60 protein-coding genes and 1 pseudogene (2 of these 61 cut by a window edge) are annotated in these 55292 nt (G+C 60.5%); 38 read left to right on the top strand and 23 right to left on the bottom strand.

The features are described 5' to 3' along the window. The 5 genes from PMI31_RS19205 to pilG all read right to left on the bottom strand — a co-directional run. Positions 1-122, bottom strand: the start of a protein-coding gene (locus tag PMI31_RS19205) for an Hpt domain-containing protein (protein ID WP_008019945.1). Its footprint begins 5896 nt before the window's first position; the window shows 122 of its 6018 coding nt (coding positions 1-122); the start codon lies at positions 120-122; the stop codon falls past the left edge of the window. A 37-nt stretch (positions 123-159) separates the two neighbouring features. Further along, positions 160-2220, bottom strand: a complete 2061-nt coding sequence (locus PMI31_RS19210; protein WP_043302492.1) for a methyl-accepting chemotaxis protein — start codon at positions 2218-2220, stop codon at positions 160-162. Positions 2221-2357: 137 nt separating this feature from the next. Further along, positions 2358-2897: a chemotaxis protein CheW gene (locus PMI31_RS19215; RefSeq protein ID WP_008019947.1), complete on the bottom strand. Its 540-nt coding sequence runs from the start codon at positions 2895-2897 to the stop codon at positions 2358-2360. A gap of 10 nt (positions 2898-2907) precedes the next feature. After that, the gene (pilH, locus tag PMI31_RS19220) at positions 2908-3273 is read right to left on the bottom strand and encodes a twitching motility response regulator PilH (protein ID WP_007897961.1); all 366 of its coding nucleotides are present in this window, start codon (positions 3271-3273) and stop codon (positions 2908-2910) included. A 57-nt stretch (positions 3274-3330) separates the two neighbouring features. Further along, a complete protein-coding gene (pilG, locus tag PMI31_RS19225; RefSeq protein ID WP_008019948.1) occupies positions 3331-3735 on the bottom strand; it encodes a twitching motility response regulator PilG in 405 nt (134 codons plus the stop codon). Between the two features lie 348 nt (positions 3736-4083). On the opposite strand from pilG, the gene gshB reads away from it, so the two are divergent. From gshB to PMI31_RS19270, 9 genes are all read left to right on the top strand, one after another. Beyond that, positions 4084-5037, top strand: a complete 954-nt coding sequence (gene gshB / locus PMI31_RS19230) for a glutathione synthase (protein WP_008019949.1) — start codon at positions 4084-4086, stop codon at positions 5035-5037. 65 nt (positions 5038-5102) lie between these two features. Beyond that, entirely contained in the window at positions 5103-6002 is a 900-nt protein-coding gene (locus PMI31_RS19235) for an energy transducer TonB (protein ID WP_008019950.1), read from the top strand. Between the two features lie 181 nt (positions 6003-6183). Beyond that, positions 6184-6756, top strand: a complete 573-nt coding sequence (locus PMI31_RS19240) for a YqgE/AlgH family protein (protein ID WP_043302493.1) — start codon at positions 6184-6186, stop codon at positions 6754-6756. After that, positions 6756-7193, top strand: coding sequence for a Holliday junction resolvase RuvX (gene ruvX, locus PMI31_RS19245; RefSeq protein WP_008019952.1), 438 nt, complete (start codon positions 6756-6758; stop codon positions 7191-7193). Before PMI31_RS19240 ends, ruvX begins: the two co-directional genes overlap by 1 nt. Positions 7194-7284: 91 nt before the next feature. Further along, positions 7285-7788: a bifunctional pyr operon transcriptional regulator/uracil phosphoribosyltransferase PyrR gene (gene pyrR / locus PMI31_RS19250; RefSeq protein ID WP_008019953.1), complete on the top strand. Its 504-nt coding sequence runs from the start codon at positions 7285-7287 to the stop codon at positions 7786-7788. A gap of 27 nt (positions 7789-7815) precedes the next feature. Continuing rightward, positions 7816-8820, top strand: coding sequence for an aspartate carbamoyltransferase catalytic subunit (locus PMI31_RS19255; RefSeq protein ID WP_008019954.1), 1005 nt, complete (start codon positions 7816-7818; stop codon positions 8818-8820). After that, positions 8817-10088, top strand: coding sequence for a dihydroorotase (locus PMI31_RS19260; protein WP_008019955.1), 1272 nt, complete (start codon positions 8817-8819; stop codon positions 10086-10088). Before PMI31_RS19255 ends, PMI31_RS19260 begins: the two co-directional genes overlap by 4 nt. A 480-nt stretch (positions 10089-10568) precedes the next feature. Beyond that, a complete protein-coding gene (locus PMI31_RS19265; protein WP_238539302.1) occupies positions 10569-11525 on the top strand; it encodes a lipid II-degrading bacteriocin in 957 nt (318 codons plus the stop codon). A 50-nt stretch (positions 11526-11575) separates the two neighbouring features. After that, complete coding sequence (locus tag PMI31_RS19270; protein WP_043302496.1) at positions 11576-11974, top strand: hypothetical protein; 399 nt, start codon at positions 11576-11578, stop codon at positions 11972-11974. A 94-nt stretch (positions 11975-12068) separates the two neighbouring features. Here PMI31_RS19270 and PMI31_RS19275 read toward each other — a convergent pair whose 3' ends face one another. Then, positions 12069-12488 (bottom strand): NINE protein, encoded by a 420-nt coding sequence (locus tag PMI31_RS19275; protein ID WP_008019957.1) that lies wholly within the window; start codon positions 12486-12488, stop codon positions 12069-12071. Between the two features lie 251 nt (positions 12489-12739). Here PMI31_RS19275 and PMI31_RS19280 point away from each other — a divergent pair, with 251 nt between their 5' ends. Then, positions 12740-13360: a C40 family peptidase gene (locus tag PMI31_RS19280; protein ID WP_008019958.1), complete on the top strand. Its 621-nt coding sequence runs from the start codon at positions 12740-12742 to the stop codon at positions 13358-13360. 143 nt (positions 13361-13503) lie between these two features. Here PMI31_RS19280 and PMI31_RS19285 read toward each other — a convergent pair whose 3' ends face one another. Then, the gene (locus PMI31_RS19285; RefSeq protein WP_008019959.1) at positions 13504-14538 is read right to left on the bottom strand and encodes a type IV pilus twitching motility protein PilT; all 1035 of its coding nucleotides are present in this window, start codon (positions 14536-14538) and stop codon (positions 13504-13506) included. A 56-nt stretch (positions 14539-14594) separates the two neighbouring features. Between PMI31_RS19285 and PMI31_RS19290 the strand changes: the two genes are divergently transcribed. The 11 genes and pseudogenes from PMI31_RS19290 to PMI31_RS30960 all read left to right on the top strand — a co-directional run. Beyond that, on the top strand, positions 14595-15281 hold the full coding sequence (locus tag PMI31_RS19290) for a YggS family pyridoxal phosphate-dependent enzyme (protein WP_008019960.1): 687 nt from the start codon (positions 14595-14597) through the stop codon (positions 15279-15281). 35 nt (positions 15282-15316) lie between these two features. Continuing rightward, positions 15317-16135, top strand: coding sequence for a pyrroline-5-carboxylate reductase (gene proC, locus PMI31_RS19295; RefSeq protein ID WP_008019961.1), 819 nt, complete (start codon positions 15317-15319; stop codon positions 16133-16135). Positions 16136-16159: 24 nt separating this feature from the next. After that, positions 16160-16747, top strand: a complete 588-nt coding sequence (locus PMI31_RS19300) for a YggT family protein (RefSeq protein WP_008019962.1) — start codon at positions 16160-16162, stop codon at positions 16745-16747. Further along, on the top strand, positions 16747-17034 hold the full coding sequence (locus PMI31_RS19305; protein ID WP_008019963.1) for a DUF167 domain-containing protein: 288 nt from the start codon (positions 16747-16749) through the stop codon (positions 17032-17034). Before PMI31_RS19300 ends, PMI31_RS19305 begins: the two co-directional genes overlap by 1 nt. A gap of 159 nt (positions 17035-17193) precedes the next feature. Next, complete coding sequence (metX, locus tag PMI31_RS19310) at positions 17194-18333, top strand: homoserine O-succinyltransferase MetX (protein WP_008019964.1); 1140 nt, start codon at positions 17194-17196, stop codon at positions 18331-18333. 7 nt (positions 18334-18340) lie between these two features. Further along, positions 18341-18961, top strand: coding sequence for a methionine biosynthesis protein MetW (metW, locus tag PMI31_RS19315; RefSeq protein WP_008019965.1), 621 nt, complete (start codon positions 18341-18343; stop codon positions 18959-18961). 26 nt (positions 18962-18987) lie between these two features. Next, positions 18988-19422: a DUF4426 domain-containing protein gene (locus PMI31_RS19320; protein WP_008019966.1), complete on the top strand. Its 435-nt coding sequence runs from the start codon at positions 18988-18990 to the stop codon at positions 19420-19422. Beyond that, positions 19419-20015, top strand: a complete 597-nt coding sequence (gene rdgB / locus PMI31_RS19325; protein WP_008019967.1) for an RdgB/HAM1 family non-canonical purine NTP pyrophosphatase — start codon at positions 19419-19421, stop codon at positions 20013-20015. The genes PMI31_RS19320 and rdgB overlap by 4 nt, the downstream gene beginning before the upstream one ends. Continuing rightward, positions 20012-21214 carry a radical SAM family heme chaperone HemW gene (hemW, locus tag PMI31_RS19330; RefSeq protein WP_008019968.1) on the top strand — a complete coding sequence of 401 codons (1203 nt, stop codon included), beginning with the start codon at positions 20012-20014 and terminating at the stop codon, positions 21212-21214. The genes rdgB and hemW overlap by 4 nt, the downstream gene beginning before the upstream one ends. 9 nt (positions 21215-21223) lie before the next feature. Continuing rightward, positions 21224-21547: a DUF3392 domain-containing protein gene (locus PMI31_RS19335; RefSeq protein ID WP_008019970.1), complete on the top strand. Its 324-nt coding sequence runs from the start codon at positions 21224-21226 to the stop codon at positions 21545-21547. A 137-nt stretch (positions 21548-21684) separates the two neighbouring features. Further along, positions 21685-21807: pseudogene (locus tag PMI31_RS30960) on the top strand (DUF3392 family protein); the annotation flags it as partial. Positions 21808-21928: 121 nt separating this feature from the next. On the opposite strand, the gene trmB reads toward PMI31_RS30960, so the two are convergent. From trmB to PMI31_RS19360, 4 genes are all read right to left on the bottom strand, one after another. Beyond that, positions 21929-22654 (bottom strand): tRNA (guanosine(46)-N7)-methyltransferase TrmB, encoded by a 726-nt coding sequence (gene trmB / locus PMI31_RS19345; protein WP_008019972.1) that lies wholly within the window; start codon positions 22652-22654, stop codon positions 21929-21931. A 9-nt stretch (positions 22655-22663) separates the two neighbouring features. Continuing rightward, positions 22664-23458, bottom strand: a complete 795-nt coding sequence (locus PMI31_RS19350) for a thiazole synthase (protein WP_008019974.1) — start codon at positions 23456-23458, stop codon at positions 22664-22666. A gap of 60 nt (positions 23459-23518) precedes the next feature. After that, the gene (thiS, locus tag PMI31_RS19355; protein ID WP_007953386.1) at positions 23519-23719 is read right to left on the bottom strand and encodes a sulfur carrier protein ThiS; all 201 of its coding nucleotides are present in this window, start codon (positions 23717-23719) and stop codon (positions 23519-23521) included. A 188-nt stretch (positions 23720-23907) separates the two neighbouring features. Then, positions 23908-24279, bottom strand: a complete 372-nt coding sequence (locus tag PMI31_RS19360) for a DUF423 domain-containing protein (RefSeq protein WP_008019976.1) — start codon at positions 24277-24279, stop codon at positions 23908-23910. A 74-nt stretch (positions 24280-24353) separates the two neighbouring features. Here PMI31_RS19360 and mtgA point away from each other — a divergent pair, with 74 nt between their 5' ends. Beyond that, positions 24354-25076, top strand: a complete 723-nt coding sequence (gene mtgA, locus PMI31_RS19365; protein WP_008019977.1) for a monofunctional biosynthetic peptidoglycan transglycosylase — start codon at positions 24354-24356, stop codon at positions 25074-25076. Positions 25077-25235: 159 nt separating this feature from the next. Here the strand turns inward: mtgA and rpoH are convergent, their stop codons facing one another. The 4 genes from rpoH to ftsY form a co-directional block, all read right to left on the bottom strand. Further along, complete coding sequence (rpoH, locus tag PMI31_RS19370) at positions 25236-26090, bottom strand: RNA polymerase sigma factor RpoH (protein WP_007975386.1); 855 nt, start codon at positions 26088-26090, stop codon at positions 25236-25238. Between the two features lie 112 nt (positions 26091-26202). Next, positions 26203-27225 (bottom strand): permease-like cell division protein FtsX, encoded by a 1023-nt coding sequence (gene ftsX, locus PMI31_RS19375; RefSeq protein WP_008019978.1) that lies wholly within the window; start codon positions 27223-27225, stop codon positions 26203-26205. Then, positions 27222-27893: a cell division ATP-binding protein FtsE gene (gene ftsE, locus PMI31_RS19380; protein WP_007975383.1), complete on the bottom strand. Its 672-nt coding sequence runs from the start codon at positions 27891-27893 to the stop codon at positions 27222-27224. The genes ftsX and ftsE overlap by 4 nt, the downstream gene beginning before the upstream one ends. Further along, complete coding sequence (gene ftsY, locus PMI31_RS19385; RefSeq protein WP_008019980.1) at positions 27890-29368, bottom strand: signal recognition particle-docking protein FtsY; 1479 nt, start codon at positions 29366-29368, stop codon at positions 27890-27892. The genes ftsE and ftsY overlap by 4 nt, the downstream gene beginning before the upstream one ends. 342 nt (positions 29369-29710) lie before the next feature. Here ftsY and PMI31_RS19390 point away from each other — a divergent pair, with 342 nt between their 5' ends. From PMI31_RS19390 to PMI31_RS19410, 5 genes are read left to right on the top strand one after another with little or no spacing between them, the layout of a single operon-like run. Continuing rightward, positions 29711-31066, top strand: coding sequence for a M16 family metallopeptidase (locus tag PMI31_RS19390; protein WP_008019981.1), 1356 nt, complete (start codon positions 29711-29713; stop codon positions 31064-31066). Then, positions 31059-32549, top strand: coding sequence for a M16 family metallopeptidase (locus tag PMI31_RS19395; protein ID WP_008019982.1), 1491 nt, complete (start codon positions 31059-31061; stop codon positions 32547-32549). Before PMI31_RS19390 ends, PMI31_RS19395 begins: the two co-directional genes overlap by 8 nt. Next, positions 32549-33157 carry a 16S rRNA (guanine(966)-N(2))-methyltransferase RsmD gene (gene rsmD, locus PMI31_RS19400; protein WP_008019983.1) on the top strand — a complete coding sequence of 203 codons (609 nt, stop codon included), beginning with the start codon at positions 32549-32551 and terminating at the stop codon, positions 33155-33157. Before PMI31_RS19395 ends, rsmD begins: the two co-directional genes overlap by 1 nt. A gap of 56 nt (positions 33158-33213) precedes the next feature. After that, a complete protein-coding gene (locus PMI31_RS19405) occupies positions 33214-34212 on the top strand; it encodes a hydrolase (protein ID WP_043302501.1) in 999 nt (332 codons plus the stop codon). Positions 34213-34215: 3 nt separating this feature from the next. Next, on the top strand, positions 34216-35055 hold the full coding sequence (locus PMI31_RS19410; RefSeq protein WP_008019985.1) for an AraC family transcriptional regulator: 840 nt from the start codon (positions 34216-34218) through the stop codon (positions 35053-35055). 131 nt (positions 35056-35186) lie between these two features. On the opposite strand, the gene PMI31_RS19415 is transcribed toward PMI31_RS19410, so the two are convergent. Further along, positions 35187-36041, bottom strand: coding sequence for a sulfurtransferase (locus PMI31_RS19415; protein ID WP_008019986.1), 855 nt, complete (start codon positions 36039-36041; stop codon positions 35187-35189). A gap of 34 nt (positions 36042-36075) precedes the next feature. Then, positions 36076-36747, bottom strand: coding sequence for a TetR/AcrR family transcriptional regulator (locus tag PMI31_RS19420; protein WP_008019987.1), 672 nt, complete (start codon positions 36745-36747; stop codon positions 36076-36078). A gap of 145 nt (positions 36748-36892) precedes the next feature. Between PMI31_RS19420 and PMI31_RS19425 the strand changes: the two genes are divergently transcribed. The 5 genes from PMI31_RS19425 (at position 36893) to PMI31_RS19445 (ending at position 41614) form a co-directional block, all read left to right on the top strand. After that, complete coding sequence (locus tag PMI31_RS19425; protein WP_008019989.1) at positions 36893-38323, top strand: coniferyl aldehyde dehydrogenase; 1431 nt, start codon at positions 36893-36895, stop codon at positions 38321-38323. Positions 38324-38351: 28 nt separating this feature from the next. Next, positions 38352-38897, top strand: coding sequence for a hypothetical protein (locus PMI31_RS19430; RefSeq protein WP_008019990.1), 546 nt, complete (start codon positions 38352-38354; stop codon positions 38895-38897). A gap of 92 nt (positions 38898-38989) precedes the next feature. Further along, positions 38990-40585 (top strand): GMC family oxidoreductase, encoded by a 1596-nt coding sequence (locus tag PMI31_RS19435; RefSeq protein WP_008019992.1) that lies wholly within the window; start codon positions 38990-38992, stop codon positions 40583-40585. Positions 40586-40700: 115 nt separating this feature from the next. Further along, positions 40701-41180 (top strand): pantetheine-phosphate adenylyltransferase, encoded by a 480-nt coding sequence (gene coaD, locus PMI31_RS19440; RefSeq protein ID WP_008019993.1) that lies wholly within the window; start codon positions 40701-40703, stop codon positions 41178-41180. Positions 41181-41362: 182 nt separating this feature from the next. Beyond that, complete coding sequence (locus PMI31_RS19445) at positions 41363-41614, top strand: YfhL family 4Fe-4S dicluster ferredoxin (protein ID WP_008019994.1); 252 nt, start codon at positions 41363-41365, stop codon at positions 41612-41614. A gap of 109 nt (positions 41615-41723) precedes the next feature. Here PMI31_RS19445 and mutM read toward each other — a convergent pair whose 3' ends face one another. Further along, on the bottom strand, positions 41724-42536 hold the full coding sequence (gene mutM / locus PMI31_RS19450) for a bifunctional DNA-formamidopyrimidine glycosylase/DNA-(apurinic or apyrimidinic site) lyase (RefSeq protein ID WP_008019995.1): 813 nt from the start codon (positions 42534-42536) through the stop codon (positions 41724-41726). Positions 42537-42578: 42 nt separating this feature from the next. After that, entirely contained in the window at positions 42579-43448 is an 870-nt protein-coding gene (locus PMI31_RS19455; protein ID WP_008019996.1) for an HDOD domain-containing protein, read from the bottom strand. A gap of 176 nt (positions 43449-43624) precedes the next feature. On the opposite strand from PMI31_RS19455, the gene PMI31_RS19460 reads away from it, so the two are divergent. From PMI31_RS19460 to ilvD, 3 genes are all read left to right on the top strand, one after another. After that, a complete protein-coding gene (locus tag PMI31_RS19460; protein ID WP_008019997.1) occupies positions 43625-44821 on the top strand; it encodes a class I SAM-dependent rRNA methyltransferase in 1197 nt (398 codons plus the stop codon). A gap of 204 nt (positions 44822-45025) precedes the next feature. Next, entirely contained in the window at positions 45026-45484 is a 459-nt protein-coding gene (locus PMI31_RS19465) for an REP-associated tyrosine transposase (RefSeq protein ID WP_008019998.1), read from the top strand. Between the two features lie 342 nt (positions 45485-45826). After that, a complete protein-coding gene (gene ilvD, locus PMI31_RS19470) occupies positions 45827-47668 on the top strand; it encodes a dihydroxy-acid dehydratase (RefSeq protein WP_008019999.1) in 1842 nt (613 codons plus the stop codon). Positions 47669-47901: 233 nt separating this feature from the next. Here the strand turns inward: ilvD and PMI31_RS19475 are convergent, their stop codons facing one another. Further along, positions 47902-48957 (bottom strand): hypothetical protein, encoded by a 1056-nt coding sequence (locus PMI31_RS19475; protein WP_008020000.1) that lies wholly within the window; start codon positions 48955-48957, stop codon positions 47902-47904. Between the two features lie 243 nt (positions 48958-49200). Between PMI31_RS19475 and PMI31_RS19480 the strand changes: the two genes are divergently transcribed. Then, a complete protein-coding gene (locus PMI31_RS19480) occupies positions 49201-50592 on the top strand; it encodes an L-cystine transporter (RefSeq protein WP_008020001.1) in 1392 nt (463 codons plus the stop codon). A 110-nt stretch (positions 50593-50702) separates the two neighbouring features. Here PMI31_RS19480 and PMI31_RS19485 read toward each other — a convergent pair whose 3' ends face one another. Next, on the bottom strand, positions 50703-51215 hold the full coding sequence (locus PMI31_RS19485; RefSeq protein ID WP_008020002.1) for a dihydrofolate reductase: 513 nt from the start codon (positions 51213-51215) through the stop codon (positions 50703-50705). A gap of 85 nt (positions 51216-51300) precedes the next feature. Here PMI31_RS19485 and PMI31_RS19490 point away from each other — a divergent pair, with 85 nt between their 5' ends. Both PMI31_RS19490 and PMI31_RS19495 read left to right on the top strand, forming a co-directional pair. Then, the gene (locus PMI31_RS19490; protein ID WP_008020004.1) at positions 51301-52671 is read left to right on the top strand and encodes a DUF2868 domain-containing protein; all 1371 of its coding nucleotides are present in this window, start codon (positions 51301-51303) and stop codon (positions 52669-52671) included. Next, positions 52664-54040 carry a GTPase/DUF3482 domain-containing protein gene (locus PMI31_RS19495; protein ID WP_008020005.1) on the top strand — a complete coding sequence of 459 codons (1377 nt, stop codon included), beginning with the start codon at positions 52664-52666 and terminating at the stop codon, positions 54038-54040. Before PMI31_RS19490 ends, PMI31_RS19495 begins: the two co-directional genes overlap by 8 nt. Before the next feature lie 144 nt (positions 54041-54184). Here the strand turns inward: PMI31_RS19495 and PMI31_RS19500 are convergent, their stop codons facing one another. Both PMI31_RS19500 and PMI31_RS19505 read right to left on the bottom strand, forming a co-directional pair. Continuing rightward, complete coding sequence (locus PMI31_RS19500; protein WP_008020006.1) at positions 54185-54742, bottom strand: phosphonate degradation HD-domain oxygenase; 558 nt, start codon at positions 54740-54742, stop codon at positions 54185-54187. Next, positions 54742-55292 carry the final stretch of a TIGR03364 family FAD-dependent oxidoreductase gene (locus PMI31_RS19505; RefSeq protein WP_008020007.1) on the bottom strand. The gene runs 583 nt beyond the window's last position, so 551 of the gene's 1134 nt are visible here — the last part of the coding sequence; the start codon falls outside the window, past its right edge; the stop codon is at positions 54742-54744. The genes PMI31_RS19500 and PMI31_RS19505 overlap by 1 nt, the downstream gene beginning before the upstream one ends.

Genomic DNA, 55292 nt, shown 5'->3' on the forward strand with positions numbered 1-55292 from the left:
AGCGCCTGCGTCGCCTGCGGGTCATCGAGCAGGTTTTCGATGGCGTGATGAGCCTGCTTCAGCGTTTCGGCAATCTCGCCCTTGACCCACTCGAGGGCCACATAGTCGTGCCGATCACCCATAACCACTCCAGTTACCATTCATACACCGATGGGCGGTTCAAGCTTTGTCCACAACCTGTGCCTTGGCATCCGGCAAGGTGAAACCGGACACCGAGCGACGCAACTGACTGGCCATTTTCGCCAGGTTGCCGATGCTGTCGGCCGTGGCGCTGGAACCCGACGACGTCTGCGAGGTGATCTGCTGGATCACGTTCATCGTCAGGGAGATTTGACCGGCTGACGACGTCTGCTGTTGCGCCGCATTGGAAATACTCTGGATCAACGCCGCGAGCGTCTTGGAGACGCCTTCGATTTCTTCCAGGGCCACACCGGCATCCTGCGCCAGCCGAGCGCCGCGTACCACCTCGGTCGTGGTCTGCTCCATGGAGATGACCGCTTCGTTGGTGTCGGTCTGGATCGCCCGCACCAGGGTTTCAATCTGCCGGGTAGCGGCGGATGAGCGCTCGGCCAGCCGCTGCACTTCATCGGCGACCACGGCGAAACCACGACCGGCGTCACCGGCCATAGATGCCTGGATGGCCGCGTTGAGGGCAAGGATATTGGTCTGGTCGGCAATGTCATCGATCAGGCTGACAATGTCGCCGATTTCCTGGGATGACTCGCCCAGGCGCTTGATACGCTTGGCGGTGTCCTGAATCTGCTCGCGAATGTTGTCCATGCCGTGGATGGTGTTGTGCACCACCTCGTTGCCCTTGTTGGCGATTTCCACCGAGCGTTCGGCAACCGCCGACGATTCAGCCGCGTTGGCCGACACCTGGTCGATGGACTCGGCCATGTCGTTGATCGCCATGGAGGCCTCGGAAATCTGCTGGGCCTGATGTTCCGATGCCTGGGCCAGGTGCATGGCGGTAGCCTGGGTTTCCTGCACGGCGGCGGCCACCTGGCCAGCGGTGAGGTTGATGGTCGCGACCAGATCACGCAGCTGGTCGACGGAGTAATTGATCGAGTCGGCGATGGTGCCGGTAAAGTCTTCGGTCACCGAGGCGGTCACCGTGAGGTCGCCGTCGGCCAGGTCTTCGATCTCGTCGAGCAGGCGCATGATCGCGTTCTGGTTACGCTCGTTTTTCTCGGCGGTTTCGCGCAACTGACGATTGGTTTCGCGCACCATCACCAGGCCAATCAGGATGATCGAAGCCAGCGCCAGCAAGCCCAGCACATAGCCGCCTATGGTGTCTGTGGTGCGCCCGCCGACCATGTTTTCAAAACCGCTGGCCAGGTGCGAGGCTTCGTCGAGCAGGGTTTGCGACAGACTGAAAATGTTCGAGGCCGATTCGCGGACCTTGAACAGTTCCGGCGAGGTTTCGAGGATCTCGTCCACCGAGCCCGATACGAACTCGAACAGCTCGGAGATTTCCGCGAGTCGCGCACGGGCGTCGCGGTCTTCGACCTGGCTGACCTTGAGCGCCGGGTCGCCCTGGAGCATGCCGTTGAGCACCTTGCCGAACTGCGTCGCGTCACGCCCGAATGCATCGGCGGCCTGCTGTGAATTTTCGTCTCCGGCCAACACTGTGTTGACTGCGCCGAGGATCCGCTCGGCCAACAGCGATTGGCGCTGGGCCATCGCCACCTGGGCCGCCGGGGCGCCCCGTTGCAGGAGAATCTCGACGACTTTTTCGTACTCGACCTGCAACTGCGGCACGGTTTCGGCCAGGGTCGCGGCGACCTGATGCAGCGACAGTACGGTTTGCTCGCTGGAGAGAATCGCGTCGGTGTTTTTCAGCAGGCGTTCCCAATCCTGTTGCACCGCGCGCATCTCTGCACGCACGGTGGCGGGGGCAGGCGGCAGGCCGGTGGCCGGGTCGCCCTTCTTCAGATAACCCCAGCGCTGGGCAAAATCGTTGCGCGCATCACTGAGCAACTTGAACGCGGCAGCCTTGCCGGCGGCGGCTTCGGTGGCGTTCTTGGCGATACGCTGGGACAGCACGCGCAGTTCGCCGGCGTGGCCGATGTACTGTTTGTCGTAGGTAGCCTGGGTGTTGAGGTACGCGAAGTTGGCGAACAGCAGCATGATGAAGACGATCAGCGCGATGAACAGCACGATAATCTGCGACCGGCTGCGCGACCCTTCCATTGGCTTGCCTGCTTTTGCTTTTATCATCGGTCCTCGCCTGTTAACCAACTTTTGGGCCTGCCCGGAAACCTGTAGGAGCGGGCTTGCCCGCGATGGTGTATCAGTCGACACCAATGTTGCTGACACTCCATCGCGAGCAAGCTCGCTCCTACAAGGGTCCGTGTTTACACCGCGACGTTCATGAACCCTTGAGACTGCGTCAATGCAAACGGGCTGAACACCTGCCAGCACTGCTCACGCTGAAACCGGCCTTCGACGAACGCCGCCATCGTCCCCTTCAACTCATCTGCCGGCACCGGCTCCAGGCTGTCCTGGGCAAAGTGCTGGAGGCCGAAGACTTCATCGACCAGCAACCCGGCGAACACCTCTTCATGTTCCACCACCAACACCCGCCGTTGACGGCGTACCGCCGAAAGCTCGTGCCCGAAGAAGCCGCACAAGTCCATGACCGGCAGCAAACGCCCGCGCAGGTTGGCGACACCCTTGACCCAGGGTTTGACCCCCGGTAGCTGGGTGAGGCGCGGCTCGTGCAAGACTTCGCTGACTTCGCTCATGGGGGCGACATACCAATGCTCGCCCAGGCGAAAACCGATGCCGCTCCAGCTGTCCCGCCGGGCTGGCTGGGACGGCAGATCCGCCGCCAGCAACCGACAGCGCTGGTCGATTTGCAGCAGCAGCTCGAAAGCCGTCAGCGACTCGTTCATGGCCTGACGATCAACCGGCCAGCACGTTGTTCAGGGTCTTGATCAGGGTGTCTTCATCGACCGGCTTGGTCAGGTAGTCCTTGGCGCCCTGGCGCGTGCCCCAGACCTTGTCGGTTTCCTGATCCTTGGTGGTGATGATGATTACCGGGATATGCCCGGTCTCCGGGTCCTTGGTCAGCTGGCGGGTCGCCTGGAAGCCGTTGAGGCCGGGCATGACAATGTCCATCAGGACCGCATCGGGCTTTTCCTGGCGGGCCAGGGCCACGCCGTCGGCGCCGTTTTCGGCTTTCAACACTTCATGGCCGTGCTTTTCCAGCATGCCGGTCAGTTTGTACATTTCAGTCGGCGAATCATCGACGATCAGAATACGTGCCATGGTCTTCCCCATTCTTGTCGACGCCGGGCCCGATGGCCAAGCGTCACTGTGCGTGTCCTACTGCGGCAAAACGGCGGCGAAGCCAGGAACATGGGCCTGGATCGCATCAAGCAATTCTTCCTTGCTGAAAGGCTTGGTCAAAAACTGGTCGGAGCCGACGATGCGCCCCTTGGCCTTGTCGAACAGCCCGTCCTTGGACGACAGCATGATCACCGGCGTGGACTTGAACGCGCTGTTGTTCTTGATCAGGGCGCAGGTCTGGTAGCCATCCAGGCGCGGCATCATGATGTCGACGAAAATGATGCCGGGGTGGTTGTCGGCAATCTTGGCCAGGGCATCAAAACCGTCGATGGCCGTGATGACCTCACAACCCACGTTCCTGAGCAGCGTTTCGGCGGTGCGACGGATCGTCTTCGAATCGTCGATCACCATGACCTTCAAGGCGCTGGGATGCTGTGCCATAAAATGCTCTACCGTCGCCTTTGCGAAACTAATTGTCCGTTTGCCGGTTAACGCGGCTCGAAACCCTTGATGTTCAAGGGCCAGCACGACATGGCAGCCTTTTTAGCACAGTCTCCAAAACCAATCTATCGGCCGGCTCGCAAGGTGGTTTTTCCTTGACCGGGAACACACTCAGCGCCACTCTGACGCCACTTTTATACGCTGACCTTTTGTAGGAGCGAGCTCGCTCGCGATGGTCGACAACGATAACGCGTGCTGGCTGGATAAGCGTGTTGTTCTCGGGTTCATCGCGAGCGAGCTCGCTCCTACAAAGGTCGCCATAGCCCCCCAAATTTCGAGGAAACACCCATGAGCGTTCGCGTCGGGATTGTCATGGACCCTATCGCCAGCATTTCCTATAAAAAGGATAGCTCGCTGGCCATGCTGCTGGCCGCGCAGAAGCGTGGCTGGGAGCTGTTCTACATGGAACAGCGCGACCTGTATCAGGGCGAAGGCCAGGCGCGGGCGCGGATGCGTCCGCTGCAGGTGTTCGCCAACCCGGAAAAATGGTTCGAACTGGGCGCTGAAAGCGATGCGTTGCTGAGCGATCTGGACGTGATCCTGATGCGCAAGGATCCGCCGTTCGACCTGGAGTTCGTCTACTCCACCTATTTGCTGGAACAAGCCGAGCGCGCCGGCGTGCTGGTAGTCAACAAGCCGCAAAGCCTGCGCGACTGCAACGAAAAGCTGTTCGCCACACTGTTCCCGCAGTGCACGCCGCCGACCGTGGTCAGCCGCCGTGCCGACGTACTGCGTGAGTTCGCCGCCAAACACGGCGATGTCATCCTCAAGCCGCTGGACGGCATGGGTGGCACTTCGATTTTCCGTCACCGCGCGGGCGATCCGAACCTGTCGGTGATCCTCGAAACCCTCACCGCCCTCGGCACCCAGCAGATCATGGGCCAGGCCTACCTGCCAGCGATCAAGGACGGCGACAAGCGCATCCTGATGATTGATGGCGAGCCTGTGGATTATTGCCTGGCGCGGATTCCAGCCCAGGGCGAAACCCGCGGCAACCTCGCCGCCGGCGGCCGTGGCGAAGCCCGCCCGCTGACCGACAAGGACCGCTGGATCGCCGCACAAGTCGGCCCGACCCTGCGTGAAAAAGGCCTGCTGTTCGTGGGCCTGGACGTGATCGGCGAGCACCTGACCGAGATCAACGTCACCAGCCCGACCTGCATTCGCGAGATCGATAATGCATTTGGCACCGACATCGCTGGCCTGTTGATGGATGCCATCGATCAGAAGCTCAAGGCACGTTGATTAGCCAAACCAACATTGCGTTATCATGCGCGGCCTGTGAAAAACGCGATGTTGGTTTCCTTGTCATGACCCTCCCGTCCGATCTGCCTGCCGAACTCGCCCACCGTGGCGTGCGCCCGGCCGATCGCCTCGGTTTTACCCTGTTTCTGGCAGCGCTGATCCACCTGGCCTTGCTGTTGGGTGTCGGGTTTGCAGTGGTGGAGCCCAAGCAGATCAGCAAAACCCTGGAAATAACCCTCGCCACCTTCAAAAGCGAAAAGAAGCCCGAAAAAGCCGATTTCCTGGCCCAGGAGAATCAGCAAGGCAGCGGCACCCTGGATAAAAAGGCGATTCCCAAGACCACCGAGGTCGCGCCCTTCCAGGACAACAAGGTACAGAAGGTCACGCCACCGCCGGCCGCCAAGCCTGACGTGCAGGAAGCGCCACCGAAGGCGGCCGTGACCACCGTGGCACCGAAGCCGAAAAAAGCCCCCGCCAAGACCGAGGAGCCCAAGACCGAGGTCAAACCCCAGGTCCAGGCGCCGACGTTCGACAGTGAGCAGTTGTCCAGCGACATCGCCAGTCTCGAAGCTGAACTGGCCGCCGAACAACAGCTGTACGCCAAACGTCCGCGCATTCACCGTTTGAGCGCGGCTTCGACCATGCGCGACAAGGGCGCCTGGTACAAGGACGAATGGCGCAAGAAAGTCGAGCGCATCGGCAACCTCAACTACCCAGACGAAGCCCGGCGCAAACAGATCTACGGCAACCTGCGCCTGATGGTGTCAATCAATCGCGACGGTTCGCTGTATGAAGTGCTGGTGCTGGAGTCTTCAGGCCAGCCGCTGCTGGACCAGGCGGCGCAGCGGATTGTCCGGCTGGCGGCGCCATTCGCACCGTTTACCGGAGATTTGTCGGATGTTGACCGGCTGGAGATCATCCGCACCTGGAAATTTGCCCGCGGCGACAGACTCTCAAGCAACTGACCACACCCCCCCACCTGTAGGAGCGAGCTTGCTCGCGATAAACCTGAGAGCACCGCGGGGTGTCAACCAGGCAGCGTTATCCTTGACGACCATCGCGAGCAAGCTCGCTCCTACAGAATTGCGCTATTTCCCATGCATCCCCAGCTTGTCAGTTTGTCCCCCGAACGCCACACTAGCGCACATGAAAAACGTCAGCCCCAGCTACCTCAAGCATCAATTCCTGATCGCCATGCCACACATGGCCGACCCGAACTTTGCGCACACCTTGACCTACATCGTCGAGCACACGGCCAATGGTGCCATGGGGCTGGTGGTCAACCGTCCGCAAGAGCTGAACCTGGCCGATATCCTCGAGCAATTGCGCCCGGATATCGAACCGCCGGCGCTCTGCCAGCATGTGCCGATCTTTATCGGCGGCCCGGTGCAGACCGATCGCGGTTTTGTCCTGCACCCTTCGGGCAAGACTTTCCAGGCAACCGTTGATCTGGAAGACGACTTATCCCTGTCGACCACCCAGGACATACTGTTCGCCATCGCTGACGGTGTTGGCCCGGAAAAAAGCCTGATTGCCCTCGGCTATGCCGGTTGGGAAGCCGGGCAACTGGAGGCCGAACTGGCGCAGAACGCCTGGCTGACCTGCCCGTTTGACGCCGACATCCTGTTCAACACCAGCAGCGAACTGCGCCTGGAAGCGGCGGCCAAACACCTTGGCATCAACCTCAGCCTGCTCACCAGCCAGGCGGGGCACGCCTGATGGCCCTGCGGCTGATTCTCGGATTCGACTACGGCACCAAGCAGATCGGCGTTGCGGTCGGCCAGGTGGTTACCGGCCAGGCCCGCGAGCTGTGCACCCTGAAAGCGCAGAACGGCATTCCTGACTGGAACCAGCTCGAAGCGCTCATCAAAGAGTGGAAACCCGATGCCGTGGTAGTCGGCCTGCCGTTGAACATGGACGGCACGCCGAGTGACATGTGCGCCCGCGCGGAAAAGTTCGCCCGGCGCCTGAACGGACGTTTCAACCTGCCCTTTTATACCCACGATGAGCGCCTGACCACCTTCGAGGCCAAGGGCGAACGCCTGGCTCGTGGCGGCCAGAAAGGCAGTTACCGCGATAACCCGGTCGATGCCATCGCCGCCGCCCTGCTGCTGCAAGGCTGGCTCGACGAGAATGGCGCGCTGTTCGAATCCTGAAGAGCCGCCATGCGACTCTATTAGCTACAACCCGAGCCACCTGCAGCAGCTTTAACCAAAAAGCAGGGCCCGGGCCCACGAAGGAGCAACCATGAGCCTGCCCAATCCCGCCGAACTGATCAGCCAGATGGCGACCCGACTTGACGCTTATCTGGCCAAACGAGGCATCAGCGACCCGCGTTTCATCGGCATCCGCACCGGTGGCGTCTGGGTGGCTCAGGCCCTGCTCAAGGAACTGGGCAGCGCGGAGCCCCTCGGCACCCTGGACGTGTCCTTCTACCGCGACGATTTCAGCCAGAGCGGCCTGCACCCGCAGGTTCGCCCTTCGGCGCTGCCGTTCGAGATCGAAGGCCAGCACCTGGTGCTGATCGACGACGTGCTGATGAGCGGCCGGACCATCCGCGCCGCCATGAACGAACTGTTCGACTACGGCCGTCCGGCCAGCGTGACGCTGGTGTGCCTGCTGGACCTGGACGCCGGCGAACTGCCGATCCGCCCGAACGTGGTTGGCGCCACCCTGTCGCTGGCGGCCCACGAACGGGTGAAGCTGTCTGGCCCGGAGCTCGCGCTCGAACTGCAAGACCTCGCCCTTTAATTCGCCCTATTGAGAGTCCCCCTTGCGATGACGCCTCTAGAAACCAAGCGCCCGCTGCAGCTCAATGATCAGGGCCAGTTGCGCCACTTCCTCTCGCTCGACGGTTTGCGCCGCGAGCTGCTGACGGAAATCCTCGACACCGCCGACTCCTTCCTCGAAGTCGGCGCCCGGGCCGTGAAGAAAGTCCCGTTGCTGCGCGGCAAGACCGTGTGCAACGTGTTCTTCGAGAACTCGACCCGCACCCGCACCACCTTCGAACTGGCCGCCCAGCGGCTCTCGGCGGATGTGATCACCCTCAACGTGTCCACGTCGTCGGCAAGCAAGGGCGAAACCCTGCTCGACACCCTGCGCAACCTGGAGGCCATGGCCGCCGACATGTTCGTTGTGCGCCACGGTGATTCCGGTGCCGCGCACTTCATCGCCGAACACGTTTGCCCGCAGGTGGCGATCATCAACGGCGGTGACGGCCGGCACGCGCACCCGACCCAGGGCATGCTCGACATGCTGACCATCCGCCGGCACAAGGGCGGTTTCGAAAACCTTTCGGTGGCCATCGTCGGCGACATCCTGCATTCGCGGGTCGCGCGCTCGAACATGCTGGCCCTGAAAACCCTCGGTTGCCCGGACATCCGCGTGATCGCGCCGAAGACCCTGCTGCCGATCGGCATCGAGCAATACGGCGTGAAGGTCTACACCGACATGGCCGAAGGCCTGAAAGACGTCGACGTGGTGATCATGCTGCGCCTGCAGCGTGAACGCATGACCGGCGGCCTGCTGCCGAGCGAAGGCGAGTTCTACCGCCTGTTCGGCCTGACCACCGCGCGCCTGGCCGGCGCCAAGCCCGATGCCATCGTGATGCACCCGGGGCCGATCAACCGTGGCGTGGAAATCGAGTCGGCGGTGGCCGACGGCCCGCACTCGGTGATCCTCAACCAGGTGACCTACGGGATCGCCATTCGTATGGCGGTACTGTCCATGGCCATGAGCGGGCAGACTGCGCAACGCCAATTCGAGCAGGAGAAAGCCCAGTGAAGCTCAGCATTCTCGGCGCCCGCGTGATCGATCCGGCCAGCGGCCTGGATCAAGTGACCGATATCCACATTGAAGCCTGCAAGATCGTCGCCCTTGGTGCTGCGCCAGCCGGTTTTGTCGCTGTCGACACCATCGACGCCAAAGGCCTGGTGGCCGCTCCCGGCCTGGTCGACCTCAACGTTGCCCTGCGCGAGCCGGGCTACAGCCGCAAAGGCTCGATTGTCAGCGAAACCCGCGCGGCGGCGGCTGGCGGCGTGACCAGCCTGTGCTGCCCGCCGAAGACCAAGCCGGTGCTGGACACCTCCGCAGTGGCCGAACTGATCCTCGACCGCGCCCGTGAGGCCGGCAACACCAAAGTCTTCCCGATTGGCGCCCTGAGCAAAGGCCTGGACGGTGAACAACTGGCAGAACTGGTTGCGCTGCGAGATGCCGGTTGCGTGGCTTTCGGCAATGGCCTGGAGAGTTTCCGCAATACCCGCACCCTGTGCCGGGCGCTGGAATACGCAGCCACTTTCGACCTGACAGTGATTTTCAACTCCCAGGATCACGACCTGGCCGAGGGCGGCCTGGCCCATGAAGGCCCGACCGCCAGCTTCCTCGGCCTGCCTGGCATTCCGGAAACCGCGGAAACCGTGGCCTTGGCCCGGGACCTGCTGCTGGTCGAACAGACCGGCGTGCGCGCGCACTTCAGCCAGCTCACCAGCGCCCGCGGCGTAGCCCTGATCGCCCAGGCCCAGACCCGGGGCTTGAAGGTCACGGCAGATGTCGCCCTCTACCAGTTGATCCTGACCGACGAAGCACTGATCGACTTCAACAGCCTGTATCACGTCCAGCCACCGCTACGTACCCGCGCCGACCGCGAGGGCCTGCGCGCTGCGGTGAAATCGGGCGTGGTCTCGGCCATCTCCAGTCATCATCAACCCCACGAACGTGACGCCAAACTGGCACCGTTCGGCGCGACCGAGCCGGGCATCAGCAGCGTCGAACTGCTGCTGCCACTGGCAATGACCCTGGTCGAGGATGGCCTGCTGGACCTGCCGACTCTACTCAAACGCCTGAGTACCGGCCCTGCCGACGCCTTGCGTTTGCCGGCAGGCAACCTGGCGGTGGGTGGCGCGGCGGACATCGTGCTGTTCGACCCAGCGGCCTCGACCGTGGCGGGTGAAAGCTGGCTGTCCAAAGGCGAAAACTGCCCCTTCATTGGCCACAGCCTGCCGGGCGTGGTGCGTTACACCCTGGTGGATGGACGAATCAGTCACCAGGCGTAACTCCGCGTCGCCTGCATTCGCGAGCAGGCTCGCTCCCACAGTGGATTTGTAGTGACTCACAAATCTGCGGCTGTACGCCAATTCTGTGGGAGCGAGCCTGCTCGCGAAGACTTACTAAACGGCGCCGCGACTCTGTGCGTTACGCAGTGAAACCTGATCACTCAACGTCCAGAAGTCATATAGCCCTCCAGCCCCTCCTCCACTACCTTTCCCCAAACAGCACATCCGCATCAAGCACATTTCTACAAGCGATGGCGAATAAAACTATCCAGCGAACAGAAATTCCTGACTTCTCACCATCTGCGCGAAAAGAACTTCGCAACATACAGAAATAGCCTACAGAGTTATTGAATGCAGATTCAATACCCATCATTTAGTATAAAAACAGCACAAGGAAAAATTATTACCCTCTTCTGAATACAAAGTCGGCACAAACAAGGAGCAATACATGAAAACGGACTTACTCTACCTCCTATCGTAGTGAAAGGAACAACGGGCAACTCAGGCGGCTTTACAGTTAATCCCGGATTCAACTGGGGAGCCTATGCGACTGCAGACTGGCAGGGAGCCGGTGAAGCCATCATCACCAACGACGGGCAAACTTACTCACTACCACTATGCGATGGCCCCGTCATTTCCTCAGCCGAAATGGATATGTTCCATGCCTGGCTCGAAATGAAAAGTGGAATAAAAGCCTTTACCTATGAACTGCAAATGGTGGGCAGAGCAATTAACAACGACGCCTCCGGCGCCATCCAAGACCTTTGGAAAATTACGGAGAGCGACAACTACCTACTAAATAATTCTTCGATCATTACTCATGCCTACTTCAAAAACAAACTCGTAAACTTCAGTCTTGCCGACACCTTCGCAACGCAACAAAAACTAAGCAACCTGGACGCACTGATCAAAGTAGCATCAACAAGCCTGTACAATATCAAGTATGAAACACAAACAACCGAACTATCAGGTGGAACATTTAGTCCTGTCAAAGCATTTGCTCACTACCTATGGGGAAATGGAGAGAAACTGCGAGTCAATATAAATAATATAGACCTCAACATAAAGGCGAGTGAAATTCCGCTGTTAGCCAACACCATAGCCAGCACGAGAGAATCCGGAAGGTACTATTTATCTGATCCAAAAGTACCTTACGACACTAAATACGACAGCAGAATCACAGGATATTATCTAGGGCGAATAACATTAAAAATCGAAGGAGATTTTACAAGAGAAGAAAACGGCTCCTGGATTTTCGAAGGAACTGCAAAGGCCTATACTGACTTATACGACTTCAACGAAAGCAACAGATCAACACTACTCGAGATTTTAACCACAGCAGGCAGGGTATTCTCAGGAACGGATTATGAAATCGACATAACAGGAGAGCACAAAATAAGGCTAACTGGAACTGGCTTCCAGCCGGATCTGCAATAGATAAATCCGTTAGAGTTTTCAACTATCAACTGCACTCAAGAAGAGCCCACATGAAGACTCTCTACAAACACCTGAACTACATCTACCCTTTACTTTTAGCGATCACTTCCAGCGTAGCAATATTTACCATAGAAAGAAATTTGAGCGCAGGCATTTACGACATAGATCGAGACTCAATCGGAATACCAATAGGTGCAATCCTGATTGCGGGCTTAGTGTTATTCATATTTCACCTAATGCAAATATTTTTATACAGAAAGTCCCGCCACACCAATTCAACCTTGATAAAAATATCAGCATTAATAGTTGCAATTGCATCGCTTGCGATTCTCGCCGACAGCATAAATTACTGGGCCATCCCAAACCACTTCATCATTTCAATCTTATACAGCTTCAGCACAATGGCATTTTTAACGCTTCAGCTTCAATTACTGAAAGCATTTCAGTAACCACTCATAGGCTGTAATTCAAGCGGACAGATAGCTGGACTAGTCACCAGAAGTAAAAACCTGCGGCGAGGGGGCCTGCCCCTCGCCACATTAATCAGCGACTCTGTGCGTTACGCACGGACACCTGGTCATTCAACGTCCAGAAGTCATACAGCACGCCAATAAAGAACAACCCGCCCGTCAGCAGGTACAGCAGCCCACTGATCCATTTCCCCTGATACATCCGGTGCACGCCAAACACCCCGAGAAACGTCAGCAGAATCCACGCCACGTTGTATTCGATCGGCCCGGCGGTGAACCGCAGGTCCGCTTCACGGTCCATGGACGGGATCAGGAACAGGTCGATCAGCCAACCGATCCCCAGCAAGCCAAAGGTGAAGAACCAGATCGTCCCGGTCACCGGCTTGCCGTAATAGAAGCGATGAGCGCCGGTAAAACCGAAAATCCACAGCAGGTAACCGATCACTTTGCTGTGGGTGTCTTGCTGGTGGACAGTCTGTTGATAGGGGTTCATGAATGGCCTCGATTCGCACGATAGATAAATATTCTTTATTTCTTTGTGACTTTTTTACAGGCACCCGACGTATGGCAGGTGCTACCTTCACGCCTGTCAAAGCCTTGTAACACCGGACTTCTGACGGACAATTGCGCCAGTTTGCCGCTTTTTTGCCACCATTGCCCCCCGGATTGAATCGACCAACGGCCTCGGAAGCGGCAAAAAAGCTGTTATAAAGTTGCGCGCTAACTTATTAAGAGCCTTGCCTAATGCGTTCATTTTTCAAGACATGGCTAACCATTTGCCTTTTGATGCCACTGGCCGCCCACGCCACCAATCGTGAGCAACGTCTTCCTAACGTTAATGGTTACACCCCCAAATCCCATGCTTCTGCTCCTTCGAGCAAAGACAAAAAATCCGCCAAATATGCTCCAAGCCTGGCCAGCGATAAAAGCGGCCTGGTTCCACCGATGGGCACCAAGGAAAGCAGCAACGTGCTGAGTCGCGCTGTGAACGTCCTTGGCACTCCCTATCGCTGGGGCGGCAGCAGCCCAAGCAAAGGTTTCGATTGCAGTGGCCTGGTGAAATACGCGTTCAACGACGCCACGTTCGACCTGCCACGTACCTCCAACGCCATGGCCAGCGGTCATGGGGAGAAAGTCGATCGCGACGACCTGAAGCCGGGCGACCTGATTTTCTTCAACATCAAGAGCCGTCGGGTCAATCACGTTGCCATTTACCTGGGCAACGACCGTTTCATCCACGCGCCACGTCGTGGCAAGTCGGTGTCCATCGACACGTTGAAGAAACCGTACTGGGAAAACCACTACGTGGTTGCCAAGCGGGTTCTGCCGAAAGAGCCGAATCAATTGCGAGTTGTTCAGCGCTGATTTGAGTTTCCGGGGCTGATCTGGAATCTTCATTGCTTATGATGGCCTCATCGCGGGCAAGTCGGATCGCCGCACCGCCGCTCCCACAAGGACACTGTAGATCCTGTGGGAGCGGGCTTGCCCGCGATGGCGTTTCTGGATCATCACAAATTATCCGGTGACCGCGCCTTCTCCTGGGCATGATCACGACTGATCAGGCCCTTGGTCACCAAGCCCTTCAAGCTCATATCCAGCGTCTGCATTCCCAGCGCCCCTCCCGACTGAATCACCGAGTACATCTGCGCCACCTTGTCCTCGCGGATCAGGCTCCGGATCGCTGACGTCCCCAGCATGATCTCGTGGGCCGCGATGCGCCCGCCACCGACCTTCTTCACCAGCACCTGGGACACCACCGCCAGCAGTGACTCGGAGAGCATCGAGCGCACCATCGACTTCTCGTCCCCCGGAAACACGTCGACCACCCGGTCGATTGTTTTCGCCGCCGACGTGGTGTGCAGCGTGCCGAACACCAGATGGCCGGTTTCAGCGGCGGTCAGCGCCAGGCGAATGGTTTCCAGATCGCGCATCTCCCCCACCAGAATCACGTCCGGGTCTTCCCGCAGTGCCGAACGTAACGCCGTGGCGAAACTACGGGTATCGCGATGAACTTCACGCTGATTGATCAGGCATTTGCGCGACTCGTGAACGAACTCGATAGGGTCCTCGATGGTGAGGATGTGGTGATGGCGATGGGTATTGAGGTAATCGATCATCGCCGCCAGCGTGGTGGATTTGCCGGAACCGGTCGGGCCGGTCACCAGCACCAGGCCACGGGGAGCGTCGGTCATTTTGCGAAACACTTCTCCCATGCCCAGTTCGTCCATGCTCTGCACTTTTGACGGGATGGTGCGAAACACGGCGCCCGCGCCACGGTTCTGATTGAACGCATTGACCCGAAAACGCGCCACACCGGGTACTTCAAAGGAAAAGTCGATTTCCAGATGCTTCTCGAAATCCACGCGCTGGGCGTCATTCATGATGGAGAAAACCAGCGCCTGCACCTGCTGGTGGTCCATGGCCGGCAGATTGATGCGTCGCACATCGCCATCCACCCGAATCATCGGCGGCAGGCCGGCGGACAAGTGCAGGTCGGATGCCCCCTGTTTGGCGCTGAATGCCAGCAGTTCGGTGATATCCATAGCGTCTCTCAATTCCAGTAGAATGCCGCGAACCTTCAGACCGCTGGCGCCTCTTGATGTCCACCATAGCAGACAACATTCTCGAAGTTAGTTCGCGCATCCATGCCGCTACGCTCGCTGCCAACCGCGCAGAAAACAGCGTCCAGCTGCTGGCCGTGAGCAAGACCAAACCCGCACAAGACCTGCGTGAAGCCTACGCCGCCGGCCTGCGCGACTTTGGCGAGAACTACCTGCAGGAAGCATTGGGGAAACAGCTGGAACTGGCCGACCTGCCCTTGATCTGGCACTTCATCGGCCCCATTCAATCGAACAAGACTCGTGCTATTGCCGAGCACTTCGACTGGGTGCATTCCGTGGATCGCCTGAAAATCGCACAACGCCTGTCCGAACAACGTCCCGCCGATCTGCCGCCGCTGAACATCTGCATTCAGGTCAACGTGAGCGGTGAAGCCAGCAAGTCCGGTTGCACCCCGGCCGACCTGCCGGCCCTGGCCAACGCCATCAACGCCCTGCCGCGCTTGAAGTTGCGTGGGTTGATGGCGATCCCCGAGCCGACTGAAGATCGCGCCGCCCAGGATGCCGCGTTTGCTGCCGTGCAGAGCCTGCAAGCCAGCCTGAACCTGCCACTCGACACACTTTCCATGGGCATGAGCCATGACCTTGAGTCGGCCATCGCCCAGGGCGCCACCTGGGTCCGCATCGGTACGGCCCTGTTTGGTGCTCGCGACTACAGCCAGCCATGAACCATGGCTGACACACTTCTGAATAAGGACCTGACATGAGCAAGACACGTATTGCCTTTATCGGTGCCGGCAACATGGCCGCCAGCCTGATCGGTGGCCTGCGGGCCAAAGGTCTGGAAGCCGCACAGATCCGCGCCAGCGATCCGGGCGAAGAAACCCGCGCCCGCGTGAGCGCTGAACACGGCATCGAAACCTTCGCCGACAACGCCCAGGCCATCGTTGGTGCCGACGTCGTCGTCCTCGCGGTCAAGCCCCAGGCGATGAAAGCCGTGTGCGAAGCCCTGCGCCCAAGTCTCAAGCCCGATCAACTGGTGGTTTCGATTGCCGCAGGCATCACCTGCGCCAGCATGAACAACTGGCTCGGCGCCCAGCCGATCGTGCGCTGCATGCCCAACACCCCGGCGCTGCTGCGTCAGGGCGTGAGCGGTTTGTTCGCGACAGCCGAAGTGACAGCCGAACAGCGTCAGCAAGCCCAGGAACTGCTGTCCGCGGTCGGCATCGCCTTATGGCTCGATGAAGAACGGCAACTGGACGCCGTCACCGCCGTTTCCGGCTCCGGCCCGGCGTATTTCTTCCTGCTGATCGAAGCCATGACCGCAGCCGGCGTGAAACTCGGCCTGCCAGCGGACATCGCCGCGCAACTGACGCTGCAAACCGCACTGGGCGCCGCACACATGGCGGTCTCCAGCGACGTCGACGCTGCCGAGCTGCGCCGCCGTGTCACCTCGCCTGCGGGCACCACAGAAGCTGCGATCAAGTCGTTCCAGGCCGGTGGCTTCGAAGCCCTGGTGGAAACGGCACTCGGCGCCGCCGCGCATCGCTCGGCCGAGATGGCTGAGCAACTTGGCCGCTAATCAGCTCTTACAAAGGACTCAATAATGCTAGGACTCAACGACGCTGCCGTTTTCATCATTAAAACCCTGGGCAGCCTGTATCTGCTGATCGTGCTGCTGCGCTTCATCCTGCAATTGGTTCGGGCGAATTTTTACAACCCGATCTGCCAGTTCATCGTCAAAGCCACCCAACCGCTGCTCAAGCCGCTACGCCGGGTCATCCCGAGCATGTTCGGGCTGGACATGTCGTCGCTGGTGCTGGCGCTGATCGTGCAGATGCTGCTGATGGCGGTCATCCTCACGCTCAAAGGCTTCGCGGTTGACTGGCTGCTGTTGGTGCCATGGTCGGTGATCGCCCTGTTTTCGCTGTTTTTGAATGTGCTGTTCTACGCGATGATCATCAGCGTGATTCTGTCCTGGGTTGCCCCGGGCAGCCACAACCCGGGGGCTGAGCTGGTCGCGCAGATTACTGAACCGGTACTCGCCCCGTTCCGCCGCATCATCCCGAACCTGGGCGGCCTCGATATTTCGCCGATCTTCGCGTTCATCGCGCTCCAGTTGCTGCAAAGCTGGCTGATCCCGCGTCTTGCGTACTATGCCTTCATGCCACAGGGTCTGCTCGGCCTGATCTGATGAGCTACTTCCGCTGGGACGGTGACGACCTGATTCTGGAGTGTCACCTGCAACCGGCAGCCCGTAGCGATGATTTCTGCGGGCTGCACGGCGATCGCCTGAAGATCCGCCTGACCGCGCCGCCAGTCGAGGGCAAGGCCAACGCGTACCTGATGGCCTTTCTGGCCAAGGCCTTTGGCGTGTCCAAGAGCCAGGTCAGCTTGATCAGTGGCGAGTTGAACCGGCAGAAACGGGTGCGAATCTGTTCACCCAAGAAACTGCCCGATCTACCCGGACTTGAACGCTGAACCTACTGTAGGAGCTGGCTTGCCAGCGAAAGCGGTGTGACTGACACAACGTGCCGCCCTGGTTCGCCGGCAAGCCGGCTCCCACAGGGGGAAGGGTTAGCTTGCTGCTAGGAGCAGCGGTCTTTAGACTTACGCCTCATTTCAATGAGAGCAGGGTCGATGCCAGCTGCCTTCCCCCCCGATTCTGTTGGTCTGGTGACGCCGCAAGTGGCGCACTTCAGCGAGCCGCTGGCTTTGGCCTGTGGACGTTCACTCCCGGCCTATGACCTGATTTACGAAACCTACGGCACGCTGAACGCCACGGCGAGCAACGCCGTGCTGATCTGCCACGCCTTGTCCGGGCACCATCACGCCGCCGGCTATCACAGCCCCGACGACCGCAAGCCCGGTTGGTGGGACAGCTGCATCGGCCCCGGCAAGCCAATCGACACCCACAAGTTCTTCGTGGTCAGCCTGAACAATCTCGGCGGCTGCAACGGCTCCACCGGCCCGAGCAGCATCAACCCCGAGACCGGCAAGCCGTTCGGCGCCGACTTCCCGGTCTTGACCGTCGAGGATTGGGTGCACAGCCAGGCGCGCCTGGCCGATCGTCTGGGCATTGCCCAGTTCGCGGCCGTGATCGGCGGCAGCCTCGGTGGCATGCAGGCGATGCAATGGAGCATCACCTACCCTGACCGCATCCGTCACTGCCTGGCCATCGCCTCGGCACCCAAGCTGTCGGCACAGAACATCGCGTTCAACGAAGTGGCACGCCAGGCAATCCTCACCGACCCTGAATTCCACGGCGGTTCGTTCCAGGAACACAACGTGATCCCCAAGCGCGGCCTGATGCTGGCGCGGATGGTCGGGCACATCACTTACCTGTCCGACGACTCCATGGGCGAGAAATTCGGCCGCGGGCTGAAGAGCGAGAAGCTCAACTACGACTTCCACAGCGTCGAGTTCCAGGTTGAAAGCTACCTGCGCTATCAGGGCGAAGAGTTCTCCGGACGCTTCGATGCCAACACCTATCTGTTGATGACCAAAGCGCTCGATTACTTCGATCCGGCGGCGAACTTCGACGATAACCTGGCGAAAACCTTTGAAGGCGCCAAGGCCAAGTTCTGCGTGATGTCGTTCACCACCGACTGGCGCTTCTCCCCTGCCCGCTCGCGGGAGCTGGTGGATGCACTGATGGCTGCGCGCAAGGACGTCTGCTACCTCGAGATCGACGCACCGCAAGGCCACGACGCCTTCCTGATTCCGATCCCGCGCTATCTGCAGGCATTCGGCAATTACATGAACCGCATTACGTTGTGAGAAAGCCATGAGAGCTGATCTGGAAATCATCCAGGAATGGATCCCCGCCGGCAGCCGCGTGCTCGACCTCGGGTGCGGCGATGGCGAACTGCTGACCTGGCTGCGCGATAACAAGCAGGTCACCGGTTATGGCCTGGAAAACGACCCGGACAACATCGCCGAGTGCGTGGCCAAGGGCATCAACGTCATCGAACAGGACCTGGACAAGGGCCTGGGCAACTTTGCCAGCAACAGTTTCGACATCGTGGTCATGACCCAGGCGTTGCAAGCAGTGCACTACCCGGACAGGATCCTCGACGAAATGCTGCGCGTCGGTCGCCAGTGCATCATTACCTTCCCCAACTTCGGTCACTGGCGCTGCCGCTGGTACCTGGCGAGCAAGGGCCGGATGCCGGTTTCCGAGTTCCTGCCGTACACCTGGTACAACACGCCCAACATTCACTTCTGCACCTTCGCGGACTTTGAAGCCTTGTGTCGCGAACGTGAAGCGAAGGTCATTGATCGGCTTGCCGTGGATCAACAGCATCGGCACGGGTGGGCCAGTAAGCTATGGCCTAATCTGTTAGGTGAGATCGGAATCTACCGCGTCAGCAGTCCGGGACTTTCCGACCACAAGGTCGCGGTCTGATCCACCCTATTTCAAGGAGAACGATCATGGGTCGTCTAGCGTTATTTCTACTCACTGCCTGCCTGAGCGTTACCGCCATGGCCGCCGACGTCATCAAGGGCGAGCGCAAGGAAACCTTCGGTGACGTGACGGTGCATTACAACACCTTCAACTCCACCTACCTGACCCCGGACATTGCCAAGTCCGCCGAACTGATCCGCAGCAAGAACCAGGGCGTGATCAACATTGCGGTACTCAAGGAAGGCAAGCCACTGATGGCCCAGGTGAGCGGCTCGGTCAAAGACCTGACCAGCCAGGCCGTGCCACTGAAATTCAAACAGATCACCGAACAAGGCGCGATCTACTACATTGCGCAATACCCGGTGGATCAGCAGGAAGTCCGCACCTTCGATATCAAGGTGCAGACCGGCGACAAAACCAACACCATCAGTTTCCAACAAGAGCTTTTCCCCGGCCAATGATGAATTTCACCCAACTCGTACTGGCCAGCCATAACGCCGGCAAACTCAAGGAACTCCAGGCCATGCTCGGCGAGTCAGTGCATTTGCGCTCGATCGGCGAGTTCAGCAGCGTCGAGCCTGAAGAAACCGGTCTGTCGTTCGTCGAGAACGCCATCCTCAAGGCCCGCAATGCCGCGCGCATTTCCGGCCTGCCGGCACTGGCCGACGATTCCGGGCTGGCGGTGGATTTCCTCGGCGGAGCGCCAGGCATCTACTCGGCGCGTTATGCCGACGGCCAGGGCGATGCGGCGAACAACGCCAAGCTGCTCGACGTGCTCAAAGACGTACCTGAAGCCGAGCGTAGCGCGCAGTTCGTCTGCGTACTGGCGCTGGTGCGCCATGCCGATGATCCGTTGCCGATCCTCTGCGAAGGTTTGTGGCACGGACGCATCCTGACCCAGGCCAGCGGCGAACACGGCTTCGGCTACGACCCGCTGTTCTGGGTGCCGGAGCGCGACTGCTCCAGCGCCGAGTTGAGCCCGAGCGACAAGAACCAGATCAGCCACCGCGCCCGTGCAATGGATCTGCTGCGCCTGCGTCTGGGCTTGAAATGACCTCTGAATCATCCGCGTCGCCACTGATCTTCGGTGGCGCGCAATCTCCTCGGGCGGCCTTGCCTGTGCTGCCGCCCCTGGCGTTGTACATCCACATCCCGTGGTGCGTGCGCAAATGCCCTTATTGCGACTTCAACTCCCACACCGCCAGCCCTGTGCTGCCGGAAGAGGAGTACGTCGACGCCTTGCTGGCCGATCTCGATCAGGACCTGTACGCCGTCCATGGTCGTGAGCTGAGCTCGATCTTCTTCGGTGGCGGCACGCCGAGCCTGTTCAGTGCCGATTCGCTGGGTCGCTTGCTCAAGGGCGTCGAGCAACGCATCCCGTTTGCCAGCGACATCGAAATCACCCTGGAAGCCAATCCGGGGACATTCGAGCAAGACAAGTTCGTGGCCTACCGGAAACTGGGGATCAATCGCCTGTCGATCGGCATCCAGAGCTTTCAGCAAGAAAAGCTCGAGGCCCTGGGACGGATTCACAACGGCGACGAAGCGGTACGCGCCGCCGGCATGGCGCGGCAAGCCGGGTTCGACAACTTCAACCTGGACTTGATGCATGGTTTGCCGAATCAGTCCCTGGACGATGCCTTGGCCGACCTGCGCACAGCCATCGCCCTGAAACCGACACACCTGTCGTGGTATCAACTGACCCTGGAACCGAACACGGTGTTCTGGAACCAGCCGCCGACGCTGCCGGAGGACGACACGCTGTGGGACATCCAGGAAGCCGGACAAGCGCTGCTGGCCGAACACGGTTATGCGCAATACGAAGTCTCGGCTTATGCCCTGCCCGGTCGTCCGGCGCGACACAACCTCAATTACTGGAGTTTTGGCGACTTCATTGGCATCGGCGCTGGCGCCCACGGCAAGCTCAGTCACCCGGACGGGCGCATCATCCGCACCTGGAAGACCCGCCTGCCGAAGGACTACCTGAATCCGGCGAAAAGCTTCAAGGCCGGCGAGAAAACGCTGAGCAATGAAGAGATGCCGTTCGAGTTCCTGATGAACGCGCTGCGTCTGACCGCGGGTGTCGAATCGCGGCTGTACCCGGAACGTACGGGTATGACGCTGGACAGCCTCGCCGAAGGTCGCCGCGACGCAGAACAAAGCGGCCTGTTACAGGTCGAACCGTCACGTCTGGCGGCCACCGAGCGCGGACAGCTCTTCCTCAACGACTTGCTGCAGAAATTTCTGACATAAGGAAATCGAATGGATCTGATACTCGACCTGCTGGCCACAGTATCCCGCTGGAGCCGCAGCAACCTCTCGGAAATCGCCTTGGCCCTGGTGGGCTGCCTGCTGGTGCTGTTCGGTGCGGATTTCAAAGGCTGGGTCGAGCAGCGCCTGGGCAGCATCGCCGGCGCCTTGCGCGTGCCGCTGATGTCCCTGCTGTGCATGATCGGCAGCGGCGCGGCGCTGATCTACGCCACGCCATGGGTCGTGCGCGGGTTGAGCCAGTTCAACAACTACAGCCTGGCGCCGGTGTTGTTGGTGGTGTTGGTACTCATCGGCGTCGTAGCCGACCGCCGCTGAATTTTTTGACCAACACAAAACCACTTTAGGAGCGAGCCTGCTCGCGATGGTCGTCAACGATGACGCGGGGATTCTGAATGCCCGCGTCGCTCTCGGACTCATCGCGAGCAAGCTCGCTCCTACAGTTTTTACAATGCGCGGCATCGATCTATGCCACGCCATGGGTCGTGAGCGGCTTGAGCCAATTCAACAACTACAGCCTGGCGCCGGTGTTGCTGGTAGTGCTGGTGTTGATTGGCGTCGTCGCAGACCGCCGCTGATTTCCGATACGCAGAAACAACGGTAGGAGCCGGCTTGCTGGCGATGCTGTGTCAGTCAACATCAAGGTGTCTGACATAGCATCGCCAGCAAGCCGGCTCCTACAGATTTACTGCGTTAGTCTTAGGACTGTTTTTCGAACTTCAGATCCCACACGCCATGCCCAAGACGTTCGCCACGGCGTTCGAACTTGGTGATCGGGCGCTCGGCCGGGCGCGGTACGCACTTGCCGTCTTCGGCCAGGTTGCGGTAACCCGGCGCAACGCTCATCACTTCCAGCATGTATTCGGCGTACGGCTCCCAGTCGGTGGCCATGTGCAGAATGCCGCCGACCTTCAACTTGCTGCGCACCAGCTCGGCGAATGACGCCTGAACGATACGGCGCTTGTGGTGACGGCTCTTGTGCCACGGGTCCGGGAAAAACAGCATCAGGCGATCGAGGCTGTTATCGGCCACGCAGCGGTTGAGCACTTCGATGGCATCGCAATCGTAAACCCGCAGGTTGGTCAAACCCTGGGTCAGCACGCCATTGAGCAGCGCCCCGACACCTGGACGGTGCACTTCGACGCCAATGAAATCCTGATCCGGCGCCGCCGCTGCCATTTCCAGCAGCGAATGGCCCATGCCGAAACCGATTTCCAGCGAGCGCGGTGCCGAGCGACCGAACACCTGGTCGAAGTCCACCGGCGCGTCGGCCAGCGGCAGCACGAACAGCGGCGCGCCCTGCTCCAGACCGCGTTGCTGGCCTTCGGTCATGCGCCCGGCGCGCATCACGAAACTCTTGATGCGGCGGTGTTGGCGCTCGTCGCCTTCTTCCGTCTGGATAGGCGTGTCGTTCGATTCAGTCATCAATGGCTCTTACTTGATCAGACCATCCAGCGGCGAAGAGGCGCTGGCATAGAGTTTTTTCGGCATACGGCCGGCGAGGTAGGCCAGGCGGCCTGCGACGATCGCATGTTTCATGGCTTCAGCCATCATGACCGGCTGCTGGGCGTGGGCGATGGCCGAGTTCATCAGCACCGCATCACAACCCAGTTCCATGGCGATGGTGGCGTCGGAAGCGGTACCGACACCGGCATCCACCAGCACCGGAATTTTCGCTTCTTCGAGGATGATCTGCAGGTTGTACGGATTGCAGATCCCCAGGCCCGAACCGATCAGACCGGCCAGCGGCATGACCGCGATGCAGCCGATTTCCGCCAGTTGCCGGGCAATGATCGGATCATCACTGGTGTAGACCATCACGTCGAAGCCTTCCTTGACCAGCGTTTCGGCGGCCTTGAGGGTTTCGATCACGTTGGGGAACAGGGTTTTCTGATCCGCCAGCACTTCCAGCTTCACCAGGTTATGGCCATCGAGCAGCTCACGGGCCAGGCGGCAGGTGCGCACGGCCTCGATAGCGTCGTAGCAACCGGCGGTGTTCGGCAGGAAGGTGTAGCGATCCGGCGACAGCACTTCAAGCAGGTTCGGCTCGCCCTCGATCTGCCCGAGGTTGGTGCGGCGCACGGCGAAAGTGACGATTTCGGCACCCGAGGCTTCGATGGCCTGGCGGGTTTCTTCCATGTCACGGTACTTGCCGGTACCGACCAGCAAACGCGACTGGTAAGTACGACCGGCCAGGACGAAGGGCTTGTCGCTACGAACGATGCTCATGGGAAATCCTCTGTAGGGGTGAGGTTCTTGCAGAATTCTGCGGCCAATCGGCCGAGGCCACTAGCCGCCGCCGATGGCGTGCACCACTTCGACGTTGTCGCCGTCGTTCAACGTGGTGTCTGCGTGCTGGCTGCGCGGGACGATATCCAGATTGAGTTCGACCGCCACCCGGCGTCCGGTCAAGTCCAGACGGGTCAGCAGGGCCGCAACGGTTTCACCGTCGGGCAGTTCAAAGGATTCGCCGTTCAACTGAATGCGCATGCCGGATGCCGCCATCATTTTTAGGGGCAGGCATTCTAGCCCGATCAGTCAGGTCGACCCAAGCCATTCGTCTGTAATGGGGCCCTGTAGGAGCGAGCTTGCTCGCGATGGCCCCGAAAACACCTCGGGGTGTCAGGTTTCCAGCGTTATCGTTGACGTCCATCGCGAGCGAGCTCGCTCCCACAAGATCACGTCAGTCGCCAGGCGGCGAGGCCCAGGCAGAGCCAGCCCGCGAGGAAGGCCAGGCCGCCGAACGGGGTGACGATGCCAAGCTTGCTGATGCCGGTCAGCGTGAGCAGATACAGGCTGCCGGAGAACAGCAGGATGCCGATGGCAAAGGATGCGCCGGCCCATGTGAGCAAACGGCCGGGAATTTGCGTGGCCAGCAGCGCCACGCCCAGCAGCGCCAGGGTGTGCACCAGCTGATAGGTGACGCCGGTATGAAAAATCGTCAGATATTCAGGTGTCAGACGGTTTTTCAGGCCGTGGGCGGCAAAGGCCCCAAGGCCGACACCGGTGAAGCCGAAAAAAGCAGCCAGCATCAGAAAGCCACGCAGCATGCAGAACTCCAGTCAGACTCGATCAACAGGGTCTGTATAATGGCCCGCTCAACGGGTTCGGCCAAGCCATCTATATGCTGCGTATCTATTTTCGTCTTTTCACCAAGGCCGTGCTCTGGTTCATGGGCGGCAGCGTATTGCTGGTGCTGATCTTTCGCGTGGTGCCGCCACCGGGGACGGCGCTGATGGTCGAGCGCAAGATCGAATCCTGGTTCGATGGCGAACCCATTGACCTGCAACGGACCTGGAAACCCTGGGACGAGATCTCCGATGACCTGAAAGTCGCCGTGATTGCCGGGGAAGACCAGAAGTTTTCCGAGCACTGGGGCTTCGATATCGGCGCGATTCAGGCGGCGTTTGCCCATAACGAGCGCGGCGGTTCGATCCGCGGCGCCAGCACCCTGAGCCAGCAAGTCTCGAAAAACCTGTTCCTGTGGTCCGGCCGCAGCTGGCTACGCAAAGGCCTGGAGGCCTGGTTTACCGCGCTGATTGAAGTGCTCTGGCCCAAGCAGCGGATTCTTGAGGTGTATCTCAATAGCGTCGAATGGGATGAAGGGGTGTTTGGTGCAGAGGCAGCAGCCCGATATCACTTCGGTGTAAGCGCCCGCTCCTTGTCCCGCCAACAGGCCAGCTTGCTGGCGGCAGTGTTGCCAAACCCGCGAGTGTGGAGCGCCAGCCATCCGACCTCTTACGTCGCACGGCGTGCGGGCTGGATACGACGGCAGATGAGTCAGCTCGGTGGTGATAGCTATCTGGCAGGCCTCAACGATTCGCGCCGGGCACCCTGGAAGGACTGACGAGGCTTTTGTAGGAGCTGGCTTGCCAGCGAATCAGACGACTCGGTGTGTCAGATATAGCGCCTTCGCTGGCAAGCCAGCTCCTGCAAAAGCAGAACTGCGCGCAATAAAAAACGCCCCGATCATTGATCGGGGCGTTTTTTATTGCGGGTACGCAGCTTACGCGGCGATCGACAACTTGAGCTTGTTCATCGCGCTCTTCTCGAGTTGGCGAATACGCTCAGCCGACACGTTGTACTTCTGCGCCAGGTCGTGCAGCGTGGCTTTTTCTTCCGCCAGCCAGCGCTGGTAGAGGATGTCACGGCTGCGGTCGTCCAGCACTTCCAGCGCTTCGTGCAGGTTGTGGTTGGAGTTGTCGCTCCAGTCGGCGTCTTCCAGTTGACGCGCCGGGTCGTACCGGTGGTCTTCCAGATAGTTGGCCGGCGACTGGAATGCACTGTCGTCGTCCGCTTCGGCAGCCGGGTCGAAGGCCATGTCATGGCCGGTCAGGCGACTTTCCATCTCGCGCACTTCCCGAGGCTCTACACCCAGGCTTTCCGCTACGCGATGGACTTCCTCGTTGTTCAACCAGGCCAGTCGTTTCTTCTGGCTGCGCAGATTGAAGAACAGCTTGCGCTGGGCCTTGGTGGTCGCAACTTTCACGATGCGCCAGTTGCGCAGGATGAACTCGTGGATTTCCGCCTTGATCCAGTGCACGGCAAAGGACACCAGGCGCACGCCCATTTCCGGGTTGAAGCGCTTCACGGCCTTCATCAGGCCGACGTTGCCTTCCTGGATCAGGTCAGCCTGAGCCAGACCGTAGCCGGAATAGCTACGGGCGATATGTACGACAAAACGCAGGTGGGCGAGCACCATCTGCCGAGCCGCCCCCAAATCCTGCTCATAATAGAGACTCTCGGCCAGTTCACGCTCCTGCTCCGGCGACAGCAATGGAATGCTGTTGACGGTGTGCACATAGGCCTCCAGGTTCGCACCCGGGACCAGAGCATATGCAGGTTGCAAAGAATTGGTCATACGAAAAAACCTCCGACTTACAAACTCGTGCAGTTCAGCACTGCGAAAATTGACCGGAAACCGAAAGACAAGTTCCCAAAAACGCTGAAAGGTCAATACGAGCAAAATGATACTACTTAGGCGCAAGCTCCCTCAGGTGGCGTGCGACTGCAATCCATGCACCGATATACCCCAACAGCACCGCGCCAAGCAAGAGAGACAGACCGTCGGCAACTGGCACTCCAGCCAGCGCAAAGTCACTGCCATACAAACCGGCCAGCCCCACCACCGCGTCGTTCAGCCAGTCAAGACCGAACGCCAGTACGCCCCAAGACAGAATCCCCGCACCGAAGCCATACAACGCGCCCATATATAGAAAGGGCCTGCGTACATAGCTGTCAGTGCCGCCAACCAGTTTAATCACTTCTATCTCTGTGCGGCGGTTTTCAATATGAAGACGAATGGTATTGCCTATCACCAAAAGTAATGCAGAAACCAGAAGCACGGTCAGACCGAAGACAAAACGGTCACCCAGCTTGAGGATGGCGGCCAGACGCTCGACCCAGACTAAATCAAGTTGCGCCTGCTGTACCTTTGGCAACTCGGAAAGTTTTTGTCTTAATGCTTCAAGGGCCGGCTTGTCGACTTCAGTCGGCGTTACCAACACCACGCCCGGCAGCGGATTTTCCGGCAGCTCCTTGAGCGCCTCGCCCAGACCGGACTGTTGCTGGAACTCTTCCAGCGCCTGCTCCCGGCCAACATATTCGGCATCGGCGACGCCAGGCATGCCCTTGATCTGATCGCGCAACGCCTCGCCTTGCGCCGGGCTCGCCTCGATTTCCAGATACAGGGAAATCTGTGCCGCGCGCTGCCAGGAACCACCCAGACGCTCGACGTTACTTAGCAAAAGTGACAGGCCCATGGGCAAACTCAGGGCCACCGCCATCACCATGCAGGTGAAAAAACTACCGATGGGTTGTTTGCCCAAGCGCCGCAGACTGTCCACCAGGCTGGCACGATGGCTTTCGATCCAGGCACGGAACAACGTGGCGAAGTCCGGCCCGTCGTCATCGTCGTGTTTTTTCTTTTGCGGTTGCGGATCGGCGGCTTTCGGGGCCACGCGCTCGGAAACCTTCGGGCTGCGGGTAGCACTCATACGGCAGCCTCCCCATCGCCGATCAATCGGCCGCGTTGCAGGGTCAGCATGCGGTGACGCATGCGAGCGATCAGGGCCAGGTCGTGACTGGCAATCAGCACACTGGTACCCAGACGGTTGATGTCTTCGAACACACCCATGATTTCGGCGGCCAGACGCGGGTCGAGGTTACCGGTCGGTTCGTCCGCCAGCAACAAAGCCGGACGATGGACGATGGCGCGGGCGATACCGACGCGCTGTTGCTGACCGGTGGACAGGTCGCCCGGGTACAGATCGGTTTTATCCGACAGCGCCACGCGCTCCAGTGCCGAGTCCACGCGCTTGGCGATCTCGGCCTTGGACAGGCCCAGGATCTGCAAAGGCAACGCGACGTTATTGAACACCGTGCGATCGAACAGCAACTGGTGATTCTGGAACACCACGCCGATCTGCCGACGCAGGAAAGGAATCTGCGCGTTACTGATGGTGCTCAGGTCTTGCCCGGCGAGCAGCAACTTGCCGCTGGTCGGGCGCTCCATGGCCAGCAACAGGCGCAACAGTGTGCTTTTACCGGCGCCGGAATGGCCGGTGACAAACAGAAACTCGCCACGACGGACTCGAAAGCTCAGCTCATGCAAGCCGACGTGACCGTTCGGGTAGCGCTTACCGACCTGTTCGAAACGAATCATGAACGCTCCCGCTCGGCAAACAATGCCTGGACAAAGGGTTCTGCTTCAAAGGTACGCAAATCGTCGATGCCTTCACCGACGCCGATGTAGCGAATCGGCAGGCCGAATTGCTTGGCCAGGGCGAAAATTACCCCGCCTTTCGCGGTGCCGTCGAGCTTGGTCAGCGCCAGGCCAGTCAGTTCAACGGTCTGGTTGAATTGCTTGGCCTGGTTGATGGCGTTCTGGCCGGTGCCAGCATCAAGTACCAACAGCACTTCGTGCGGTGCATCGGCGTCGAGCTTGCCGATTACCCGGCGAACTTTTTTCAGCTCTTCCATCAGGTTGTCTTTGGTGTGCAGGCGACCGGCGGTGTCGGCGATCAGCACATCGATGCCACGAGCCTTGGCGGCCTGCACGGCGTCGAAGATCACCGAAGCCGAGTCAGCGCCAGTGTGCTGCGCGATCACCGGGATCTTGTTGCGCTCGCCCCAGACCTGCAACTGCTCCACCGCCGCCGCACGGAAGGTATCGCCGGCCGCCAGCATGACTTTCTTGCCTTCCAGCTGCAGTTTCTTCGCCAGCTTGCCGATGGTGGTGGTCTTGCCGGCACCATTGACGCCAACCACCAGAATCACGAACGGCTTGTTCTGCGAGATGACTTTCAGCGGCTGCTCGACAGGCTTGAGCATGGCGGCCAGTTCGGCCTGCAGGGATTTGTACAGGGCATTGGCGTCGGCCAGCTCTTTGCGCGCGACCTTCTGCGTCAAACGCTGAATGATCACCGACGTGGCTTCTACACCGACATCAGCGGTCAGCAAACGCGTCTCGAGATCCTCAAGCAGCTCGTCATCAATGACTTTCTTGCCCAGAAACAGGCTGGCCATGCCTTCGCCAATACTGGCGCTGGTCTTGGACAGGCCTTGCTTGAGACGGGCAAAGAAACCGGCCTTGGTTTCTTCGGTGCGTGCCGGCGCGGCCGGGGTTTCGACCGGAGCCGGGACGGGAGCAGCTGCTGCAACAACCGGGACTACCGGGGCTAAGACGGGCGGAGCAACCGGTGCAGGTACAGGTGCAGGTGCAGCCACAACGACGGGTGCCACCACCGGCTCGACCACAGGCGCATGGACCGGTGCCGGCGTGAACGCTGCCGGGGCCGGAATCGGCGGGGTCACATGGGGCGCCAAATCATTCTCGACCAGCGCCACCGGCTCTTCCGCCACAGGTAGGGTCAACCATGGCTCGGCAGAGGTAATCAGCGGCTGCCCGATGATTTCGCGGGCAGGTTCGGCCTGCTGTTGCAGCACCGGCTCGGCAGTCGGCAGGACCACTGGCGCGGGCGTTTCTTCTATTACCGCAGCCGCGACAGGCGCTGGCTCAGGAATGGGTTGTGGCTGTTCGACGGCGGGTTCCTGCGGCTTTTTGCGCAGCCATCCGAACAGGCTTTTCTTCTCGCCAGCCGCAGCTGGGGTCTTCTTGTCGTCGTTGGAACCAAACATGGAGGACGGCTATCTCACGGTAGCGACGCGCCAATGGCGCCCCGGCAAATAAATATTCGATGCAGAACAGACTGTGATTGACCCAGCTTGTTCACGCGCAACATTTTGTCGAGGTGCGAACGGCACCTCACGGAAACGTTTTAACGAAGGACTAAAGCAGCAAAATCGGCGAAAAAGCAGAGTTTAGTTGATAAATTCCAACTTTCTGCTGCAAACCCATACAACCTGATCAAACGCAAAGGCCTGATAGGCGTGGCCGCCAGTAAAACGGATCAGTATCCTAGCACCCTCTCGCCCGCTGACGCTAAGAACAAGCGGGCAGCCCCAAAGGTTTGAAAACGAATGAATGCTCTTGCCCGCCGCGCCGCAGGCCTGCTGCTCAGCACAGTTTGCCTGCCCCTTTCGGCCCTGGCTGCCGACCCGCAACCCACCCACGAATTCACCCTCGACAATGGCCTGAAGGTAGTCGTGCGTGAAGACCACCGTGCGCCCGTGGTGGTTTCCCAGGTCTGGTACAAAGTTGGCTCCAGCTACGAGACGCCGGGCAATACCGGCCTGTCCCACGCTCTGGAACACATGATGTTCAAGGGCAGCGGGAAAGTTGGCCCCGGCGAAGCCTCGCTGATTCTGCGCGACCTCGGCGCCGAAGAGAATGCATTCACCAGCGACGACTTCACCGCGTACTACCAGGTGCTGGCCCGCGACCGCCTGGGCGTAGCCTTCGAGCTGGAGGCCGACCGCATGGCCAGCCTGCGCTTGCCGGCCGACGAGTTCGCCAAGGAAATCGAGGTCATCAAGGAAGAACGTCGCCTGCGCACCGACGACAAGCCGATGTCCAAGGCCTATGAACGTTTCAAGGCCATGGCCTACCCGGCCAGCGGCTATCACACGCCGACCATCGGCTGGATGGCCGACCTTGAGCGAATGAACGTCGAAGAGCTGCGCCACTGGTACCAGACCTGGTACGTACCGAACAACGCCACATTGGTGGTCGTCGGCGACGTGACGCCTGACGAAGTCAAGGCGCTGGCCCAGCGCTATTTTGGCCCGATCGCCAAGCGTGATGTGCCAGTCGCGAAAAAACCGCTGGAACTGGCCGAACCCGGCGAGCGCCAGATCACCCTGCACGTGCAGACCCAACTGCCCAGCCTGATGCTGGCCTTCAACGTGCCGGGCATAGCCACCGCAGACGACAAACGCCTGGTCAATGCCCTGCGCCTGATCTCGGCGCTGCTCGATGGCGGCTACAGCGGGCGCATCCCGACGCAGCTGGAACGCGGAGAAGAACTGGTGTCAGGCGGCTCGTCGAGTTACGACGCCTATACCCGTGGCGACAGTCTCTTCACCCTGTCGGCATCGCCAAACTCACAGAAGCACAAAACCATCGCCCAGGCGCAAGCCGGTTTGTGGAAGCTGCTCGACCAACTGAAAACCACCGCGCCTACCGCCGAAGAGCTGGAGCGTGTACGCGCACAAGTCATTGCCGGCCTGGTCTACGAACGCGACTCGATCACCAGCCAGGCCACCGCCATCGGCCAACTGGAAACCGTCGGCCTGTCCTGGAAGCTGATGGACACCGAACTGGCCGACCTGGAAAGTGTGACACCGCAAGACATCCAGAAAGCCGCCAAGCTGTATTTCACCCGCGAACGTCTCAGCGTCGCCCATGTACTGCCTCTGGAGACGACTCATGAGTGAGCGTAAACCCTCCCGCCTGGCCCTGATCGGCCTGGTCGCCGTTGCCGTTATCGGTTCCGCCGCGTTCTATTTGTCGCGCCCTGGCCAAACCAACGCCAGCGAAGCCCTGGACAAGGCCAAGGCCAGCCAGAAGCTGCAATCGCTCACCGAACTCGACGGCAAGGCACCGGACCACCGCAAGCTCGACGTGCAGACCTGGAACACCGCTGAAGGCACCAAGGTGCTGTTTGTCGAAGCCCATGAGCTGCCAATGTTCGACATGCGCCTGATCTTCGCCGCCGGCAGCAGCCAGGACGGCAATGCACCGGGGGTGGCGGTGTTGACCAACGCCATGCTCAACGAAGGCGTGGCCGGGAAAGATGTCGGTGCCATTGCCCAGGGCTTCGAAGGCCTGGGTGCCGATTTCGGCAACGGCGCTTATAAGGACATGGCAATCGCTTCGCTGCGCAGCCTGAGTGCCAAGGACAAGCGCGAGCCGGCCCTGAAGCTGTTTGCCGAAGTCATCGGCAAGCCGACTTTCCCTGCCGATTCGCTGGCCCGCATCAAGAACCAGATGCTCGCCGGTTTCGAATACCAGAAACAGAACCCCGGCAAACTGGCCAGCCTGGAACTGATGAACCGCTTGTACGGTGATCACCCGTACGCACATGCCAGCGATGGTACGGCGAAAACCGTACCGACGATTACCGCGGCACAACTGCGTGCGTTCCACGAGAAAGCCTACGCAGCAGGTAACGTGGTGATCGCGCTGGTCGGCGACCTGTCCCGCGCAGAAGCCGAGGCGATAGCCGCACAGGTTTCCAGCGCCCTGCCAAAAGGCCCGGCCTTGCCGAAAATCGCGCAGCCTGTCGAGCCCAAGGCTGGCGTCAACCATATCGAGTTCCCGTCCAAGCAGACCAACCTGATGCTCGCGCAACTGGGCATCGACCGCGACGACCCGGACTACGCGGCGTTGTCCATGGGTAACCAGATTCTCGGTGGCGGCGGCTTCGGCACCCGGTTGATGAGCGAAGTGCGCGAGAAGCGCGGCCTGACTTACGGCGTGTATTCAGGCTTCACGCCGATGCAGGCGCGTGGCCCGTTCATGATCAACCTGCAAACCCGTGCCGAGATGAGCGAAGGCACCCTCAAACTGGTGCAGGATGTACTGGCCGACTACCTTAAAACCGGCCCGACCGAAAAGGAGCTCGATGACGCCAAGCGTGAACTGGCCGGCAGCTTCCCACTGTCTACCGCCAGCAATGCCGATATCGTCGGCCAGCTGGGCGCCATCGGTTTCTACAACCTGCCGTTGAGCCACCTGGAAGACTTCATGCAACAGTCCCAGGACTTGACCGTCGAGCAGGTCAAAGCCGCCATGAACAAACACCTGAGCACGGACAAAATGGTCATCGTCAGCGCTGGCCCGACCGTGCCGCAACAGCCGTTACCGGCCCCTACTGATAAACCTTCCGAGCAGCCGCTCGGGGTTCCGGAGCATTAATGGCCCATCCTAAAAAACCCGCCAAAAACGTCCACAACGGCGTAAACCAACTACGCATCATCGGTGGCGAATGGCGCAGCCGGAAGCTGAGCTTCCCCGACGCCCCGGGCCTGCGCCCGACGCCGGACCGCGTGCGTGAAACCCTGTTCAACTGGCTCGCGCCGTACGTGCCGGGCGCCAAGGTGCTCGACCCGTTCACGGGTAGTGGCGCACTGTTCCTCGAAGCCTTGTCCCGTGGCGCCGCCATGGGCCAGGCGCTGGACGCCAGCAGCCTTGCGGTATCAAGCCTGAAGGAACACCTGGGCACACTGCGTTGCACCAACGGCCAGGTCCAGACCGCAGACGCCCTGCGCTATCTGGAAACCCAGACCGCAACGGCCTACGACCTGGTGTTCCTCGATCCGCCGTTCAACCAGAATCTGTTGCCCGCCGTTTGCAAGTTGCTCGAAGAGCGCCAATGGCTGGCCGAAGATGCCTGGGTGTACACCGAAAGCGAGTCCGCGCCGTCGACCCTGGGCCTGCCACAGAACTGGCGCCTGCACCGGGAGCAGAAATCCGGGCGCGTCTACTACTCGTTGTGGCAACGTATGGCAGAGATCGCCGGTTAACCGACCGGCCTGAAAAAGGTGCGTACCCGCTACGCACCGCTGCATCGAGAATGATCGTGTCTCATCCGCCAGAACGCTTCACCCCCGCCTTCGGCCTCGGCAACCCGCACTTGCAAACCTTGTGGGGGCCGCTGTGGCGTAAAACCGTGCACATCGGCCGCGAACGCGAACGCCTGTGGCTTGAAGATGGCGATTTTCTCGATCTGGACTGGCACGGCCCGCACAGCGCCGACGCGCCTTTAGTGCTGGTGTTGCACGGGCTCACCGGTTCGTCGAACTCGCCCTACGTAGCCGGCATGCAAAAGGCCCTGGGCGACCGGGGCTGGGCCAGCGTCGCGCTGAACTGGCGCGGTTGCTCGGGCGAACCCAATCTGTTGCCGCGCAGTTACCATTCCGGTGCCAGTGAAGACCTGGCCGAAACCATCCGGCACTTGCGGGCCAAACGGCCTCTCGCGCCACTGTATGCAGTGGGTTACTCCCTGGGCGGCAATGTCCTGCTCAAGCACTTGGGCGAAACCGGCAGCGACAGCGGCGTGACGGGCGCCGTGGCGGTGTCGGTACCGTTCCGCCTGGACCAGTGCGCCGACCGTATCGGCCAAGGCTTCTCCAGGGTTTACCAGGCGCACTTCATGCGCGAGATGGTCGCCTACATCAAGAACAAGCAGCGACAGTTCCAGCACGACGGACACGAGGAGGGCCTGGCAGCCCTGGCGGCCCTCGGATCACTGGAAAACATGCGCACGTTCTGGGATTTCGACGGTCGCGTCACCGCGCCACTGCACGGTTTCTCCGATGCCGCGGATTACTATCGCCGCGCCTCCAGCCGCTATTTCCTCGGCGAAATTCGCACGCCAACCTTGATGATCCAGGCTGCCGACGACCCCTTCGTGTTTCCCCACAGCCTGCCGCACGTCGATGAGTTGTCTGCTTGCACGCAATTCGAACTGCAAGCCAAGGGTGGGCATGTCGGTTTCGTCGACGGCACGCTCAGGCAACCGGGTTATTATCTTGAACGGCGCATCCCCGAGTGGCTGGCCGCCGTAGGGCGCGCTTGAATCATGGACGCGGACCAGGGCGAGTCAATCCACTTCTGGCAAACCCCGCCACTGGCCGGGGTCGAGTTGTTGTCCGCCCGCTACATCGATCATCGCTTCGCCCCCCATGTGCATGACGGCTATGTAATCGGCATGATCATGGCCGGTGCCCAGCGCTATCGCTATCGCGGCGCCGAACACCTGGCGGGCAGCGGCACGCTGGTGCTGATCAACCCCGATGAATTGCACACCGGTCACAAAGGTACCGAGGATGGCTGGCTGTACCGGGCGTTTTATCCGGACAGTGAACAGATACTCTCGCTGTTGGCCGAACTCGAACTGCCGACCCACAACCCGCCAGCCTTCGGCGCCACGCTGTATCGCGACCAGGATCTGGTGAACGGTTTCTGTCAATTGCACCGCTTGCTGGAAAGCCCTGCCACCGCGCTGCAACAGCAAACCGCCTGGCGCGAGCTGATGCTGTCGCTGTTACAACGCCATGCGGCAGTCCCCGATGCCGCTAAACCCGGCAAGGAACATCGGGCCGTGAGCCTGGCCAAGGAACTGCTGCACGCGCAACTGGCAGCACCGCCTTCACTGGAGACACTGGCGGCGGCGGTCAACCTTTCGCCCTTCCATTTCGCCCGGGTGTTCCGCCGGGCCACCGGCATGCCACCGCACACTTGGCTGATACAGCAGCGCATCGCCCGGGCGCGAGGGTTATTGCAAAGTGGTTGTTTGCCGCTGGAAGTCGCGACGCAACTGGGATTTGCCGACCAGAGCCATCTGAGTCGGCAGTTCAAGCAGGTGTATGGGGTTGGCCCGGGGGCGTATCGCAGTGCAAAGCGGGGACTTGAGGCTTGACCAGATCCCACAAACACCATCCATTTCTGTGGGAGCGGGCTTGCCCGCGATGGCGGCTTAACGATCAGCATCAATATTGAATGTGATGGCTCCATCGCGAGCAGGCTCGCTCCCACAAAGTTATGTGGTGTTTATTCGCCTGTGGCGACGCCCCGCGCAGGCTCGTTGATCCATTCGCTCCACGACCCGGCATACAACGAACCCAACGGATAACCAGCCAGACACAACGCAAACAGGTTGTGACACGCCGTCACGCCGGAGCCGCAGTACGCCACCAGCTCATTCGGCGAGCGATCCCCCAGTTTGGCGGCGAAGCGCTGCTTGAGTTGATCGGCCGGCAGGAAACGTCCGTCACTGCCCAGGTTGTCAGTAAATGCCGCGCACTGGGCACCGGGAATATGCCCGGCAACCGGATCGATCGGCTCCACTTCACCCTTGAAACGCGGCAGTGCACGGGCATCCAGCAGGGTCAGTTCCGGCCGGGAGAGGCGCTTTTGCAGCTGCTCGGCACTGATCAGCAACGCTGTGTCAGGACTGCCGGTGAAAGAGCCACGGACGATATCTGGCGCATCCAGACTCAGTGGCAAACCAGCCGCATGCCAGGCCTTGAGACCGCCATCGAGGATGAACACACCGTCGCGCTTGCCCAACCATGCCAGCAACCACCAGGCCCGCGCCGCATAGGCACCCGGACCGTCGTCATACAGAACCACTTCGCTATCGGCATTGATGCCCCAGGCTTGCAGGCGCTCGATCAACTGCGCCGGCTCGGGCAACGGATGGCGCCCGGTCACGCCCTTGACCACGGCGCCACTCAGATCATGCTCAAGGTCGGCATAGCTCGAACCGGCAATGTGCCCTTCGGCATAGCTGCGCTGACCGTAATCCGGGTCTTCGAGAGCAAAACGACAATCCAGAATCACCAGCCCCGGCTGGTCCTTTTTCAGGTCCAGTGCTTGCGGGCTGATCAATTGCGCAATGGGCATAGCGGGCTCCTGTGATTTTTATCGGCTTTCGATCCTACGACACTTCCTCGAGCGCCTGGGCCAAGGGTACGTAAAACTCTTCGAACAAGGCGTTGACCGCATCGCGGGCCTGATCCGTGACAAACCCGGCTTCCAGCACCAGCACCTGATACACCCCGCGTTTAATGGCCTGTTCGCTCAGGTGGCTGGAGTTCTCCCGCGTGGTGCACAGGAAACGCACCCAGGACGTGAGGATGATCCAGGCATTGAGCGTCAGGGATTCGATTTGCACCTTGTCCATCTTCAGGATGCCGGCAGCGACAAAACCTTCGTAGATCGCCGAACCCTGGATCAGGCAGCGTTGGGAGAAGCGTCGATAGCGGTCGGCCAGGTCGGGATCGCTGTCGAGCAAATGTTCGAGATCGCGATGCAGAAACCGGTAGCGCCACATCGCCGCCAGCAGCTCCTTGAGGTAGAAGCGCTTGTCTTCCACCGTGGCGGCGCGGCCCTGGGGCGGGCGCAGGAAGCTGTCCACCAGGCTTTCGTACTCGCTGAACAGCACGGCGATGATCGCCTGCTTGTTCGGGAAGTGGTAGTACAGGTTGCCCGGGGAAATGTCCATGTGGGCAGCAATGTGGTTGGTGCTGATGCTGCGCTCGCCCTGTTGATTGAACAGCTCCAGGCTGTTCTGCACGATGCGCTCGCTGGTTTTGATCCGTGGGGCCATGGCTTGAGCTTTAATTCAGAGTGCGTTGACGGGCATCTTAGATCTATCCGCGAGCGGATAAAACAAAGCTGTTCCTGGATGTCATTTGACTTTTTAGAGCATAGACTCTAAAAAGTATCTCATTACAATAAATCCGGAGCCGACCATGACTGCTGAGATTTCCTACATGCAGAACCTGCAGCAGCCGCTGGAAGAGCTTCAGGCCCTGTTTGTCGCCCAGCGTGCCGCGTACGCCGCCAACCCGATGCCACCGGCTGCGCAGCGCCAACAATGGCTCAAGGCACTAAAGGATTTATTGAGCAATGAACGCCAGGCCCTGATCGATGCGATCAGTCAGGACTTCAGCCATCGCAGCGCCGATGAAACCCTGCTCGCCGAACTGATGCCCAGCCTGCACGGCATCCATTACGCCAGCCGTCACCTCAAGGGTTGGATGCGCGCTTCACGACGCAAGGTCGGTGCTGCCTTCCAGCCAGCTTCGGCGAAAGTGGTTTATCAGCCGCTGGGCGTGGTCGGGGTCATCGTGCCGTGGAACTACCCACTGTACCTGGCCATCGGTCCGTTGGTCGGCGCGTTGTCGGCGGGCAATCGGGCGATGCTCAAGCTCAGTGAGTCAACGCCCGCGACCGGCCTGCTGCTGAAGCAACTGCTGGCGCGGATCTTCCCCGAAGACCTGGTTTGCGTGGTCCTGGGCGAGGCTGATATGGGCGTGGCGTTTTCACGCCTGCCGTTCGATCACCTGCTGTTCACCGGCGCCACCAGCATCGGCAAACACGTGATGCGCGCCGCTGCGGAAAATCTGACACCGGTGACCCTGGAACTGGGCGGCAAGTCCCCGGCCATCGTTTCCCGGGATGTGCCGCTCAAGGACGCCGCCGAGCGCATCGCCTTCGGCAAGACCCTCAATGCCGGCCAGACCTGCGTGGCCCCGGACTATGTGCTGGTGCCGGAGGATCGCGTCGGAGGTTTCGTCGAAGCCTATCGCACAGCCGTCCGTGGGTTTTATCCGACGCTGGCCGACAATCCGGACTACACCGCGATCATCAATGAACGACAACTGACACGCCTCAATGGTTACGTCAGCGACGCCACCAGCAAGGGTGCGCTGCTGATGCCGCTGTTCGATCAGGGCCAGGGCCGCCGCATGAGCCATAGCCTGCTGCTCAATGTCACTGACGACATGACGGTGATGCAGGACGAAATCTTCGGGCCGCTGTTGCCGATCGTGCCGTACAAGGATCTGGACCAGGCATTTGCCTACATCAACCAGCGCCCTCGCCCACTGGCGCTCTATTACTTCGGCTACAACAAGCGCGAACAGCAGCGCGTGCTGCACGAAACCCATTCCGGTGGCGTGTGCCTGAACGACACACTGCTGCACGTCGCCCAGGACGACATGCCGTTCGGCGGCATCGGCGCCTCGGGCATGGGCCACTACCACGGCCATGAAGGCTTCCTGACATTCAGCAAGGCCAAGGGCGTGTTGATCAAACAGCGGTTCAACGCGGCGAAGCTGATCTACCCGCCTTACGGAAAATCCATCCAGAAGCTGATCCAGAAGCTGTTCATCCGCTAACGATTATCACCGTCAGGTAATAACAATAATGAACCCAAGCCTGTCCGATTCACCCGCGCTGTCACGGCGCGGGTTGCTTAAATTCAGCCTCGGCGCCACAGCTTTCCTCGCCACCGCCGGGCTCGGAGCCAGCCTCAGCGGTTGTTCGTCAAGTGTCCCGGCCAGTGGCTTCACCACGTTACGCAGCGGCGACCTGCCGTTTTTGCGGGCGCTGATTCCGGTCATGCTCGAGGGTGCCGTGACCTCCGAACGGATGCCCGAGGCTGTCGAAGGCACACTGAAAAGCCTGGATTACAGCCTCGCCCACCTGTCGCCGGAAATGCTCAAGCTGACCCAACAACTGTTCGATGTGCTGGGCATGGCCGTGACCCGCGGACCGCTGACCGGAATCTGGGGCAGTTGGGAAAACGCCAGCGCCGACGATATCCGGCATTTTCTCGATCGCTGGGAAAACAGCTCGTTGAGCCTGTTGCGCATGGGCCACAGTTCCTTGCTGCAACTGGTGATGATGGCCTGGTACGGACGCAAGGAGTCGTGGGCGCATTGCGGGTATCCCGGGCCGCCGACCGTTTAAAACTCTGCACAAAACCTGTGGGAGCGTGGCTTGCCCGCGATGGCGCCAGTTGCCTCACCACCGCATCCAAAATAATAAAGAGAACCTGAAAGATGCCCGTACCCGACCCGTTCCGCGAAGGCATGGCCCGAGGCTGGAAAACCTACGACGGCTCGCAACTGACCCAAGACCTGACACTCGAAGCGGACGTGGCGATCATCGGCAGCGGTGCCGGCGGCGGCACCACGGCTGAAATCCTCAGCGCGGCTGGCTACAAGGTGTTGTTGATCGAGGAAGGCCCACTCAAGACCAGCAGCGACTTCAAGATGCTCGAAGACCAGGCCTACGCCAGCCTTTATCAGGAAGGCATCGGCCGCATGAGCAAGGACGGGGCGATCACCATCCTCCAGGGCCGGGCGGTGGGCGGCACCACGCTGATCAACTGGACCTCCAGTTTCCGCACTCCGGAGCCGACCCTGGAACACTGGGCCAAAGAGCACAGCGTCAAGGGCCACAGCCCAGCGGAAATGGCGCCATGGTTCGAAAAAATGGAGCAACGCCTGGGCGTCGCGCCGTGGATGGTGCCACCCAACGCCAACAATGATGTGATCCGCAAGGGCTGCCAGGCGCTGGGCTACAGCTGGCACGTCATTCCGCGCAACGTTCGCGGCTGCTGGAACCTCGGATACTGTGGCATGGGCTGCCCGACCAACGCCAAGCAATCGATGATGGTCACCACCATTCCAGCCACCCTGGAAAAAGGTGGTGAACTGCTTTACCTGGCCCGCGCCGAAAAACTCATGATCAGCGGCGATCAGGTCACCAGCCTGCAATGTTCGGCGATGGATGAACGCTGCGTCGCACCGACCGGGCGCACCATCACGGTCAAGGCGCGGCATTTCGTGCTGGCCGGGGGTGGCATCAACAGCCCGGCCTTGCTGATGCGCTCCGGGGCACCCGACCCGCACAAGCGCCTTGGCAAACGTACGTTCCTGCACCCGGTGAACATGTCCGCCGCGTTGTTCGACGAAGTGGTCAACCCGTTCTACGGCGCTCCACAGTCGATCTATTCCGACCATTTCCAATGGCAGGACGGTACCACCGGCAAGATGTCCTACAAACTGGAAGTCCCGCCCCTGCACCCGGCGCTGGCCACGACACTGCTCGGTGGTTTCGGTCAGGAAAACTCGCAGCACATGGCCAACCTGCCCCATACCCACGCCATGCTGGCGTTGCTGCGGGACGGTTTTCACCCGGACAGCACCGGCGGCAGCGTCGAATTGCGCAGCGACGACACGCCGGTGCTGGATTATCAGCTCTCGCCTTATGCCTGGGATGGATTGCGCCGGGCCTTCCATACCATGGCCGAGATCCAGTTTGCCGGTGGCGCCAAAGCCATCATGCCAATGCACGCCGATGCCCGTTACGTGAAGACCCTCGCCGAAGCCCGCACACTGATCGACGGCCTGAGCCTGGAGTTGTACCGCACGCGCCTGGGCAGCGCCCATGTGATGGGCGGTTGCGCCATGGGCGAAAGCCCGGAAACTGCGGTGACCGACAGCCTCGGCCGGCATCATCAACTGGGCAATCTGTCGATCCACGACGGCTCGCTGTTCCCCACCAGCATTGGCGCCAACCCGCAGCTGTCGGTCTACGGACTGACGGCGCAACTGGCGACATCCCTGGCCGAGCGTTTAAAAAATCCATGAAAATGACGATTATTCCCATCGTCTATAGTGCTTTCTTACCCAACAGGCGACTTGGCCGACCGGGAAGGCTGCGATACCATCCGACTCCCCAACGGATTCCCGCCAGGACGACGCGATGAACCGAGTGTTGTACCCAGGTACCTTCGACCCTATTACCAAGGGCCATGGCGATCTGGTCGAACGCGCCTCGCGCCTGTTCGATCACGTGATCATCGCCGTTGCCGCGAGCCCGAAGAAAAATCCGCTGTTTCCTCTGGAACAACGGGTAGAACTGGCGCGCGAGGTCACAAAACATTTGCCGAACGTTGAAGTCGTCGGTTTCTCGACGCTGCTGGCGCACTTCGCCAAAGAGCAGAATGCCAACGTGTTCCTGCGTGGTTTGCGCGCGGTGTCGGACTTCGAATACGAATTCCAGCTGGCCAACATGAACCGCCAGTTGGCGCCGGATGTGGAAAGCCTGTTCCTGACTCCGTCCGAACGTTATTCGTTCATCTCCTCGACGCTGGTCCGTGAAATTGCTGCCCTGGGCGGCGATATCACCAAGTTCGTGCACCCTGTGGTGGCGGACGCCCTTACACTACGATTCAAAAAGTAATACACGACTGTAGGAGCCGGCTTGCTGGCGATCAATACAACGCTGTGCACCTGACACACCGCCATCGCCAGCAAGCCGGCTCCTACAGAACGTCGCGCCCGCGTGCATAGCGCCCACCAATGCGGCACAATTAAGTGCATTGGTTTATTACGCCCGGGCCTGCCGCCCCGGCTGGAGTTAGCATGTCCCTGATCATCACCGACGATTGCATCAACTGCGACGTCTGCGAACCCGAGTGCCCGAACGCCGCCATTTCCCAAGGCGAAGAGATCTACGTGATCGACCCGAACCTGTGCACCCAGTGTGTCGGCCACTACGACGAACCGCAGTGCCAGCAGGTCTGCCCGGTGGATTGCATTCCACTGGACGAAGCCCATCCGGAGACTCAAGAGCAGTTGATGGAGAAGTACCGGAAAATTACCGGTAAGGTTTGAGTCATCTGGCACCTGCTCGGACGCCATCGCTGGCAAGCCAGCTCCTACAGATGAATTTGCTCACGGACAAATTGTAGGAGCCGGCTTGCCGGCGAAGCTCTTGAGCTCTTCAGCTCTGACAGCGCGGGCAAAAAACGCTGGCGCGCTGCCCGAGCTTCACTTCCCGCAGGCCCGTGCCACAGACTTTGCAGTGTTCGCCGCCGCGACCGTACACGAACAGTTCCTGCTGGAAGTAACCTGGCTGACCGTCACCACCGATAAAGTCCCGCAGCGTGGTACCTCCGCGTTCGATGGCGGCCGCCAGGATGCGCTTGATCTCGATTGCCAGTTTCAAATACCGCGCCCGGGAAATGCTCCTGGCTTCGCGGCGCGGGTCGATTCCAGCGGCGAACAACGCTTCGGTCGCATAGATATTGCCGACGCCCACCACCACCGCGTTATCCATGATGAACGGCTTGACCGCCATCGAACGTCCACGGGACAGCTGGAACAGGCGCTCGCCGTCGAACAGGTCGGTCAGTGGTTCCGGCCCCAGGCGGATCAGCAACTCATGATTGAGCGGATCGAGGCTCCAGAGCATTGCGCCGAAGCGCCTCGGGTCGGTGTAACGCAGGGCCAGGCCCGACTCCAGTTCGATGTCCACATGCTCATGCTTGGCCGCCGGCAACCCGGCCTCCACCAGACGCAAATTGCCTGACATGCCCAAATGGCTGATCAAGGTGCCGACTTCGGCATTGATCAGCAGGTATTTGGCGCGCCGCTCCACCAGTACGATGCGCTGCCCGGACAACCGCACATCGAGGTCTTCGGGGATAGGCCAGCGCAAGCGACGATCACGCACGATCACCCGGCTGACACGCTGGCCTTCCAGGTACGGCGCGATGCCGCGACGGGTGGTTTCGACTTCTGGCAATTCAGGCATGGTGCTCTCGGATCAGGCTCATGGCCTGGAAAGTTCCGACACTCAGCGATGAGTGCCGAGGTCGCGGATCGTCTGCTTGAGGGTCTCGAAGTCGTAGTCCGAGAGGCCGACATAATCGAGCACCAGCGGCGCGATGCTGTTCCACTCGTGATCTTCGCTCTGATTGCCCAGCACCCGGTGCGACGCGCAAATGTGTTCGGCCATCTTCAGGATCGACAGCAGGTTCTTCAACGAACTGTTGCGCGAAGATTCATCGCTGAAGATCGCCAGGGCATTGTGGTGATTGGCGATCGCAGCACTCACGTGCTCCGGCAGGCGCCAGGACTTGGCGGTGAAATACCCGACCACCGAATGATTGGTATTGAACACCTGATTCTCCGTGTCCACCACCCGGCATTCGGCACTGGCGTTGGCATAGGCCTGTTCCAGAACGCCCATATACTCGGGGAAACGCTGGAGCATCAAGGGTACGCCGCAATCGTGGAACAAACCCAGCGCGTAAGCTTCATCGCCATTTTCAACGCCGATGCGCTTGGCCAGGGTCAGGCAGGTCATTGCCACGTCCTGGGCGGTGTCCCAAAAACGGTTGAGGGTGACAATGGTGTCGTCATTCATCTCGCCCTTGATCGACTGCGCGTTGATCAGGTTGATGACCGAGCGGCTGCCCAGCAGATTCACCGCGCGCTGGATCGAGGCGATCTTGTTGCTCAGCCCGTAATACGGCGAATTGACGATTTTCAGCAGGGAACCGGAAAGGCCCGGGTCCTGGGAGATCAGTTTGGCGATGACTTCCAGATCCGGGTCGGGCATGTACTGCTCCATCTGCAAATCCACCATGATTTGCGGCTGGGCCGGTACGCTGATGCCCTGCAGGGCTTGTTGGATCTGTTCGGAAGTCAGCTCTTGGGACATAAGTACACACTCTGGGTCAGGCGCAGATTCTAGCTTCTAACAGTTGGATCCGAAACCTTGTACCGCCCATCGTCTGAAGTTTCATCCTGGCGGGCCCTGCCCACCGCATGTCCATCCACCCTGCCGAGGCCTTGCGCAACACGCTATACTCCCGCTCTTTTTTCCGGAGCGACGTCATGTCCCTGCCTAGCCTGCGCCTCAAAGCCAACGCCGACCGCCGTCTGCGCAACGGCCACTTGTGGGTCTACAGCAACGAAATCGATGTAGCCGCTACGCCTTTGCACGGTTTCAAGGCCGGCGACCAGGCGATCCTCGAAGCCGCCGGCGGCAAGCCGCTGGGCATCGTTGCCATGAGCCCAAACAACCTGATCTGCGCGCGCGTACTGTCGCGCGACATCAAGCTGCCGCTGGACAAATCGCTGCTGGTGCATCGCCTGAACGTAGCCCTGTCCCTGCGCGAGCGGCTGTTCGACAAGCCGTTCTATCGCCTGGTCTACGGCGACTCCGACCTGCTGCCAGGCCTGGTGGTTGACCGTTTCGGCGACATCCTGGTGGTGCAGATCGCTTCGGCGACCATGGAAGCCCATAAAGACGACGTGATCGCGGCGTTGACCCAAGTGCTCAAGCCAAGCGGCATCCTGTTCAAGAACGACTCCGCTGCCCGTGACGCCGAAGGCCTCAACCGCTACGTCGAAACCGTATTCGGCCTGGTGCCGGAGTGGGTTGCTCTCGAAGAGAACGGCGTGAAGTTCGAAGCCCCGGTCATTCAGGGTCAAAAGACCGGCTGGTTCTACGACCACCGCATGAACCGCGCACGCCTGGCCCCTTACGCCAAAGGCAAGCGCGTACTGGATCTGTACAGCTACATCGGCGGCTGGGGCGTGCAGGCTGCCGCGTTCGGCGCCAGTGAAGTGTTCTGCGTCGACGCCTCGGCCTTCGCCCTCGACGGCGTCGAGCGCAACGCCGCACTGAACGGCTTCGCCGAAAAAATGACCTGCATTGAAGGCGACGTGTTCGAAGCCCTCAAAGAGCTGAAAGCCAGCGAAGAACGCTTCGACGTGATCGTGGCCGACCCGCCGGCGTTCATCAAACGCAAGAAAGACATGAAGAACGGCGAAGGTGCCTATCGCCGCCTGAACGAACAAGCCATGCGCCTGCTGACCAAGGACGGCATCCTGGTCAGCGCATCCTGCTCGATGCACCTGCCGGAAGACGACCTGCAAAACATCCTGCTGACCAGCGCCCGTCACCTGGACCGCAATATCCAGATGCTGGAACGCGGCGGCCAGGGTCCGGATCATCCGGTGCACCCGGCCATCCCTGAAACCCGCTATATCAAGAGCATTACCTGCCGGTTGTTGCCGAATAGCTAACAACCCAGACCACTGTAGGAGCGAGCTTGCTCGCGAAGATCGTCAACGATAACGCTGGAAGCCTGACACCCAGCGGCGTCTTTGGATTCATCGCGAGCGAGCTCGCTCCTACAGTTGCACGACACATCCTGACCCACACTCGAAGCGGCAACCTCCCATCCCGCGCCTACCGTTTCTCTTCTAACCACAGAAGAGGACAACGGAATGTCCAGCACGCCGCAAGCTAATCGTTTACGTACTGGTCGCCGCTCGGAATCCGGTCGCATCTATCTCCTGACCGCAGTCACTCATGAACGGCAACCGATCTTTCATGATTTGTACGTTGGACGTTTGGTAGTGAACGAATTCAGAAGAGCTCATGAAGCCGGCAATGCCACCTCGATAGCCTGGGTGCTCATGCCGGATCACTTTCATTGGCTGGTTGAATTGCACAACGGTGATTTGCCGAAACTGATGCAGGCAGCCAAATCCAGAAGTGCTCGCGCTATCAACCAGCAAAGAGGTCGCCACGAAGCGCTATGGCAAAAGGGTTACTTCGACCGGGCCCTGCGCCGCGAGGAAGATCTGAAAGCAGCAGCCCGGTACATCATCGCCAACCCCTTGCGGGCCGGACTTGTGACTCGGGTTGGAGACTACCCGCTGTGGGACGCCATTTGGCTTTAATACTGTAGGAGCGAGCTCGCTCGCGATGGTCGTCAACGATAACGCGGGAAGCCTGACACCCCGCGGCGTTCTCTGGTTCATCGCGAGCGAGCTCGCTCCTACAGGGGCGGTCGCCGAACGTCTTGTGAATGCTTGCAGCCATTCCCTCCAGCCGCCAGCCGTGTAGAATCGCGAACATTCATCGCCAGTCATCCCCGGCGGGTTTATGAGCTCAAGCTGAAGCGCGCGGCGATCCCGCAAAGTTATCGGCAACTTCCGGACACGCGGCCATTTCTGAGTGTTCCAGACGTCAATAGAAGCTCACTTCCCTTTTGATACCTGATTAGCCGCCCGGAGTGCTTCATGCCTGATTACCGCTCGAAAACATCCACCCACGGCCGCAACATGGCCGGTGCCCGCGCACTGTGGCGCGCCACGGGGATGAAAGATGACGACTTCAAGAAGCCGATCATCGCCATTGCCAACTCGTTCACCCAGTTCGTACCGGGCCACGTGCACCTCAAGGACCTGGGCCAACTGGTCGCCCGCGAGATCGAACGCGCTGGCGGTGTGGCAAAAGAATTCAACACCATCGCTGTCGATGACGGCATCGCCATGGGTCACGACGGCATGCTGTATTCGCTGCCGAGCCGCGAGATCATCGCCGACTCCGTCGAGTACATGGTCAACGCCCACTGCGCCGACGCCATCGTCTGCATTTCCAACTGCGACAAGATCACCCCCGGCATGCTGATGGCGTCCCTGCGCCTGAACATCCCGGTGATCTTCGTCTCCGGCGGCCCGATGGAAGCCGGCAAGACCAAACTGGCCAGCCACGGTCTCGACCTGGTCGACGCCATGGTGATCGCCGCCGACTCCAGCGCTTCTGACGAGAAAGTCGCTGAGTACGAGCGCAGCGCTTGCCCGACTTGCGGATCGTGCTCCGGCATGTTCACCGCCAACTCGATGAACTGCCTGGTTGAAGCCCTGGGCCTGGCCTTGCCGGGCAACGGTTCGACCCTGGCCACCCACAGCGACCGCGAGCAGCTGTTCCTGCAGGCCGGCCGCACCATCGTCGAGCTGTGCAAGCGTTACTACGGCGAGAACGACGAGTCGGTATTGCCGCGCAACATCGCCAACTTCCAGGCGTTCGAAAATGCCATGACCCTGGACATCGCCATGGGCGGTTCCACCAACACCATCCTGCACTTGCTGGCCGCCGCCCAGGAAGCCGAGATCGATTTCGACCTGCGCGACATCGACCGTCTGTCCCGTCACGTGCCGCAACTGTGCAAGGTTGCGCCGAACATCCAGAAGTACCACATGGAAGACGTGCACCGTGCTGGCGGCATCTTCAGCATCCTCGGCTCGCTGGCCCGTGGTGGTTTGCTGCACACCCAGCTGCCGACCGTGCACAGCCGCAGCATGGAAGAAGCCATTGCCAAGTGGGACATCACCCAGACCGACGACGAAGCCGTGCATCACTTCTTCAAGGCCGGTCCTGCGGGCATTCCGACGCAAACCGCGTTCAGCCAGTCGACCCGTTGGGAAACCCTGGACGACGACCGTGAAAACGGCTGCATCCGCAGTGTCGAGCACGCCTACTCGAAAGAAGGCGGCCTGGCCGTTCTCTACGGCAACATTGCCCTGGACGGCTGCGTGGTGAAAACCGCTGGCGTCGACGAGTCGATCCACGTGTTCGAAGGCAACGCGAAGATCTTCGAAAGCCAGGACAGCGCCGTACGCGGCATCCTCGCGGACGAAGTGAAGGAAGGCGACATCGTCATCATTCGCTACGAAGGCCCGAAGGGCGGCCCGGGCATGCAGGAAATGCTCTACCCGACTTCGTACCTGAAATCCAAGGGCCTGGGCAAAGCTTGCGCCCTGCTCACCGACGGCCGTTTCTCCGGCGGTACCTCGGGCCTGTCCATCGGCCACGCTTCGCCTGAAGCGGCTGCCGGCGGCGCGATCGGCCTGGTGCAGGACGGCGACAAAGTGCTGATCAACATTCCGAACCGCTCGATCAACCTGTTGGTCAGCGATGAAGAACTGGCGGCACGCCGGGTCGAGCAGGACAAGAAAGGCTGGAAACCGGTGGAAGTGCGTCCACGTAAAGTGACCACTGCGTTGAAAGCCTACGCCCTGCTGGCGACCAGTGCCGACAAGGGTGCTGTGCGTAACAAGGCGATGCTTGACGGGCTGTAAGTTTGTGGCGAGGGGGGGCAAGCCCCCTCGCCACATGAGTATTCCCTCGCTACCTGTGTGAATACTCAAAAAAATGCCCCGCCATGTGCGGGGCATTTTTTTGGGCAGACCCTTTGACCACACCGATCACCTGTAGGAGCTGGCTTGCCAGCGAATGCGGCGGGCCAGCTAACAAATGTCTCGACTGGAGATCCGTCTTCGCTGGCAAGCCAGCTCCTACAGGGTTTGCGGTGTTACTGAATTTCTTCAGGCTTCACGATCACCCAGTTCTTGTCGGCAGTCACGGTGAGCCCTTCCTTGGCCTGGGCCGCAGCGTGCTTGGCCATCATGCCGTTGATCTGGGTCATGTATTTGTCTTTGCGATTGACCCACAGGTGGATGCCGCCTTTGGCAACGTCAACACTGTGGAACAGCATGTAGCCGTCGCTGCTCGGGGTGTCGCCGCCGACCAGTACCGGTTTTTTCCACTCGTCGATGTAGGTCAGGATTGCCGCGTGCTTGCCGGCCATCCAGGTCGCCGGGGTCCACAGGTACGGGGTCACTTCAAGGCCGAGGTTGGCCTTCTCGTCATATTTGCCGGCGGTGATCTGCTTGCGCGCGGTGGTCAGTTCACCCGTCTTCGGGTCCTTGAGCAGCAACGACACGCCGATCACGTTCTGCGGTTTTACGTTGTAGCCGTACTTCGGATCGGCCGCGACCATGCGCACCAGTTCTTCGGAGGCGGCGGTCATCACATAGACCTCGATGCCGTTCTCCATCAGTTTGTTGTACAGCTCTTGCTGGCCAGTGAAGATTTTCGGCGGGTTGACGTCGAGCTTCTTGACCACATCGCCTTCGTAATAAGTGGCCGGCACAGGCTTGCCGGACGCCATCATTTCGTCGACATAGCCCTTGAGTTCCTTGAGCGTAAAGCCGGAGAAGACCTGGGCGACCCATGGATAGCAAACCATGTCGTCGACTTCACAGAGGCGGTAGTAGTAGCTGAACAGGCTTTCCTTGTGGTCGGCGGTGTCCTTGAACGGCATCAGCTTCAGGGAGGGATCGAGCTTGTCGCGGGTGATCAGGCCCTTGTTTTCCATGAACGGCAGCAGCGACTCTTCCAGGTCATAGCGGTAACTGGTGTTGTCCATGTCGAACACCGCGTAGTTACCTTTGTTGGCGTTGGCCGCGATCATCGCGTCCAGTGCCTTGGCCTGATCGGCTGGCCAGTGTTTCAGATCCGTTGCGAAAACCTGACCGGCAAGGCCCAGGCAAAGTGCTGCAGCCAGTAATTTCGGTGCGAACTTCATCGGCGTTTCTCCCTGAATGTGAAAGACATCGACGCTAACAAATAAGTGTGACAGTCCTCGTCTGTCAGCGACCGTCCGCGTCCCTTTCGCGTCAGCTGCATTTCTGACAGCGACATCCGCTTATTCCAAAAACGACGGATACCATACGTTTTTGATATTAATTCATTAGTTTTCAAGCTGTTAGGCTTGCCGGTTCGCAGCTGCCCCGGAAGGTGGCTGGCACAAGTCTCACTCGGAGTTCTCATGAATCTGCCGCTGATCCTCAATCTGCTGGTGTTCCTCGCTTTGCTCTTCGGCCTGGCGCAAACCCGCCACACCACCTGGAGCCTGGCGAAAAAAGTCCTGCTCGCGCTGGTGCTGGGCGTGGCGTTCGGTGTGGCGTTGCACACGGTCTACGGTGCCGGCAACCCGATACTGAAAGCCTCGATCGGCTGGTTCGATCTGGTGGGCAACGGTTACGTACAGTTGCTGCAAATGATCGTGATCCCGCTGGTGTTCGCCTCGATCCTCAGCGCCGTGGCCCGTCTGCACAACGCTTCGTCGCTGGGCAAGATCAGCTTCCTGACCATTGGCACGCTGCTGTTCACCACGGCCATTGCGGCGCTGATCGGCATCGGCCTGACCAACCTGTTCGGCCTGACTGCCGAGGGCCTGGTGGCCGGCACCCAGGAAATGGCGCGCCTGCAAACCATCCAGACCGACTACGCCGGCAAGGTCGCCGACCTGAATGTGCCGCAACTGTTGCTGTCGTTCATCCCGCAAAACCCGTTCGCCGATCTGGCGCGGGCCAAGCCGACGTCGATCATCAGCGTGGTGATTTTCGCTGCATTCCTGGGTGTCGCTGCGCTGCAACTGCTCAAGGATGATGCCGAGAAAGGTCAGAAAGTGATCAACGCCATCGACACCCTGCAAGCCTGGGTGATGCGCCTGGTGCGCCTGGTGATGAAGCTGACCCCGTACGGCGTGCTGGCGCTGATGACCAAGGTGGTCGCCGGCTCGAACCTGCAAGACATCATCAAGCTCGGCAGTTTTGTGGTGGTGTCCTACATCGGCCTGGGCCTGATGTTCGTGGTGCATGGCGTGCTGGTGTCGGTTGCCGGGATCAACCCGCTGCGCTTCTTCCGCAAGATCTGGCCGGTGCTGACGTTTGCCTTCACCAGCCGCTCCAGCGCAGCGACGATTCCTTTGAGCATCGAAGCGCAGACCAGCCGTCTGGGCATCCCGCAGTCCATCGCCAGTTTCGCCGCTTCGTTCGGCGCGACCATTGGCCAGAACGGCTGTGCCGGCCTGTACCCGGCGATGTTGGCGGTGATGGTGGCGCCGACCGTGGGCATCAACCCGCTGGACCCACTGTGGATCGCGACGCTGGTGGCGATTGTCACGCTGAGCTCGGCCGGTGTGGCCGGAGTGGGTGGCGGCGCGACGTTTGCCGCGTTGATCGTGTTGCCGGCGATGGGCTTGCCGGTGTCACTGGTGGCGTTGCTGATTTCGGTCGAGCCGTTGATTGATATGGGGCGTACGGCGTTGAACGTCAGTGGGTCGATGACGGCGGGAGCGATTACCAGCCAGGTGATGCAGCAGACTGATAAAGCATTGCTGGATGCGGATGAGCATTCGGCGTTGGCGCAGGCTTGATCGGCGCCTGATAGATCGCTATCGCTGGCAAGCCAGCTCCTACAAGGGTTGTGTCGTACGCAAATCCGCGATCAACACACATCCTAGGAGCTGGCTTGCCAGCGATGCTTTTAAACCTTTTCCCAGACTTCGAAACTGTAAGCCGGTTTATCGCCTTCCGCCGGGTTCGGAACATCCGACACCAGTTTCCACTGGTTCAAATCAAACTCCGGAAACCACGCATCCCCTTCCGGGCTCAGCGCCACGCGGGTCAGGTACAACCGATCGGCCTGCGCCAGGCCTTGCGCATACAACTGCGCCCCGCCAATCAGCATCAGCTCATCGACGCCCTGCTCCTTCGCCCATGCTTCAGCACGAACGATAGCGGCTTCCAGCGACGGATAAACCTCCGCGCCTTCGAGCACCAGATCCGCCTGACGGCTGACCACGATGTTCAAGCGCCCCGGCAACGGGCGACCGAGGGAATCCCAGGTCTTGCGACCCATGATGATCGGCTTGCCGAGGGTGGTGGCCTTGAAATATTTGAAGTCCCCCGGCAGGTGCCAGGGCATGCTGTTGTCGACGCCGATCACACGGTTTTCACCGAGGGCTGCGATCAGGCTGAGGGGGAGTGATTTAGTCATGCCGGCGAGGATACCAGAGCCTCGCTTTCGCCGATAAGCGCCACAGCGGTTATGCTCACAGCTCAATGAAGCGACGGGATGCCGCGTGACTGAACTCAATACCCTCTGGCTGACGGAAACCATCCGCCTGCGCGAAGAACACGCAGGCCCCCTGGAAGACCTTGAAGCCAACCGACTGGCCCGCAGCGCCGGCGGCGATTTGCCGGCGCGCATTCAACGCCGGGCCCTGTGGCTGGCTGACCGCGATGGCCTGGCGGCAGCCCTCAAACACTGGCTGCAAGGCGCACGACTGGCGCTGATCGTAATGGCGGCACTGGCCGTGATCAGCGGCGCCGGCCTGGCATTCGCGGCAATGGGCGACGGCTTGCACCCGGTGAATGTGTTCTGGGCCCTGGGCAGCCTGCTCGGGCTCAATCTGATTTTACTGCTGAGCTGGGCTCTGGGGCTGGTGTTTGCCGGCGAACACGGCGCCAGTCTCGGGCGACTGTGGTTATGGCTGAGTGAAAAACTCGCTCGTGACGCCAAAGCCGCACAACTGGCACCGGCCCTGCTCCTGTTGCTGCAACGCCAGAAACTCAATCGCTGGGCCGTCGGCGTGCTGGTCAACAGCCTGTGGTTGCTGGCGATGCTCAGCGCCCTGGTCATTCTGCTGACGCTGATGGCGACCCGACGCTATGGCTTCGTCTGGGAAACCACGATCCTCGGTGCCGACACCTTTATCGCCGTCACTCAGGCGCTTGGCGCGCTGCCGGCCCCGCTCGGCTTCAGCGTGCCGACCGAGGAGATGATCCGTGCCAGCGGCGATGCCGCACTGAACATTGAAAGTGCCCGCCAGGCCTGGGCCGCCTGGCTGGTGGGGGTACTGCTGGTCTACGGCGTTTTGCCGCGCCTGCTGCTCGCGCTGTTTTGCCTGTGGCGCTGGAAGACCGGGCAAACGGCACTGGGCCTGGATTTGAACCTTCCCGGGTATGCGCAACTGCGCGAACGCCTGATGCCCACCAGCGAGCGCCTCGGCGTCAGCGATGCGGCACCGGCCCAACTGCATCGTGTGGAAAACGGGGTCACCGAGCAGCAGAGCGACGGCGCGCTGTTGGTCGCCATCGAACTGGACGACCAACGCCCGTGGCCACCGCAATTGCCGAAAAACGTGAGCAACGCCGGCATCCTCGACAGTCGAGAATCGCGGCACAAACTCCTCGAACAACTGAGCCGCTTTCCCCCGGCACGCCTGGCCATCGCGTGCGATCCACAGCGCTCGCCGGATCGCGGCAGCCTGGCCTTGATTGCCGAACTCGCCCGCAGCGCCAGCGCCACCCGCGTGTGGTTGTTGCAGGCACCGCCCGGTGAAGCACTGGACGCCGAGCGTCTCGGCGACTGGCACGTGGCGCTGCAGCAGCTTGAGCTGCCATTTGCCGACTGCGCGCCGATGAACTGGCTGGAGACGGGTCATGACTGATACCCGCAAGCAGCCTCTGAAACTCGCCGTCGTCGGCCATACCAATGTCGGCAAGACCTCGCTACTGCGAACCCTGACCCGCGACGTCGGCTTCGGTGAAGTGTCCCATCGCCCCAGCACGACTCGACACGTCGAAGGCGCCCGCCTTTCGGTGGACGGCGAGCCACTGCTCGATCTCTACGACACCCCGGGTCTGGAAGACGCCATCGCCTTGCTCGATTACCTCGAACGCCTGGAGCGTCCCGGCGAACGTCTCGACGGCCCGGCTCGCCTGGCGCGCTTCCTTGAGGGCAGCGAAGCCCGGCAACGCTTCGAACAGGAAGCCAAAGTGCTGCGCCAGTTGCTGGCGTCGGACGCCGGGCTCTACGTGATCGACGCCCGGGAGCCAGTGCTGGCCAAGTATCGCGACGAGCTGGAAGTGCTGGCCGGTTGCGGCAAGCCCTTGCTGCCGGTGCTGAATTTCGTCAGCAGCGCCAACCACCGCGAACCGGCCTGGCGTGAAGCGCTGGCGCGGCTGGGCTTGCATGCCCTGGTGCGCTTCGACAGTGTCGCGCCGCCTGAGGATGGCGAGCGTCGACTGTATGAAAGTCTCGCCCTGCTGCTGGAAACGGCCCGGCCGCAACTCGAACGCCTGATCGCCGATCAGCAAGCCCAGCGTCTGGCTCGCCAGCAAAGCGCCGAGCGATTGATTGCCGAATTGCTGATCGATTGCGCGGCTTGCCGGCGCAGCGTGGTCAGTGAAGCCGAGCAGGAACAACAGGCGATCAGCGAGCTGCGCAAAGCCGTACGCCAGCGTGAGCAGCGTTGCGTCGAGGCCCTGCTCAAGCTCTACGCCTTCCGTCCACAGGATGCCGCGGCCGGTGATTTGCCGCTGCTCGACGGTCGCTGGGGCGATGACCTGTTCAACCCGGAAACCCTCAAGCAACTGGGTGTGCGCGTGGGTGGCGGTATCGCCGCGGGGGCTGCTGCGGGGGCCGGGGTCGACCTGCTGGTGGGCGGGATTACCCTGGGCGCGGCAGCACTGGCGGGGGCCATCGCCGGCGGCGCCCTGCAAACCGCACGCAGTTATGGCAGCCGCTTGCTCGGCAAGATCAAGGGCCAGCGCGAACTGACGGTGGATGACAACGTGCTGCGCCTGTTGGCGTTGCGCCAGCGGCAATTGCTGCAAGCGCTGAACGCCCGTGGGCATGCAGCGATGGATAGCATTCAGGTGGCCACGCCTCAGGACAAGAGCTGGCGCGAAGGCAAACTGCCTGAGGCGTTGAACAAGGCACGGGCCCATCCGCAGTGGTCGTCGCTCAATCCTCATTCCAAACTGAATCAGGCGGAGCGGCAGGAGCAGATAGAGGTTCTGGCCGCAGAGTTGTAGCGTCTGATCCGACGCCATCGCGGGCAAGTCGGATCGCCGCACCGCCGCTCCCACAGTGTTCAGCGCAGCTTACAAGTCCTTTGTACACCTCCGAACCTGTGGGAGCGGGCTTGCCCGCGATGGCCGCACCTCGATCTCTCATTTCTATGCAGCCAACAACCGCACCGCCTTGTCCTTCAGCACCGCCAGATCAATCACCGGCACATGCATCTCTTTTGCCAGCTCATCCCACTGGCGCATGCGCAAACTCACGGCACACAGCGGGTCCTGCGCAAATGCCTCAGCCTCTTCAGCCGTCATCACCCCGCCCTGATATTCCAGGGTCCGGCGGCTGGCTACACTCAAGCGTTCGTAATACCCCGGTTCCTTGAGCGTCAGATAGCGCTTGGCCTGCACGTGGTATTCGACCAACCGCGCCATGCGTTCGCCAAAGCCTGCGCGACGCAGGTAGTCGGCGCCGAGACGTTCATGGCTGACCACGCCGAAGCCGCCCATGTTCTCCGCGCTTTCCGTGCAGATATGCCCGATGTCGTGAAAGAACGCCGCCAGCACCACCTCATCGTCGTAGCCTTCGGCCATGGCCAGCTCCGCCGCCTGGGACATGTGTTCGATCTGCGACACTGGCTCGCCGATGTAGTCGCTGTCGCCAAAGCGCTCGTACAAACCGAACACCTCGGCAATCACTTGTTCATTGCGCTCCATCAGATTTCCTCCAATACGGTGGCCACGTTGCATTCAGCCATTGCCGGCCCGACGCTCATGCCGACACCGGTGTGCATCAACGCCACGCTCAGGCCTTTTTCCGGACGCAGGAACGAGAACGGCCCCGGCCCCCGTGAACCATAGACACCCTGCCAGCGTTCCACCACCTGCACCCTACAGCCCAGGGTTTGCTCGGCCAGTTCGATCATCCAGTCATCGACCTGCTCAGCATTGAAGGGCGACGGATCGCGGCCGTAATGGTGCGAATCGCCAATGATCAACTCGCCATAGGGCGTCGGGCTGATCAGCAGGTGGATGCCGTTTTCGTGCAGGTGCGGCGCGTGCTGCAGAATCTCTGCCTGCACCGCCGCGGCCTCCGGCAAGTCGGCGAAGGCGCCGTAGTGCACGCAACTCAAACCGGTGAGTAACGCGTGTTGCAGGTTGAGGTTGATCTGCGGACGGGCACGGAGCATTTGCAGGCGGCAGATTTGCGGGTCGAGCTCGGCGATGTGCTCGGCCAGCAAGGTCTGATAGTCGTGGCCGGAGCAAA

Source organism: Pseudomonas sp. GM55 (assembly GCF_000282395.1).
GTDB classification, from domain to species: Bacteria; Pseudomonadota; Gammaproteobacteria; order Pseudomonadales; family Pseudomonadaceae; genus Aquipseudomonas; species Aquipseudomonas fluorescens_CC.

Bases quoted from the DNA above. Each gene is read 5' to 3' on its own strand.
- PMI31_RS19210 (WP_043302492.1), bottom strand. From the start codon at position 2,220: ATGATAAAAGCAAAAGCAGGCAAGCCAATGGAAGGGTCGCGCAGCCGG.
- PMI31_RS19215 (WP_008019947.1), bottom strand. From the start codon at position 2,897: ATGAACGAGTCGCTGACGGCTTTCGAGCTGCTGCTGCAAATCGACCAG.
- pilH (WP_007897961.1), bottom strand. From the start codon at position 3,273: ATGGCACGTATTCTGATCGTCGATGATTCGCCGACTGAAATGTACAAA.
- pilG (WP_008019948.1), bottom strand. From the start codon at position 3,735: ATGGCACAGCATCCCAGCGCCTTGAAGGTCATGGTGATCGACGATTCG.
- gshB (WP_008019949.1), top strand. From the start codon at position 4,084: ATGAGCGTTCGCGTCGGGATTGTCATGGACCCTATCGCCAGCATTTCC.
- PMI31_RS19235 (WP_008019950.1), top strand. From the start codon at position 5,103: ATGACCCTCCCGTCCGATCTGCCTGCCGAACTCGCCCACCGTGGCGTG.
- PMI31_RS19240 (WP_043302493.1), top strand. From the start codon at position 6,184: ATGAAAAACGTCAGCCCCAGCTACCTCAAGCATCAATTCCTGATCGCC.
- ruvX (WP_008019952.1), top strand. From the start codon at position 6,756: ATGGCCCTGCGGCTGATTCTCGGATTCGACTACGGCACCAAGCAGATC.
- pyrR (WP_008019953.1), top strand. From the start codon at position 7,285: ATGAGCCTGCCCAATCCCGCCGAACTGATCAGCCAGATGGCGACCCGA.
- PMI31_RS19255 (WP_008019954.1), top strand. From the start codon at position 7,816: ATGACGCCTCTAGAAACCAAGCGCCCGCTGCAGCTCAATGATCAGGGC.
- PMI31_RS19270 (WP_043302496.1), top strand. From the start codon at position 11,576: ATGAAGACTCTCTACAAACACCTGAACTACATCTACCCTTTACTTTTA.
- PMI31_RS19275 (WP_008019957.1), bottom strand. From the start codon at position 12,488: ATGAACCCCTATCAACAGACTGTCCACCAGCAAGACACCCACAGCAAA.
- PMI31_RS19280 (WP_008019958.1), top strand. From the start codon at position 12,740: ATGCGTTCATTTTTCAAGACATGGCTAACCATTTGCCTTTTGATGCCA.
- PMI31_RS19285 (WP_008019959.1), bottom strand. From the start codon at position 14,538: ATGGATATCACCGAACTGCTGGCATTCAGCGCCAAACAGGGGGCATCC.
- PMI31_RS19290 (WP_008019960.1), top strand. From the start codon at position 14,595: ATGTCCACCATAGCAGACAACATTCTCGAAGTTAGTTCGCGCATCCAT.
- proC (WP_008019961.1), top strand. From the start codon at position 15,317: ATGAGCAAGACACGTATTGCCTTTATCGGTGCCGGCAACATGGCCGCC.
- PMI31_RS19300 (WP_008019962.1), top strand. From the start codon at position 16,160: ATGCTAGGACTCAACGACGCTGCCGTTTTCATCATTAAAACCCTGGGC.
- PMI31_RS19305 (WP_008019963.1), top strand. From the start codon at position 16,747: ATGAGCTACTTCCGCTGGGACGGTGACGACCTGATTCTGGAGTGTCAC.
- metX (WP_008019964.1), top strand. From the start codon at position 17,194: ATGCCAGCTGCCTTCCCCCCCGATTCTGTTGGTCTGGTGACGCCGCAA.
- metW (WP_008019965.1), top strand. From the start codon at position 18,341: ATGAGAGCTGATCTGGAAATCATCCAGGAATGGATCCCCGCCGGCAGC.
- PMI31_RS19320 (WP_008019966.1), top strand. From the start codon at position 18,988: ATGGGTCGTCTAGCGTTATTTCTACTCACTGCCTGCCTGAGCGTTACC.
- rdgB (WP_008019967.1), top strand. From the start codon at position 19,419: ATGATGAATTTCACCCAACTCGTACTGGCCAGCCATAACGCCGGCAAA.
- hemW (WP_008019968.1), top strand. From the start codon at position 20,012: ATGACCTCTGAATCATCCGCGTCGCCACTGATCTTCGGTGGCGCGCAA.
- PMI31_RS19335 (WP_008019970.1), top strand. From the start codon at position 21,224: ATGGATCTGATACTCGACCTGCTGGCCACAGTATCCCGCTGGAGCCGC.
- trmB (WP_008019972.1), bottom strand. From the start codon at position 22,654: ATGACTGAATCGAACGACACGCCTATCCAGACGGAAGAAGGCGACGAG.
- PMI31_RS19350 (WP_008019974.1), bottom strand. From the start codon at position 23,458: ATGAGCATCGTTCGTAGCGACAAGCCCTTCGTCCTGGCCGGTCGTACT.
- thiS (WP_007953386.1), bottom strand. From the start codon at position 23,719: ATGCGCATTCAGTTGAACGGCGAATCCTTTGAACTGCCCGACGGTGAA.
- PMI31_RS19360 (WP_008019976.1), bottom strand. From the start codon at position 24,279: ATGCTGCGTGGCTTTCTGATGCTGGCTGCTTTTTTCGGCTTCACCGGT.
- mtgA (WP_008019977.1), top strand. From the start codon at position 24,354: ATGCTGCGTATCTATTTTCGTCTTTTCACCAAGGCCGTGCTCTGGTTC.
- rpoH (WP_007975386.1), bottom strand. From the start codon at position 26,090: ATGACCAATTCTTTGCAACCTGCATATGCTCTGGTCCCGGGTGCGAAC.
- ftsX (WP_008019978.1), bottom strand. From the start codon at position 27,225: ATGAGTGCTACCCGCAGCCCGAAGGTTTCCGAGCGCGTGGCCCCGAAA.
- ftsE (WP_007975383.1), bottom strand. From the start codon at position 27,893: ATGATTCGTTTCGAACAGGTCGGTAAGCGCTACCCGAACGGTCACGTC.
- ftsY (WP_008019980.1), bottom strand. From the start codon at position 29,368: ATGTTTGGTTCCAACGACGACAAGAAGACCCCAGCTGCGGCTGGCGAG.
- PMI31_RS19390 (WP_008019981.1), top strand. From the start codon at position 29,711: ATGAATGCTCTTGCCCGCCGCGCCGCAGGCCTGCTGCTCAGCACAGTT.
- PMI31_RS19395 (WP_008019982.1), top strand. From the start codon at position 31,059: ATGAGTGAGCGTAAACCCTCCCGCCTGGCCCTGATCGGCCTGGTCGCC.
- rsmD (WP_008019983.1), top strand. From the start codon at position 32,549: ATGGCCCATCCTAAAAAACCCGCCAAAAACGTCCACAACGGCGTAAAC.
- PMI31_RS19410 (WP_008019985.1), top strand. From the start codon at position 34,216: ATGGACGCGGACCAGGGCGAGTCAATCCACTTCTGGCAAACCCCGCCA.
- PMI31_RS19415 (WP_008019986.1), bottom strand. From the start codon at position 36,041: ATGCCCATTGCGCAATTGATCAGCCCGCAAGCACTGGACCTGAAAAAG.
- PMI31_RS19420 (WP_008019987.1), bottom strand. From the start codon at position 36,747: ATGGCCCCACGGATCAAAACCAGCGAGCGCATCGTGCAGAACAGCCTG.
- PMI31_RS19425 (WP_008019989.1), top strand. From the start codon at position 36,893: ATGACTGCTGAGATTTCCTACATGCAGAACCTGCAGCAGCCGCTGGAA.
- PMI31_RS19430 (WP_008019990.1), top strand. From the start codon at position 38,352: ATGAACCCAAGCCTGTCCGATTCACCCGCGCTGTCACGGCGCGGGTTG.
- PMI31_RS19435 (WP_008019992.1), top strand. From the start codon at position 38,990: ATGCCCGTACCCGACCCGTTCCGCGAAGGCATGGCCCGAGGCTGGAAA.
- coaD (WP_008019993.1), top strand. From the start codon at position 40,701: ATGAACCGAGTGTTGTACCCAGGTACCTTCGACCCTATTACCAAGGGC.
- PMI31_RS19445 (WP_008019994.1), top strand. From the start codon at position 41,363: ATGTCCCTGATCATCACCGACGATTGCATCAACTGCGACGTCTGCGAA.
- mutM (WP_008019995.1), bottom strand. From the start codon at position 42,536: ATGCCTGAATTGCCAGAAGTCGAAACCACCCGTCGCGGCATCGCGCCG.
- PMI31_RS19455 (WP_008019996.1), bottom strand. From the start codon at position 43,448: ATGTCCCAAGAGCTGACTTCCGAACAGATCCAACAAGCCCTGCAGGGC.
- PMI31_RS19460 (WP_008019997.1), top strand. From the start codon at position 43,625: ATGTCCCTGCCTAGCCTGCGCCTCAAAGCCAACGCCGACCGCCGTCTG.
- PMI31_RS19465 (WP_008019998.1), top strand. From the start codon at position 45,026: ATGTCCAGCACGCCGCAAGCTAATCGTTTACGTACTGGTCGCCGCTCG.
- ilvD (WP_008019999.1), top strand. From the start codon at position 45,827: ATGCCTGATTACCGCTCGAAAACATCCACCCACGGCCGCAACATGGCC.
- PMI31_RS19475 (WP_008020000.1), bottom strand. From the start codon at position 48,957: ATGAAGTTCGCACCGAAATTACTGGCTGCAGCACTTTGCCTGGGCCTT.
- PMI31_RS19480 (WP_008020001.1), top strand. From the start codon at position 49,201: ATGAATCTGCCGCTGATCCTCAATCTGCTGGTGTTCCTCGCTTTGCTC.
- PMI31_RS19485 (WP_008020002.1), bottom strand. From the start codon at position 51,215: ATGACTAAATCACTCCCCCTCAGCCTGATCGCAGCCCTCGGTGAAAAC.
- PMI31_RS19495 (WP_008020005.1), top strand. From the start codon at position 52,664: ATGACTGATACCCGCAAGCAGCCTCTGAAACTCGCCGTCGTCGGCCAT.
- PMI31_RS19500 (WP_008020006.1), bottom strand. From the start codon at position 54,742: ATGGAGCGCAATGAACAAGTGATTGCCGAGGTGTTCGGTTTGTACGAG.